Genomic DNA, 57,671 nt, shown 5'->3' with positions numbered 1-57,671 from the left:
CGATCGGCGCTCGATTGGCCTATGCGTCAGGCACGTGTGCGCCTCGGCCGTGCCACCCGGCGCGCGCCGGGTGGCGTCAGCGGTCGGGCTCGGGGTCCTTCAGCCAGTCGATCAGCTCGCTGTTGAAGGCGGCCGGGTCCTCCTCCTGCGGGAAGTGGCCCAGGCCCTCGAACAGCCGCCACCGGTAGGGGGCCTCGACGTACTCGCCCGATCCGGCGCTGCTGCGGGTCCGCAGCACGGGGTCGAGCGCGCCGTGCAGGTGCAGCGTCGGCACTCGCACCGGGCGCTTCATCCGCCGGTTGAACTGGATGCCGTCCGGACGTGCCAGCGAGCGCACCAGCCAGCGGTACGGCTCCACCGCGCAGTGCGCGGTGGAGGGCACGCACATCGCCCGCTGGTAGATCTCGACGTCCTTGTCCTCCGGCAGCCGCGGCCCCGACCACTCCCGCAGCAGTCGCCCCACGAGTGCGCCGTCGTCGGCGACAAGTTGACGCTCCGGCAGCCAGGGCCGCTGGAGGCCCCAGATGTGCGCGCCGGCCGCCGTCTGCCGCCGGTCGCGCAGCATCGCCGACCGCCAGCGGCGCGGATGCGGCATGGAGGTGACGGCCAGGCGGCGTACGAGCTTGGGCCGCATGACCGCCGCCGTCCACGCCAGGTAGCCGCCGAGGCCGTGGCCCACGAGCGCGGCGTCCGGCTCGCCCAGCGAGCGGATCACCCCGGTCACGTCCAGGGCCAGGTTGGCCGGGTCGTAGCCGCGCGGTGTCCGGTCGCTGCCGCCCAGGCCGCGCAGGTCCATGGCCACCGCCCGGTACCCCGCACCGGCCAGCGCGGGCAACTGGTGCCGCCACGTCCACCAGAACTGCGGGAAGCCGTGCAGCAGCAGCACCAGTGGCCCGTCGCCCATCTCGGCGATGTGGAAACGGGCGCCGTTCGCGGCGACGTCCCGGTGTGACCAGGGGCCGTCCAGGTGAGCGGGGGATAGGGCGGGGACCGTCATAGGGGGCAGTGTGTCACTGTTGCGCACCCGTGGTGATCGGGCGGACGTCCGTGGCGGGCCGCGGATGCGGCTTGGCCTTCGCCAGGACGGCCGCCGACTCCTTGGCGGAGGAGATGCTCCGCGTGGGTGCCTGCACCTTCTTCAGCAGAGACCGGGCGGCGAGACCGCAGACCACGGCCACCAGCAGCATCAGCGCGCCGGTGATCAGGAAGGCGATGGCCAGCGGCACCTTCCACCAGGCGTGCAGCCAGTACGCCAGCGCGAAGCTGAACACGGGCAGGGAGAACAACGCGAGCACGCCCGCGACGGCGATCGCACCGACCCCGGCGACACCCTTCGAGACGGACGTCTTCAGTTCCGCCTTGGCGAGTGCGATCTCCTCGTGCACCAGGGCTGACATCTCGGCGGTGGCCGAGGCGACCAGCTGTCCGATGCTGCGGCCCTCGTCGGGTGTGCTCACGATTGCTCCCTCTGCTCTCGTAGTGGTGCCCGGATCGTCGGGGACCGGTGGGGTATCAGGATGCCGGACCGGGGTCCTTCACACCGTCGCCCGCGGCCACCTCGGCACGTCGCCTGTGCTCTGCCGCCTTCTCCTCGAGGATGCGGGCCATGCGCAGGTGGTACTCGGGCTGGCCCTCCTCGTACACGTCGGGGATGCCGTCGCCGTCCTCGTCGCGCTCCTCGTCCATGTAGACACCCAGGTAGTGCTTGTTGCGCATCTTCAGCAGGATCGCGGCGAGCAGCGTCGCCAGGAACGTGCCGATCAGCACGGACGCCTTGATCTGCTCGTCCAGCGGCGTGTTCTCGAAGGCGAGATCGCCGATCAGCAGGGCGACGGTGAAGCCGATGCCGGACAAGGCCGCCACCGCCAGCACGTCCATCCAGGCGAGGTCCTTGTTCAGTTCCGCCTTGGTGAACCGTGCGGCGAGCCACGCGCCGCCGAACACACCGACCGTCTTGCCCAGCAGCAGGCCGAACACCACACCGAGCGTCTCCGGCTGGGTGAACACCTCGCCGATGGCCGGGCCGGACACCGTCACGCCCGCGGCGAACAGTGCGAACAGCGGTACGGCGAGTCCGGCGGAGATCGGGCGCACCTGGTGCTCGATGCGCTCGGCCGGGGAGTGCTCCTCACCCTCGCGGAGGGTGCAGCGCAGCAGCAGGCCCATGGCGACACCGGCGACGGTGGCGTGCACCCCGCTGGCGTGCATCAGCGCCCAGATGGTCACGGCGAGCGGCAGATAGATGTACCAGCCCTTGACGCCCTTGCGGTGCAGGAGCCAGAAGATCGCCAGCCCGACGACGGAGCCGAGCAGGGCCCACAGGTTGGTCTCGGTGGTGTAGAAGATCGCGATGATGGTGATCGCGCCCAGGTCGTCCACCACGGCGAGGGTGAGCAGGAAGGCACGCAGGGCGGACGGCAGCGCGGTGCCGAGCACGGCGAGCACACCCAGGGCGAAGGCGATGTCGGTGGCCATCGGGATGGCCCAGCCGCTCAGGTCGCCGCCGTTGAGCGTGAAGGCCACGTAGACCAGGGCCGGCACGATCATGCCGCCCGCGGCGGCGACGATCGGGAGGGCGGCGGCCCGCGGGTCGCGCAGCTCGCCGGTGACCAGTTCCCGCTTGAGTTCGACGCCCGCGACGAAGAAGAAGATGGTCAGCAGGCCGTCCTTGGCCCAGTCCGCGACGGACAGGTTCAGGTGCAGGGCCTCGGGCCCGAAAGTGAAGCCCTTGAGGTCGGAGTAGAAGTCGCTCAGACCGGTGTTGGCCATGATCAGGGCGATCACGGCGGCGAACAGCAGCAGCATGCCGCCGACGGTCTCGGTACGGAGGATGTCCGCGAGAACCCGCTTCTCCTTCAACGGCGGGCGGTGAAGGAACTCGGAGCTTTGGGCGTCGCGTGTTTCGGGCGCGGACAAGGTGGTGACCTCCAGAAAGCGGTAATGCCTACACGTGTGCTCTGTGCCGACCAGACTTCCCGGCGCGCCCATATTCTTGCCGCGATCTTTACGCGGCACTCCTGCCACGACCCTTACGTGGCGCACCAAGGGTAACCAACACGGGTGAAGGGCGCCGGGGGCCATTGACCTCCCGACGCCCTTCACTGTCCGTTATGTCAGCTGGTCGGGCGCCTTGTCCGGTACTGCTCAGTCCTCGCTGGCGGCGGCGGGCAGGCGGGTCTGGATGAGATCCATCACGGACGAGTCGGTCAGCGTGGAGACATCGCCGAGGGCGCGGTTCTCGGCCACGTCGCGCAGCAGGCGCCGCATGATCTTGCCGGAGCGGGTCTTGGGAAGCTCCGCGACCGGCAGGATGCGCCTGGGCTTGGCGATCGGGCCGAGCTGCTTCGAGACGTGCGCCCGCAGCTCGTCGACCAGGGTGTCGTGCTCCGCCGCGGTGCCGCGCAGGATGACGAAGGCGCAGATGGCCTGCGTCGTCTGCGGGTCGGTGGCACCGACCACGGCCGCCTCGGCGACCGCCGGGTGCGAGACCAGCGCCGACTCGACCTCGGTGGTGGAGATGTTGTGGCCGGAGACGAGCATGACGTCGTCGACCCGGCCCAGCAGCCAGATGTCGCCGTCGGTGTCCTTCTTCGCGCCGTCACCGGCGAAGTAGCGGTGCTCGAACCGCGCCCAGTAGGTGTCCAGGTAGCGCTGGTCGTCGCCCCAGATGGTCCGCAGCATCGAGGGCCACGGCTCGGTCAGCACCAGGTAGCCGCCGCCGCCGTCGGGCACCTCCTTCGCCTCGTCGTCGACCACCGTCGCGGAGATGCCCGGCAGAGGGAGCTGCGCCGAGCCGGGCTTGGTGGCGGTGGCACCGGGCAGCGGGCTGAGCATCATGGCGCCCGTCTCCGTCTGCCACCAGGTGTCCACGATCGGCGCGGAGCCGGCACCGATGTGCTGGCGGTACCACATCCACGCCTCGGGGTTGATGGGCTCACCGACCGAGCCGAGGATGCGCAGCGACGAAAGGTCGTACTTGGCGGGGATGTCGTCGCCCCACTTCATGCAGGCGCGGATCGCGGTCGGGGCGGTGTAGAGCAAGGTGACGCCGTACTTCTGCACGATCTCCCACCAGCGCCCCTTGTGCGGGGAGTCCGGAGTGCCCTCGTACAGCACCTCGGTCGCGCCGTTGGCGAGCGGGCCGTAGACGATGTACGAGTGCCCGGTGACCCAGCCGACGTCGGCGGTGCACCAGTAGACGTCCCGCTCCGGCTTCAGGTCGAAGACCGCGTGGTGGGTGTAGGCCGTCTGGGTGAGGTAGCCGCCGGTGGTGTGCAGGATGCCCTTCGGCTTCCCCGTGGTGCCGGAGGTGTAGAGGATGAACAGCGGGTGCTCGGCCTCGAACGCCTCCGGGGTGTGCTGCTCGGGCTGGCGCTCGACCAGTTCGTGCCACCAGACGTCGCGGCCCTCGGTCCACTCGACGTCCTGGCCGGTGCGGCGCACCACGAGCACGCTGCGGACGTTCTCCGTGCCCGGCTTGGTCAGGGCCTCGTCGACGGCGGGCTTCAGCGCGCTGGCACCGCCCTTGCGGTAGCCGCCGTCGGCGGTGATGACGACCCGCGCGTCGGCGTCCTGGATGCGGGTGGCCAGCGCGTCGGCGGAGAAGCCGCCGAACACCACCGAGTGCGGCGCGCCGATCCGGGCGCAGGCCAGCATGGCCACGACCGTCTCGGGGATCATCGGCAGGTAGATGGCGACCCGGTCGCCGGTGTTGACGCCCAGCTCGGTGAGGGCGTGCGCGGCCTTGGAGACCTCACGCTGGAGCTCGGCGTAGGTGACGGACCGGCTGTCACCCGGCTCGCCCTCGAAGTGCAGCGCGACCCGGTCGCCGTTGCCCGCCTCGACGTGCCGGTCGACGCAGTTGTACGCGACGTTGATGCGGCCGTCCTTGAACCACTTCGCGAACGGCGGGTTGGACCAGTCGAGTGTCTCGGTCGGCTCGGTCTCCCAACTGAGCCGGCGGGCCTGCTCGGCCCAGAAGCCCAGCCGGTCCGCCCTCGCCTGCTCGTACGCCTCGGCGGTCACGTTGGCGTCGGCGGCCAACTCGGCGGGCGGCTCGAACCTCCGCTCTTCCTTGAGCAGATTGGCCAGGCTTTCGTTGCTCACGACATCTCCCTTTCAAAGGGTGTGCGCTGTGTCCCAGCTCATACCTCAACAGCTTCTGAGGGCTCCTGACAAGGGTCCTCGGAGAATTGGTTTAGACCTGTTGCGGTGAACGGTGGAGCACCCCTGCCGAACGGTCCGCAGACGGGCAGCGGGCGGCTTCGCGCCCTCAGAGCGCCCGTACGGGAGTGAACACCGCGTCCTCCTCGGGAGCGCCGTCGAGCACGTACGCCTGCGCCTCGGCGACGTGGAAGTACATGCCGTGCAGCTCCAGCGAGCCGTCGGCGAGGCGCTTGGCGACGCACTCGTGCGCCCGCAGGTGTTCCAGTTGCTGGACGATGTTCGTCAGGCACAGCTGCTCGGTTCCGTCCGCCGTCGGCCGGTCGGCGATCCGGGGGACCGGGCCCGTGTCCGACGCCATGCGCTCCAGCGTCGGACGTCCGTGGCGCAGCCACATCGCCAGCGAGTCGGGCAGGGCGGCCGACGCCGCGTCCGCGCTGGAGTGCAGCGCCTGCATGGCACCGCAGCCGGAGTGCCCGCACACCGTCACCGAACCGACGCGCAGCACGTGCACGGCGTACTCGATGGCCGCCGCCACCGAGTGGTCGCCGCTGTCGCCGCCGGGCGGCGGCACCAGGTTGCCCACGTTGCGGACGGTGAACAGGTCGCCCGGACCGCTGGACGTGATCATGCTCGTCACCAGCCGGGAGTCCGCGCAGGTGAGGAACAGGTGGGACGGCTGCTGCCCGTCGCGCGCCAGCCGGGCCAGCTCCTCGCGGACGACCGGCGCGGTGATGCGCTGGAAGTTGCGCACCCCGCCCAGCAACTGCCCGCGCCGCTCCGGCTGCGGCCCCGGGCCGTCCTGTTCGCCGCGGGTGCACTGGTGGTTGAGCCACGGCGTCCACGGCGTGCAGTGGTGCACCGCGGACGGCTCCGCGATCCGGCCGCCGGACCGGCCCGTGATCTCCACCTCGCCGCCGCGTGCCGTGTGCGAGGTCCGCCAGTCCTGGATCGTCTCGAACGCGGCGTGGTCCATGAACGAGCCGTCCAGTTCCACGACGGCCCGGCGGCCCTCGGGCACCTGGTTCAGCGCCCGGCTCAGGCGCGGCACCGCCAGGAACGTCAGCTGGCCGCGCACCAGCACGCGGTACGCCTCCGCGGCTCCGGGGCCCTCGGCTGCCGGGTCACCGGACGCGTCACGGGCCGTGCCGCCGTTCCTGCTCGCGTCGTCGCTCGTGCCTTCGGCCGTGCCGCCGCTCCCGCTCGTGAGGCCGCTCCCGCTCGTGTGGCCGGTCTCGGCCGGGACGCGGTTCCCGTCGGCGTCGCCGCTCTCGTCGCCTCCCTCGTTCTCGTCCGCGGCGCGGGGCGGGGCGGCGTCCGCGGGGTCGCCGCCCGGTCCGCAGCGGCCGGGCTCGGGGCGGGCGCCCATGCCCGGCACCAGGGGCTCGCAGGTGATCCGGGTACGGGCCAGCCGGTGCAGGGCCACGGCGATGGCCACCGCGATACCGATCGCCACCCCCTCCAGAACCCCCAGCAGGACCACGGCGATAGTGGTCGCGATGTAGACCACCACCTCCCGGTGCCGGGTGACGCTGCGGATGTGCGTCATGTTCACCATCTGGATGCCGACCACCATCACCAGCGCCGCCAGCGAGGCGAGCGGGATCAGCTCCAGCACCGGCACCAGCAGTACGCAGGCGAGCAGCACCCAGCAGCCGTGGATCACCGTGGAGTCCCGGCTTACCGCGCCCGCGTTGACGTTGGCCGCGCTGCGCACCGCCACACCCGTCACAGGAAGCCCGCCCAGCGCACCGGACACGATGTTGCCAGCGCCCTGGCCGCGCAGTTCGCGGTCCAGGTTTGCCCGCGGCACGCGCACCCCGCCGGCGGCGGCGCGGGCGGAGGCCAGCTTGTCCACGGCGACGGCGGAGAGCAGGGACTCCACACTCGCCACCAGCGTCACGGTGAGCACCCCCGCGAGCAGTCCGAGCATCGGGCCCTCGGGCAGACCGGGGAGCGCGTGGCTGCGCCACGACGGCAGGTCCACCCTGGGCAGCTGCAGCCCGGCGGCCAGCGCGAACGCCGTGGCCAGCACCACGGCAACCAGCGGACCCGGCACGACGCGGATCATCCGGCCCACCCGGCCGCGCAGCCGCGGCCAGAGCAGCAGCACCGCCACCGTCAGCGCGCTGACGGACAGCGCGGCCGGATGCGGATCGGAGAGTTGCTGCGGGAGTTCCTTCACGTTGGCGATGGCGTCGCTCTCGGGGCTGCCGCCGAGCACGATGTGCAGCTGGGCGAGGGCGATGGTCACGCCGATGCCGGCGAGCATGCCGTGCACGATCGCCGGACTGACCATCAGCGCGGAGCGGGCCACCCGCAGCGCGGACAGGCCGAGTTGGGCCACTCCCGCGGCGATGGTGATCGCACACGTGGTGCGCCAGCCGTAGATCTGGATCAGCTCCGCGGTGACCACGGTGAGACCGGCCGCGGGACCGCTGACCTGGAGCGGCGCACCGCCCAGCCGGCCGACGACGATGCCGCCCACGGCAGCGGCGACGAGCCCTGCCTGCAGCGGGGCGCCGGTGGCGAGCGCGATGCCGAGGGACAGCGGGAGCGCGATCAGGAAGACGGCGATCGACGCGGACAGGTTGGCGGACCATTTGCCGCCGTCCGGGCCGCGTTCGCGGGTCGTCCAGCGCGGTGTGAACCGCTGGGTCCGGCGCGGACCCGTTTCGAGAGAGGTCTGGGCGGTGCGCTCGCCGCGTGAGGCGGCGGCGCGAGGAACTGGGGCGCAGGCGGACATCGATCCCGTCTCCGTCGCAAGAATCGTCACGGTGTGTGCGGAGGTGGCTACTCTCAAGGTTAGGTAAACGAACAGTAATGGCAGGTAAAGGAGGGCGGGGAGTTGTCAGCCGCAAATGGGGATGTTCTTCCGTCTAACGGGTGAATAACGACCGATTGCCGCTTGTCATACCGACCTATTAATCACGACATGCCACGTTATGGCGCAGGGAGCTGTGCATCCGGGTGCGGTCCGGACGCGGTCCCGATGCAGCCCCCTTGCAGCCCGGTTGCAGCCCACGTGTGAGTCGAGAGGCGTCGCAGGACGTCGAGGGTCGAGGTGAAGTGATGGCAGGTGCGCGGAGATGCGTCGGTGGCGTCGCGGCGGTGGTGGCGGTCGCCGTGCTCGCGACCGGTTGCGGTGGCGGCTCCGGGAACGACGCGGAGAAGAAACCCGGGGCCCTGTCCGGGCCGGAACTGGAGTCAGGCGAGGAAGGCGGCAAGAGCGAGCGGCAGCCGGCCGGCACCCCGCAGCGGCCCGCCGCCATCGGTGACGGCTCCACCTCCTTCACCGGCCCGCAGCCCCACCAGCCGAAGCCGGCCGCGCTGAAGCCCGGCGAGCGCCCGCCGCAGTTCGTGGTGTTCTCATGGGACGGCGCGGGCGAGGACGGCAAGAAGCTCTTCTCGCACTTCCGTGAGGTCGGCCGGCAGCACAACGCGCACATGACCTACTTCCTGTCCGGCATCTACCTGCTGCCGGAAGGCGAGGCGAAACGCTACAACCCGCCCGGCCACCGGCCCGGAGCCTCCGACATCGGCTACCTCAAGGACGAGAACGTCCGCGCGACGCTGGAGCAGGTCGGCGGTGCCTGGCGGGACGGCAGTGAGATCGGCACCCACTACAACGGCCACTTCTGCGGCCCGACCGGAGTGGACAGCTGGTCGGTCGACGACTGGAAGAGCGAGATCCAGCAGGCCAAGTGGTTCGTGAAGAACTGGCGGACCACAACCGGCTGGAAGGACCAGCAGGCACTGCCCTTCGACTACGAGCAGGAGCTGATCGGCGGACGCACCCCGTGCCTGGAAGGGCGCGACAACGTGCGGAAGGCCGCCGCCGAGATGGGGTTCCGCTACGACTCCAGCGGCATCGGCGACCAGGTCTGGCCGAAGAGGCAGGGGCAGCTGTGGGACCTGCCGCTCCAGATGGTCCCCATGCCCGGCCGGTCCTTCGAGACGCTGGCCATGGACTACAACTTCATGGTCAACCAGTCGGGTCCGGGCAGCGGCAGCGCGGCCATGCACCCGCAGTGGGAACGCCAGATGCGTGACGGCCTGCTCCAGGGCTTCGACCGCGCCTACGAAGGCAACCGGGCCCCCATGATCATCGGTAACCACTTCAACGGCTGGAACGGCGGCATCTACATGCGGGCCGTCGAGGACGTGATCAAGACGGTGTGCGTCAAGGACGAGGTCCGCTGCGTCTCCTTCCGCCAACTGGTCGACTGGCTCGACGCCCAGGACCCGCAGGTGCTGTCGAAGCTCCGCGGGCTCGGCGTCGGCGAGAAACCGAAGGGCGGCTGGGAACGCTTCCTGGCGGCCCAGGCGGCCGGACCGGCACGCGAGGAGCAGCCCGCCCGTTCCTGAACCCCCCTCTGGCGCCGGGGTGGTGGTCGCGGCACCGGCGGCGTGACCGCCACCCCGGGGCGTCGTCGAGGCGGTGCTGGATCGTGGTGCTGGGGTGCGGTGCTCCGCTCGGACGTGGGAGCACGCGGACTGACGGAAAGTCAGACGGGCTGCGGAGTCGCGGTGTTCTCGCCCAGCCGGAACGCCGGGTCGACCTGCGAGGCGAGGTCCACGCCGGTACGGCTGTTGCCCCAGCTCTCCGCGTTGCGCAGGTGGAAGTGCACCATCTGGCGGGTGTAGCGCTCCCAGTCGCGCTCCTCGTAGGCGGCGTCGGCGGTGGTGTGCAGCACCTCCAGCGCCCGGCGGTCCTCGCCCTCCAGGTCGGCGAACGGGACCTGCCGGCCCTTCTCCACGGCGCGTACCCAGGAGGACTGGCCGACGGTGACCAGGAGGTCCTCACCGATCTCGTCCCTGAGGAACGCCACGTCGTCCGGTCCCTGCACCTTGTTGCCGACGACCTTCAGCCGCACGCCGAAGTCCTCGGCGTAGGAACGGTACTGGCGGTAGACGGAGACACCCTTGCGCGTCGGCTCCGCCACCAGGAACGTCATGTCGAAGCGGGTGAACAGGCCCGAGGCGAACGAGTCGGAGCCCGCGGTCATGTCGACCACCAGGTACTCCTCACGGCCGTCGACGAGGTGGTTCAGGCACAGCTCCACCGCGCCGACCTTGGAGTGGTAGCAGGCCACACCGAGGTCGGACTCCACGAACGGGCCGGTCGCCAGCAGTCGAACGTCGCCTCCCTCCAGTGCCACCGGGCGGGCGCAGGCGTCGTAGACCGGGTTGGTCTCGCCGATGCGCAGCAGCCGTGACCCCTCACCGGGGGGAGTGGTCTTGATCATGGACTCGGCCGAGGCGATGCGCGGGTTCGCGCCTCGGAGGTAGTCCTTGATCAGCGGCAGGTGCGCGCCCATGGCGGGCAGCGCGGCGGCCTCCGCGTCGTCGAGGCCGAGAGCGGCGCCCAGGTGCTGGTTGATGTCGGCGTCCACAGCGATCACCGGGACCTGCAGGGAGGCGAGATGACGGATGAACAGCGAGGACAGCGTCGTCTTGCCGCTGCCTCCCTTGCCAACGAAAGCGATCTTCATGTTCGATAGCGTAGGGCGTGCGCGGGTATGGCCCTCACCACGGAGTGAAGAAGACCACTCGAACGGGGCGGCGGAAGCCCGGCGCCGGTGCGTAGGGTCAAAGCCATGAGTACGAGCCCGCAGCCCTCCGGCCCTGCCGACCCGCTTGCGCCGCTGGGCGTCCTGCCAGGTGTGCCCGAGGCGGTCGAGTCGGTACGCAAGGCCGTCGACCGGGTCTACGGTCACCGGGTGATGCGGCGTCGCAGCGTGGAGGTCACCTCCGAGGCGGTGCTGCGTGCCGCACGCGCCACGGCCGCCCTGTCCGGCGCGGACTGGGCGCTGGAGGAGGTCAGGCGCCGCACCGACTTCCGCGGGGACGAGCAGTCCAGAACCGTCGGAGCCGCACTGCGGGTCACCGCTGAGGCGGGTCAACTCCTCTCCGTCTGGCGGCAGTCACCGCTGCGCGTCCTCGCCCGGCTGCACCTCGTCGCCGCCGGCGGCGTGACCACCGGTTCCGCTCCGGAAGGCGAGCGCGCTCCGGGCGCCGGGAGCGCGTCGGTTGCGGGGGGCACGTCGGACGGCAGCACTGGGGACGGTGCCGTGGCCGGTGCGGCTGTCGGCCGGCCGCGGTTGGCCGACGAGCCGGTGGCCGAGCCCTTCGTCGCCCTGGAACTTCCCGACGCCACCGAGGTCGCGGCGCGGCTGGAAGGGCTTGCGGAGCTGATCGCCGCCGGCCCCTCCACGCCCGCACTGGTCACTGCCGCGGTGGTGCACGGCGAACTGCTCACCCTCCGCCCGTTCGCCTCGCACAACGGCCTGGTCGCCCGGGCCGCGGAGCGCATCGTGCTTGTCGGCAGCGGGCTGGACCCGAAGTCGATCTGCCCCTCCGAGGTGGGCCACGCCGAGCAGGGGCGTGAGGAGTATCTGCGGGCCCTCGACGGCTACGCGTCGGGAACGGCCGAGGGCATGAGCCGGTGGATCGCGTACTGCGGCCGGTCGGTGGAGTTCGGCGTACGCGAGTCCACCGCCGTCTGCGAGGCCCTGCAGCGCGGCGCCGCCTGACCTGGGGGCGGTTAGGCGGCTGCGGCCGACGGGCTGCGTGGTTGAGTGCGCGCACAGGGTTGCGGCGGCGCCGCTGTAGAGGCGGTGCCGCCGCTGGCATGTCCAACGGGGTACCAGTGCGTGCTCGAGGTTTGCCGCTCAGGTCAGGACTTTGCCCGTTACCTGGTGCGGTAGGCCCGTAATCGACGGGTCGGCGTCGCGTGGGTTCCCGATATTCATGCTTCGGTCCGTGGGGCCTTTTGCGTTGTGCGGAGATCCTCTCGGATGCCGTAGGTCTCGCGGGCCGTTGATTCCTTTGTACTCCTTAACACCGCGAAGGGAAAGCCCTACCGCAGATCTTTACTTTCACCTTCAAACACCTCAAGCCTGACCAGGGCGGCTGATGACCGACAAAGCACACATCAGGTGTGTCGCCTTGCTCGGCGCCTGCTGCCGTACCAGACGAGGCCGGCGGTGACGGCTGCGGCGGTCACCGCGGCGACCGCCGCCACAACCGGCCGAGGCGGCATCGACAGCACCGGCATGCGCTGCTTCAGCCTGACCGGGCGGGAGAAGGTCAGCACCGGCCACTCGCGGGCCACCGCCTCCTTGCGCAGCGCCCGGTCGGGATTGACCGCGTGCGGGTGACCCACGGCCTCAAGCATGGGGATGTCCGTGAACGAGTCGCTGTAGGCGTAGCAGCGGGACAGGTCGTAGCCCTCCGACTCCGCCAGTTCGGCGATGGCCTCCGCCTTGGTCGGGCCGTAGGCGTAGTACTCGACCTCGCCGGTGTAGCAGCCGTCCTTCACGACCATGCGGGTGGCGACCACCCGGTCGGCGCCGATGAGTTCGCCGATCGGCTCCACCACCTCCGCGCCCGAGGTGGAGACGACGACCACGTCCCGGCCCGCGAGGTGGTGCTCCTCGATGAGCGAGGCGGCCTCGTCGTAGATGATCGGATCGATCAGGTCGTGCAGGGTCTCGGCAACGATCTCCTGTACCTGCTGGACGTTCCAGCCGCGGCACAGAGCCGACAGGTACTGCCTCATTCGTTCCATCTGGTCGTGGTCCGCTCCGCCCAGGAGGTAGACGAACTGGGCGTAGGCGGTGCGCAGCACGGCACGGCGGTTGATCAAGCCACCGTGGTAGAAGGACTTACTGAAGGTGAGCGTGCTCGACTTCGCAATGACCGTCTTGTCCAGGTCGAAGAAGGCTGCTGTCCGGGGCGACGAGTGGTTATCCACGAGACAGAGGATAGGCGCCCACCATTCGGCGTAAGGTGAGGCGTGTGGGTTTGCCTGAGAAGGGTCTCGGGTACACCATGGAAGTCACGGATCGTTCGCGACCGTGCTACCCCGGTTCGACTCCTCCCCCCCCGAGTCGACCGAGGAGACGACCCCCGCTCTCCCCCCCGGCGGGGGTCGTCGCACGTCTGCGGCCTGTTTGTCCCACTCATGGCTGATTCCTCCCTTTCCCGGCTGTCCGCCGCCGTCTGCTGCGCCGCCGTCTGTCGCCATCCAGTCAGTGACTGTGAGTAATCGCAAGGCTTCTGTTCGAAAGTCACCGGGACGGGTGGCGGAGTTATGCACAGGAGGGGGGTTATCCACAGATTCACACCAAGATCCACTTTATTCTCCCGGCTTCTGCACGGTGATTGCACAACACCACGGCGAACGTTCGCGGTGGTGAGGATGCGAAGCCGAAGGGGGAAGTCCACGTGGCTCAAACCATCCTGATCGTCACTGAGGACGCCGAACTGCTGGACGACCTGCTGCGGTTGTGCGCCGCGGCGGGAGCGGAGGCGCACGTCGCCCCGGGCGGACCGGTCGACGACGCGCAATGGCGTACCGCACCACTGGTGCTGGTCGGCGACGACCGCGCGGAGGTGCTGGCCCGCGCTTCGGGCCCTTCCACACGCAGGCCCGGCGTTCTCCTGCTCGGTCGCGACCTCGACGACCACGGCGTCTGGCAGCGAGGGGTCGGCATCGGCGCTGAGCACGTGGTCTTCCTGCCGGACGCCGAACCGTGGCTGACGGGCCGCATCGCCGACGCCGCCGAGGGAGCGGGCCGTCAGGGCGTGACCATCGGGGTGATCGGCGGCCGGGGCGGCGCCGGTGCCTCCACTCTGGCCACCGCGCTCGCCGTGGCCGCGGGCCGTACCGGCCGCCGCAGCCTGCTCGTTGACGCCGACCCGCTCGGCGGCGGCTTGGACGTGCTGCTCGGCGGGGAGTCCGCGGAAGGCCTGCGCTGGCCCGCGTTCACCGACTCCCGGGGCCGCGTCGCGGCTGCGGCCCTGGAGGAGTCCCTGCCCAGCCTGCACGGGGTGCGAGTGCTGAGCTGGGACCGGGGCACCGGCGTGGCGGTGCCTCCGGAAGCCATGCGCTCGGTACTGGGAGCCGCCCGGCGCGGCGGCGGTGCCGTGGTCGTCGACCTGCCCCGCCGGACGGACGAGCCGGTGGGGGAGGCGCTGAGCCAGCTGGACCTCGGCCTGCTGGTCGTCCCGGCCGAGGTGCGGGCCGTCGCCGCCGCGCACCGCCTCGCCACCCGCCTCAACCTCGTCCTCAAGGATCTGCGCGTCGTGGTGCGCGGCCCCCGCAGGGCCGGCCTCGGCGACGAGCAGATCGCCCGACTGCTGGAACTCCCGCTGGCGGGCCAACTCCCCGACGATCCGGGCCTCCTGGAGTCGGTGGAGCGCGGAGTGCCACCCGGTAGCGCCCCCGGAAGCCCACTCGCGGCCTTCTGCGCCGCGCTGTGGGAGCGCACCCTGCCCGGAGAGAACCAGGGCAGCGTGACGGCATGAGCGCCGGCACCTCGCAGGAACTGGTGGACGCCGTCCGCCTCCGCCTCGTCGAGAGCGGCGCCGAACCCACACCGGCCAGGGTCGCCGCCGCGCTGCGCGCCCAGGGCAGGCTGCTGGGGGACAGCACGGTCCTGGGCGTGGTCAGGGCGCTGCGGTCGGAACTGGTCGGTGCGGGTCCACTGGAACCCCTGCTCGCCGACCCGCAGGTCACCGACATCCTGGTCACCGGCCCCCGGAGTGTCTGGGTCGACCGGGGGCAGGGGTTGGAGCGCACCCCGGTCTGCTTCCCCGACGAGGCGGCCGTCCGCCGCCTCGCGCAGCGACTGGCGACCTCCGCCGGGCGGCGGCTCGACGACGCCCGGCCCTGGGTGGACGCGCGCCTGCCCGACGGCACCCGCATGCACGCCGTGCTGCACCCGGTGGCGGCCGACTCCACCTGCCTCTCACTGCGCGTGGTGCGGCCCCGCGCCTTCCGCCTCCAGGAGCTGGTGCAGGCCGGCACCGTCCCGCCCGGCGGTGACCGGCTGCTGCGGGCGGTGCTCGAAGCCCGCTTGTCCTTCCTCGTCTCGGGCGGCACGGGCTCGGGCAAGACGACGCTGCTCAGCAGCTTGCTGGGGCTCGTCGGCCCGGCCGAGCGCATCGTGGTCACCGAGGACTCCGCCGAACTCCGCCCCGACCACCCGCACGTCGTCCGTCTGGAGGGCCGTCCCGCGAACCAGGAGGGCGCCGGGCTGGTGGAGCTGCGGGACCTGGTCCGGCAGGCGCTGCGGATGCGGCCGGACCGGCTGGTCGTCGGCGAGGTCCGGGGCGCCGAGGCAGCCGACCTGCTGGCCGCGCTGAACACGGGTCACGAGGGCGGGTGCGGGACTCTTCACGCGAACGCCGCATCCGACGTGCCCGCGCGGCTGGAGGCGCTGGGCATGTCGGCGGGCCTGGACCGGGCGGCGCTGCACAGTCAGCTGGGCGCCGCCCTGTCCCTGGTGATCCATCTCGCGCGCGATCGCACCGGGCGCCGCCGCGTGGCCGAGATCCACGTACTGGAACGCGGCCTCGACGGCCTGGTGCGCACCGTGCCCGCAGCACGCTGGGGCGCTCAGGCCTTCGAACCTGCCGAGGGCTGGGGCAGGTTGCGGGAGCTGTGCGCGCGCGGCGGGAGCACCTGGTGACCCCGGCATCGGCCGAGTCGGCACACGCCGCGGCGTTGGCCTGTGCCGGAGCCGCAGCCCTGCTGGCGATGCGGACCCGTCCCGGGGAGCGACGTGCCCGCCTGGTGCTCGCCGGTGCGTCCGGCCCACGCTTCGGGCCCGGCCAGTTCGGCCGCGGCCAACGGTGGAACGAGGTGATGCGCCGCGCCGATCTGCGGGCACTGGCCGCGCGGACGGGTCGGCACTGGGCTGCCATCCCGGTGGGTCTGCTGATCGCCTGGGCCACGCAGTCGGTGCTGCCCCTGGCCTGCGCCGCGGCAGCCGTCCCGCTGCTCCGCCGTCACCTGCGGCGACGTGAGCAGCGCCGGGCGGCGGAACGCACCGAGGGCGCAGTGCTCGACTTCTGCCTGGGCCTGGTCGCGGAACTGCGTTCAGGGCGCCAGGCCGACGCCGCCCTGCTGGCGGTGGGAACCGCCGGACTGGGCCAGGCGGGCAGCGCCGTGCTGGCCGCCGCACGGTTCGGCGGAGACGTGCCGGCGGCCCTGCACCGGGCCGCCCGCACACCGGGAGCCGGTGGGCTGCTGGGCGTGGCGGCCTGCTGGCGGGCGGCCGTCGACGGCGGCGCCGGACTCGCCGACGGCCTGGACCGGGTGGCGTCCGCGCTGCGAGCCGAGCGGGAGCAACGGGAGGAAGTGCGCGCCCAGTTGGCAGGCCCGCGGTCCACGGCGGTGGTGCTGGCCCTGCTGCCGCTGTTCGGCCTGGTGCTCGGCGCCACGATGGGCGCCGACCCGGTGCGGGTCCTGCTGCACTCACCTGTCGGCTGGGCGGTGCTCACCGCTGCGGGCCTGCTCGAATGGGCCGGCCTGGCGTGGGTGTCCCGCATCGTCCGGACGGCGGAAGGGGGCGGCGCCTCATGACCGCCCAGGTCGTACACAGCCTGTGGACAACTATTTCCACCTCACCACGGGCCGCAGCGAGCAGACACCTGAGCGGCAGCGGCGCGGCCCGCAGCCGACGCCTGGCAGCTCTCCTGCCCGCCGCTCCCGCTCCTGCCCGTAACGCCAGCGCCAGTGCCGCCGCCGCGCGTGCCTCCCACGCGGCACCAGTGGGCACGGAACAGCGCCGTTCGGTGCCGCGGGACCGGGTGCGGGAGGCGGCAGCGGCACTCGGTACCGGTGTGCTGGTGCTCATCCTCGTCGGTGAGATGGCCGGATTCCTGGCAGGACTCGCGGTGGCCTTCGGCATATGGCGGTGGCTGCGGAAGCACACGGACCCGTTTACTCGGGAACGCCTTCGCGAGCAGCTCCAGGCCGCCGAGCAACTACCGCTCACCACCGCCCTGCTGACGGCCTGCCTGGCAGCCGGATCAGGTCCCAGGGAGGCCGCCCACTCGGTCGGCAACTCGGTCGGAGGGCCGCTCGGCACGCGATTGGTGCTGGTCGCCGACGAACTGCGCCTGGGCGCCGAGCCGTCGGCCGCATGGGCCCGGGTGGCCGAGCTCCCGGCGGCCGTCGGGCTGGCCCGATGCCTGGAACGCGCCCACCGCTCGGGCGCACCGGCCGTCGAGTCCATGAGCCGGCTGGCAGCCGAGTGCCGTGCCGCGCGGGCCCGTGCGGCAGCGGCGCGGGCGCGCAGGGCGGGAGTGCTCGTGACGGCGCCGCTGGGGCTCTGCTTCCTGCCGGCGTTCCTCCTGGCCGGAGTGGTGCCCGTGATCATCGGGCTCGGACGCTCCTTGCTCTGACCACTGATGCGCGCAGACACCCCGACCTTTTCACCCACTCAGCAGAACCACCCAGAGACGAGGAGAACCACCATGCACAACCGAGTACGCCGGGTGCTGGCCCAACGCTTCGGGAGCCGCTGCCGTGACGCCGGCATGAGCACCGCCGAGTACGCCGTCGGGACGATCGCGGCCTGCGGCTTCGCCGCCGTGCTCTACCAGGTCGTGACCAGCGACGCCGTGAGCGCTGCCATGGGCGGGCTGGTCCAGCGAGCCCTCGATGCGGGGTTCTGAGCCGTGGCGGCGGGACAGCGGGCAGAGCACCGCGGAGACGGCCGTGGTGGTGCCCTGCCTGGTGCTTCTCCTGGCAGTGCTGCTCTGGGGGCTGCTGGCGATGGGCAGCAAGATCCAGTGCCTCGATGCCGCACGAGCCGGTGCCCGCGCGGCGGCACGGGCGGAGGACGCCCAGCAGGTGCTCAGCGCGGCGCGGGAGGTCGCACCGAGGGGTGCGCGGGTGCTTGTCGAACGGGAAGGGCCGCTCGTCCGCGTACAGGTCACGGCCCGGTCCGTCGGCCCCGGCCCGCTCTCGGCGGAGGTCCACGGTGAAGCGGTGGCGCGCGCGGAACGGCCGACCTCGCTGTTCCCGCTCGCCGTCCCGGACCGCAGCACTGACCCCGACCCCGGCCCCGATCCCGACTCCGGGCTCGGCAGCGCACCCGGCCCCGGCCCCCACGCAGGCGCCGACGCCCAGCCGGACGGTGCGCCGGACGCCCGACCGGACGCCCGACCGGACGCTCAGCCGGACGCCCGGCCGAACGTTGAGCCGAGCCGTGGGCCGCGCGGTGGGCCGGATGTTGGGCCGAGTGGTGCCGTCGAGCCGGCGCCGCCCGAGTCGGCGACCGCTCGGTAGGCGACCGCCCGGGAGGGGTCGGCGGCCTCCGGCGGCGGGGGACGGCGGCTCGGCGACGGTGTGGACGGCGGTGTGCGCCGGAGCGCTCTGCGCGGTCTTCGCGCTACTGCTGACGCTGGGCCAGGCGGTTCAGACCCGCCACCGGGCGGGCGCCGCCGCCGACCTGGCAGCGCTGGCCGCCGCCGACCACGCCCCGCACGGCACCCGGCGGGCCTGCGCGGAGGCGCGCAGGGTGGCCGAGGCCCAGCGGGCAGGCGTGGTGCGCTGCCTCGTCCACGAGGGCGTCGCCGATCTCACGGCGGAGGCGGCGTGGGGGCCGTACCGCTCGCAGGTGCGCTCCCGTGCGGGGCCGCCCGCAGCAGTTCGGTGAGGAGCCGCAGTGCTCCCCGCTTGTGCAGCGGGTCGTTGCCGTTGCCGCACTTCGGCGACTGGACGCACGAGGGGCACCCGCTGTCGCACTCGCAGGAGGCGATGGCCTCCGCAGTGGCGGTCAGCCACTCGCGGGCCGTGCGGAAGGCGCGCTCTGCGAAGCCGGCGCCCCCGGGGTGGCCGTCGTAGACGAAGACCGTCGGCAGCAGGGTGTCGGGGTGCAGTGGCACGGACACGCCGCCGATGTCCCAGCGGTCGCAGGTCGCGAAGAGCGGCAGCATGCCGATCGAGGCGTGCTCGGCGGCATGCAGCGCACCGGGCAGCACCTCGGGGTTGATGCGGGCGGCGTCCAGCTGGTCCTCGGTCACCGTCCACCACACCGCCCGGGTGCGCAGGGTGCGTGGCGGCAGGTCCAGTTTGGTCTCGCCGAGCACCTCCCCGGTGATCAGCTTTCGACGCAGATAGGAGACCACCTGGTGGGTCACCTCCACCGATCCGAAGCACAGCCGGCCGGCACCCCACGCCACCTCGGTCTCGGTTTCGAGCACCGAGACGGCGGTGGTGTCCCTGGCCACCGTCGACCACGGCGGGCTCTCCGCCTCCACCAGCGCCACCGCGCCGTCCGGATCGTCCAGGTGCAGCTGCCGGACGACGTAGGTGCGGCCCTGGTGGAGGTGCACCGCTCCCTCGTGCACCGTGGAGTGCGCCGCCGCTGCGTCGACGGTGCCCAGCAGTCGCCCGGTGGCCGCCTCGACGACCTGTACGGGCCTGCCGCCCTGCCCGCGGATGTCGGTGAGGTCGGCGGCCCGCTCCCGGCGGGTCCAGTACCAGGCGCCGCCCCGCCGCCGGAGCAGCCTGCGCTGCTCCAGCTGCGGCATCAGACCGGCGGCGGCCGGGCCGAACAGGGCGAGGTCGGCCTCGGTGAGCGGGATCTCCGCCGCGGCGGCGCAGAGGTGCGGGGCCAGCACGTAGGGGTTGTCCGGGTCGAGCACCGTGCTCTCGACGGGCTGCCGGAACAACGCGTCCGGGTGGTGCACCAGATAGGTGTCGAGCGGATCGTCGCGGGCGACGAGCACGGCGAGCGCGCCCTGCCCGCGTCGTCCGGCGCGGCCCGCCTGCTGCCACAGCGAGGCACGGGTGCCGGGATAGCCCGCGAGCAGCACGGCGTCCAGGCCGGACACGTCCACCCCCAGCTCCAGCGCGGTGGTGGCGGCGAGGCCGAGCAGTTCGCCGCTGTGCAGGGCGCGCTCCAGCGCCCGGCGTTCCTCGGGCAGGTAGCCGCCGCGGTACGCGGCCACGCGGCCGGGCAGCGAGCGGTCCACTTGGCCCAGCCGCTCCTGAGCGATCACCGACACCAGTTCCGCGCCGCGCCGCGAACGGACGAAGGCGACGGTGCGTACGCCCGCCGCCGTCAGGTCCGTCAGCAGTTCGGCCGTCTCGGCGGTCGCGGTCCGCCGCACGGGAGCACCGCGCTCGCCGGTGAGCTCGGTCAGGGGCGGCTCCCACAACGCGAACACCAGTTCCCCGCGCGGCGACGTGTCCTCGGTCACCTCGGTCACCGGCACACCGGTCAGCCGCCCTGCGGACACGCCCGGGTCCGCAGCGGTCGCCGACGCCAGCAGGAAGGCCGGTTCAGCCCCGTACCGGGCCGCGACGCGCCGAAGCCGGCGAAGAACCTGAGCGACGTGCGAACCGAAGACACCGCGGTAGGTGTGGCACTCGTCGACCACGACGTACCGCAGCGCCCGCAGGAAGGAGGCCCAGCGCGGATGGGCGGGCAGCATGCCGCGGTGCAGCATGTCCGGATTGGTGAGCACGTAGTTGGCGTACTGCCGCACCCACTCGCGTTCCTCGTACGGCGTGTCGCCGTCGTAGACGGCGGCCCGCACGGCCTTGCCCAGTGGCGCGGTGAGCCCGCCCACGGCCCGCCGCTGGTCGGCTGCGAGCGCCTTGGTGGGAGCCAGGTAGAGCGCCGTGGCGCCCCGCCCGTTGGGCGCCTCGGAGCCCTCCAGCAGGGCGTTGAGCACCGGCAGCCCGTAGGCGAGCGACTTGCCCGAGGCCGTGCCGGTGGCCACTACGACCGACTCCCCGTCCAGGGCGTGCGCGGCGGCGAGGGCCTGGTGCTCCCAGGGCCTCTCGATGCCGGCCGCCCGGACGGCGTCGACCAGTTCCGGACGGATCGGATCGGGCCATTCCGCATGACGTCCGGGGCGCGGGGGCAAGTGCTCCGTATGAGTGACGCGCGCAGCCCGACCTGGCCCTTCGGTCAGGGCGGCGAGAACCGATCTTGGAGCCGCCGGGGCCGGGCGGGAGCCCGGTGAAAGCGGACGCTGGTTGCTGGCCATCGGGTCCGAGTGTGTCACCGCCGCGACGGACAATGACCGCAAGGCGTCGTGCGGGCCGGTAGGTAAGTGATTGAATGCCCCTGCGGCTGCCGATCCATGGGGGGCGACCGCTCGATAGCAAGGTGCTGGAGGATCCGTGGACCTGTCCCTGTCGACCCGTACCGTCGGCGATCGCACGATCGTCGAGGTGGGTGGCGAGATCGATGTATACACAGCGCCCAAGCTGCGTGAGCAGCTCGTGGAGCTGGTGAACGATGGAAGCTTCCACCTTGTCGTGGATATGGAAGGTGTCGACTTCCTCGACTCCACCGGGCTCGGCGTCCTCGTCGGTGGCCTGAAGCGAGTCCGTGCGCACGAGGGTTCGTTGCGCCTGGTCTGCAACCAGGAGCGCATTCTCAAGATCTTCCGTATCACCGGTCTGACCAAGGTGTTCCCGATTCACACCTCGGTCGACGAGGCCGTCTCGGCCACGGACTGACGGAACCGAACCCAGGCCTGCCTCCGGGGGCCACGGCCGGCACCACCGGCCCGGCCCCTGGACGGCTCGCCGTACGACACCCAGGGGGATGGCATGGCCACCGTCGAACTGCGTTTCAGCGCGCTTCCGGAGCATGTGCGTACGGCCCGGTTGGTGGCAGCCGCCGTGGCCCGTCGTGCCGGAGTCGACGAAGCGGTGCTCGACGAGGTCCGCCTCGCCGTGGGCGAGGCGTGCAGCCGTGCGGTGGGGCTGCACATCAGTAGCGGCCTCGACACGCCCGTGCGGGTCGCCCTGATCGAGGACGAGAAGAAGTTCTGCATCGAGGTGGGCGACGACGTGTCCGGCGTGTCCGCCTCCCAGGGGGGCGACGACGCCCGGTCCGCGGCGGCTGCCGAGCTGGCCGAGGGCGAGGGCGAGATGGGCCTGGCCGTCATCAGCGGTCTCGTCGACGACGTCGAGGTGACGTCCGACGGCCTCGGCGGCCTCATCCGCATGACATGGCCCACGGCCACCTCGACTCTGCCCTGACGCCGACCGCGCGCCTGACGCCGACCGCGCCCTGGCGCGAGCCTGCCCCCGCGCCGTCCCTGCCCGGGCGCCGACCGCAGCCTGGCGCCGCCGCGTTCCCTGCGGCCCCCGGTCCACCGGCGCCCACGTGCACCTCGTGCACCCCTGACTCACCGTCAGGGAGCGCGCGGGCTCCCTGTCCGGCTCCGCCTTCCCGGCCGCGCTCCTTCCCGGCCGCTCCCCCCGGCCGTGCTGCCGTGTCCGCCGGTGACGCGATCCGGCCGCTCGTCGTCTGCACACGCGCCTCGCCACGCCCCGGACGGCGGACGCCGTCCCGGCTGTCGGCTGCCGTCTCCGCCGCCCCCGTCGCCCCTCCCGTCACCCGGACAGGCGCACCGGCCCATCGCGGAATCCCCCGGGCGCGGTGGTTTATCCCCCGGTCAGTGACCCGGCTGCCGAACGCGTAGATCATTACGCGTGATCGTTCTCCCCCGCCCCGCCGGTCCCCGCTATTCCGCCAAGTGGGGGAATTACGTGACCCGAAGAAATTGATCTTCGCTGCTGCAGGCGAATTCCCGTCACCGCACCCTGTTTTGTTCCGGATCAGCTCCCTACAATCCGTCCACGTCTTTGCTGCAGGACGCCTGAGCGTGTGCTTGCGCGCGCCCATGTGCCAAACGTCAAGGAGGACGAATGGCGGGGCAACTTCTCCCCCCTCTTGAGAACCATCACCAGCTCGAGAACCACCACCTGCTGGCCGACGCCGTACTCACCTCGGGCAACCGCGGCTGGGTGCTGGTGATCGCCGTCGTCGCGGTGGCAGCGCTTGTCGTGGCCGTGGTGCTGGCGCGCCAGGTGCTCGCGGCCGGCGAGGGCACCGATCGGATGAAGGAGATCGCGGCGGCGGTCCAGGAGGGCGCCAACGCCTATCTGGCCCGGCAGATGCGCACGCTCGGCGTTTTTGCCGTGGTGGTCTTCTTCCTGCTCATGCTGCTGCCTGCCGACGATACGAACCAGCGACTGGGCCGCTCGCTGTTCTTCCTGGTCGGCGCGCTTTTCTCAGCCGCCACCGGCTATATCGGCATGTGGCTCGCGGTCCGAAGCAACGTGCGGGTCGCTGCGGCCGCCCGGGAGGCGAGTTCCGCGGACGGTGAACCGGCGAAGGACCTCACCGTCGTGTCGCACCGCGCAATGAAGATCGCTTTCCGCACGGGTGGCGTCGTCGGAATGTGCACGGTGGGACTCGGCCTGCTCGGTGCGGCCTGCGTCGTGCTCGTCTACGCGGCCGACGCGCCGAAGGTGCTGGAGGGATTCGGCCTGGGTGCCGCCCTCATCGCCATGTTCATGCGTGTCGGCGGCGGCATCTTCACCAAGGCCGCCGACGTCGGCGCCGACCTCGTCGGCAAGGTCGAGAAGGGCATTCCCGAGGACGACCCGCGCAACGCGGCGACCATCGCGGACAACGTGGGGGACAACGTCGGCGACTGCGCGGGCATGGCGGCCGACCTGTTCGAGTCCTACGCCGTCGTCCTGGTCGCCAGCCTGATCCTGGGCACGGTCGCGTTCGGCGACGCCGGCCTGGCGTTCCCGCTGATGGTTCCGGCCATCGGCGTGCTCACCGCCATGGTCGGTGTCTTCGTCGTCGCCCCCCGGCGGCGCGACCGCAGCGGCATGTCCGCCATCAACCGCGGCTTCTTCATCTCCGCGGTCATCTCGCTGGCGCTCGTCGCCGTCGCCGCCTACACCTACCTGCCGGCGACCTTCGCGGAGCTGGACAACGTCGGGGACGCGGCGATCGCCGCCCACGACGGCGACCCGCGGCTGATCGCGCTGCTCGCGGTCGCCATCGGCATCGTGCTCGCCGCCGTCATCCAGCAGCTCACCGGCTACTTCACGGAGACGACACGCAAGCCGGTGAAGGACGTCGGCAAGACCTCGCTGACCGGTCCGGCGACGGTGATCCTCTCCGGCGTCTCCCTGGGTCTGGAGTCGGCCGTCTACACCGCTCTGCTGATCGGCCTGAGCGTCTACGGCGCGTTCCTGCTCGGTGGCACGTCGGTGATGCTGGCCCTGTTCGCCGTCGCGCTCGCCGGCACCGGGCTGCTCACCACGGTCGGTGTGATCGTCGCGATGGACACCTTCGGCCCGGTGTCGGACAACGCGCAGGGCATCGCGGAGATGTCCGGCGACGTGCGGGGGGAGGGCGCGCAGGTGCTCACCGACCTCGACGCGGTCGGCAACACCACGAAGGCGATCACCAAGGGCATCGCCATCGCCACAGCGGTGCTCGCGGCGGCAGCCCTGTTCGGGTCCTACCGCGACGCCATCGCCACGGCGGTGGCGGAGGTGAACGCCGGAGCGGGTGAGCTGGGGCTGAGTCTGGACATCTCCCAGCCGAACAACCTGGTGGGCCTGATCCTGGGCACCTCGGTGGTCTTCCTCTTCTCCGGGCTGGCGATCAACGCGGTGTCCAGGTCGGCCGGGTCGGTGGTCTACGAGGTGCGGCGGCAGTTCCGCGAGCACCCCGGGATCATGGACTACACCGAGAAGCCCGAGTACGGACGTGTCGTCGACATCTGCACGAAGGACGCGCTGCGCGAGCTGTCCACGCCGGGTCTGCTGGCGGTGATGGCGCCGATCTTCGTGGGCTTCACCCTCGGCGTCGGCGCGCTCGCCTCCTTCCTGGCCGGGGCGATCGGCGCCGGTCTGCTGATGGCGGTGTTCCTTGCGAACTCCGGAGGCGCCTGGGACAACGCGAAGAAGCTCGTGGAGGACGGGCACCACGGCGGCAAGGGCAGTGAGGCGCACGCGGCCACCGTCATCGGCGACACGGTCGGCGACCCGTTCAAGGACACCGCGGGTCCCGCCATCAACCCGCTGCTGAAGGTCATGAACCTGGTGGCGCTGCTCATCGCGCCGGCGGTGGTGACCGTCTCCTACGGCGACGACGCCAACACCGCCGTACGGACCACCGTCGCGGTGATCGCCGCGATGGTGATCGCGGGTGCGGTGTACGTGTCCAAGCGGCGCGGCATCGCGGGGGACGGCGGGGACGGTGACCCCGCCGAGCGGCGGACCGGCTCGACCGACCCGGTGGCCGCCCCCTAGGGGACGGCCGGGACGCGGCGGCCCGTAAGTGCCGCGAACGGACGGGTGGCGCACCCCGGTGTGTCACCCGTCCGGGCGTCCGGGTCTCGGTGCGCCCTGTGTGAGACGGTCCCCGTCTCCCTTGGTACAGATGGTGGATTGCGTCACAAAAAGCGCCGAGTGGATCGCCCGGCTCGTCGTTGACGCACCGATGGCGTGTATCTTCCGGCCGGGTAGCCACGAAGGGACGGATCCGGTGAACAGGAAGCTTGCTTCGGCGCTCAGCGGCGGTGCGGTACTCGCTCTGGCGCTGACCGGGTGCAGTAGCGACGACAGCGACGAGAAGGCCCGGTCCTGGGCCAAGAAGGTCTGCGACCAGCTGCAGCCGCAGGTCAAGAAGATCCAGGACGCCAACACCTCGATCTCCGAGCACAGCGACAAGGACAGCTCCTCCGAGGACGTGCAGAAGGCGGACTCCGCGGCCTTCCAGCAGATCTCCGAGGCGTACAAGTCGCTGGCCGTCGCCGTCGACAAGGCCGGCGAGCCGCCGGTCGAGGAGGGCGAGACGCTGCGGAAGGACGCGGTGAAGGAGCTCAACGGCATCTCGGCCTCCTACACCGGCCTGAAGGAGAAGATCGACGGCATGGACCCCAAGGACCGGGCGGAGTTCGCCGACGATCTGAAGGAGATCGCCGACGACCTCAAGACGCTCGGCAAGAGCGGCGACCAGGCAATCAACAAGCTCCAGTCCGGTGACCTGGGCAAGGCCATGGCGGAGCAGGACGGCTGCAGGAAGCCCGGTCCGGGCGAGGCCAGCCCCTCCGCCGCCTGACTTCCCCCCGCCCCTGCCGACGCCCCACCCCGCCACGCCCGACCCCACAACAGGAGCCGCCGGGCGGCACCCGCCACAATGGTCGGGTGACCATGCACCTGCCCACCGTCAACAGCGCCGGCACGCCCCGGCTGCGCGAGTCCCTGCAGACTGTCGGCTTCACCGCCGACGGGCTGCTGGAGCTGCTCGGCGCCCCCGCCTATGCCGCCCTCGCCCGCAGCGAGACGGTTCCGGCCGTCCGCGCCACCCGCGGCGACGGGCCGCTGGAGACCCTGGTGCGGCTGTTCCTGCTCCAGCGGCCCGTCTCCCGTGCGCGGGCGCACGCCGCGCTGCCGGTCGACGACGCCCTGGTGGACGGCTGGCTGCGGGCGACCGCGAACGGCGACGTCCGGGCCACCGTCGACATCAGGCCGTACAGCGGCCCCGCCGGTGAGGACTGGTGGGTGGTGTCCGACCTGGGGTGCGCGGTGGGCGGGGCGGCCGGGGTCGCCGACCGGCGGGCCGACATCGTGCTCGGGGTGGGCGGGGCGTCCACGACGCTCGCCGGGCTGGCGGTGCGCACCCCGGTCGGCCGGGCACTGGACATCGGCACCGGCTCGGGCATCCAGGCCCTGCACGCCGCGCAACACGCCACCCACGTCACCGCCACGGACGTCAACCCGCGTGCGCTGCACTTCGCCGAGCTGACGCTCGCGCTGTCCGGCGCGCCCGCCGCCGACCTGCGCCGGGGCTCGTTGTTCGAGCCGGTCGCGCAGGACGCCCCGTACGACCTGATCGTCTCCAACCCGCCGTTCGTCATCTCCCCCGAAGGGCTCGGTGAGGAGCGGCTCACCTACCGCGAGGCCGGCATGCGCGGGGACGACCTGTGCCGCGCCCTGGTCGAGAACGCCGCCGACCACCTCGCGGACGGCGGCTACTGCCAGCTGCTCGCCAACTGGCAGCTAAACGACGCTGAGGACTGGCACGAGCGGCTGCGCTCGTGGGTGCCGCGCGGCTGCGACGCGTGGATCGTGCAGCGCGAGGTGCAGGACGTCACCCAGTACACCGAGCTGTGGTTGCGCGACGGCGGTGACCACCGCGGTGACCCGGGCGCCTACACGGCCCGCTACGACGCGTGGCTGGACGCCTTCGAGAGGCGCGGCACCCAGGCGGTCGGCTTCGGCTGGATCACGCTGCGAAAGTCCGGTTCCGAGGTGCCGCACTGCACGGTCGAGGAGTGGACGCACCCAGTGGAGCAGCCCCTCGGGGAGACCGTCCGCGAGCACTTCGCCCGGCAGGACTTCCTGCACCGCTGCGACGACGCGGCGCTGCTGGACACGCGCTTCCAGCTCGCGGAGGGGGTCGTGCAGGAGCAGGTCGGGCCGCCCGGCGCGGAGGACCCCGAGCACGTGGTGCTGCGCCAGCAGCGCGGCATGCGACGCGCCACGCGGGTGGACACCGTGGGCGCCGGCTTCGCCGGGGTCTGCGACGGCACGCTGACGGCGGGGCGCATCCTGGACGCCATCGCCCAGCTGGTCGGTGACGACGCCGTCCAGCTGCGCGACCGGACGCCGCAGGCCATCCGGCTGCTCGTGGAGCAGGGCTTCCTGATCCCGCACAACCCCTGACCCCGGAGTCGGCGCACCCCGGAGTCGGCGCACCCCGGAGCCGGCGCACCCCGACGCACCCCGGGAGGCTGAGGCCGCTCGTGCGCCGGGGGCTGGCGCCGCTCGCGCCGGCCGCTCGCCGGGCAGGCGTTCACCCGCCGTTCGCCCGGCGGTCGTCCGCGGGTGCGGTGGCCGCCGCCCGGCGCCGCCAGGCTCCGCGGCATGGAATACGCACCCGCTGTCTTCGCCGGGGTGGTCTGCGCGTCGTTCGGCGCCGGCCTGCTGCTGTGGACCGCGGTGAGGGTCCGCCGGGGCGAGCCGGTGGCCGTGGTGGAGCGTCCGGCGGCTGCGGCCGTGCTCGCCGCGGCGTTCGGGGTGGGCTATCTCACGTGCGGGATGTGGCTGCTGATGAGGCACAGTGGGTGAACGGCGGTGGCACCGGATGCCTATGGCCCGGGCCACCGCCGCTCTGCCCGGTGTCAGCCGCGCAGCGGGCGGCCCTCCGAGTCGGTGCGGTCGTTGCTGACCAGGAACAGGATGCCGTCGACGAGGGACCAGATGCCCAGGCCGCCGCAGGTCAGCAGCTGGGCGACGCCCATGCCGATGTGGCCGGTGTAGAACCGTCCGACGCCCAGCACGCCGAGGACGAGCTGCAGCACGCCGGCCACGATCTTCGACTTGTCGGAGTAGGGCTGGCCGTTCGGGGCGGTGGCGGGGTAGGACACGGGTCGGGCTCCTCTGCGCGGGTACTTCGCGTACCGTCAAGTGCCGTGCTGCTGCACGGCGCTGACATGACCCTGCAGGGCGCCCGGAGGTTGCGGTGTTCCGCAGAGCTGTGGCCGAAAAGTGACCTGCGTCAGCCGGACAAGTTGCGCACAAGCACCCAGACGAGGGCAATGCCGAGGATGGCGCCGACGCCGCGCGTGCCGATCGCGGGCCGGTAGCGGCGCCCGCGCAGTCCCTCGACGAGCCACCGGCCGCCCAGCCAGGCGGCCAGCGGGACGCCGAGCACGAGCAGCACGGCGTTGTCGGCGAACGCGGCGGCCACGTCCCCGTGCAGCAGGTCGTACGCCATCCGGGTGCCGCCGCAGGCGGGGCAGAGCAGCCCGGTGGCCCAGTTCACCGGGCAGCGCGGCAGCAGCTGCCCCGGCTGGTGCGGGTCGGTGCCCCACAGGTACACCGCGCCCGCCGCCGAGGCGGCCAGGGCGGCGAGCGGTGCCACGGCCGGATGGACCCGTGGGGCGTCGCCCCGGCGCGCGGCGGCCTTCATCTCAGCTCCTCAGCAGTCGGCCCTCGGCGTCCGTGCGGTCGTCGCTGACCAGGAAGATGATGCCGTCGACCAGGGCCCAGATGCCCAGGCCGCCGCAGGTCAGCAGCTGTGCGACGCCGATGCCGATGTGGCCGGTGTAGAAGCGTCCGATGCCCAGCGTGCCGATGAACAGCTGCAACACGCCGGCGACGATCTTGGACTTGTCCGAATAGGGGCGCCCGTACGGGTCGTAGCCGTAGGGGGCCTGCGGGTTGGCTCCGTACATGCCGGGGCCGGGCGGGGGCTGCTGCGGGTAGCCGTAGGCCGGCTGACCGGGCTGACCGGGCTGCCCGTACGGCTGCTGTCCCGGCTGGCCGTAGCCCTGGTGGCCGTGCTGCTCGTAGGGGTTCTGGCCCGGCTGTCCGGGCTGGCCGCTGTAGGGATTCTGCTGCGGGTCGGACACGGTGTTCCCCCGGGATGTGAGATGGGACATCAATTGCTCAGACATACTGCCAGCCGCCGCCGGGCGGCAGGAATGGCGGTTGTCGGGTTACCGTTCGAGTGGCGTTGCGGAGTTTTTCCGTTTGACAGAGTGCCGGGAGGTACCGTCACACTCCGCAGCGTCAGCGCAACGCACCGAGCGCGACAGTCGACCGGAGAGAAGAGCGAGAAGTTGTCCCCGACCAGCGAATCCGCGCACGGCGGACGCCGACTCGTGATCGTCGAGTCCCCCGCCAAAGCGAAGACGATCAAGGGCTACCTCGGCCCTGGCTATGTCGTCGAGGCGAGTGTCGGGCACATCCGCGACCTGCCGAACGGCGCCGCCGAGGTTCCCGCCAAGTACAAGGGTGAGTCCTGGGCCCGCCTCGGGGTGAACGTCGACCACGATTTCGAGCCGCTGTACGTCGTGAACAGCGACAAACGCGACCAGGTCAAGAAGCTGAAGCAGCTGCTCGCGGAATCCGACGAGCTCTTTCTCGCAACCGATGAGGACCGCGAGGGCGAGGCGATCGCCTGGCATCTCCAGGAGGTGCTGAAGCCGAAGGTCCCGGTGCGCCGGATGGTCTTCAACGAGATCACCAAGGACGCCATCCGCGACGCCGTCAACAACACCCGCGAACTCGACCAGAAACTCGTCGACGCGCAGGAGACCCGCCGCATCCTCGACCGGCTCTACGGCTACGAGGTCTCCCCGGTGCTGTGGAAGAAGGTCATGCCGCGGCTGTCGGCGGGCCGCGTGCAGTCGGTGGCGACCCGGCTCGTCGTCGAGCGGGAGCGCGAGCGCATCGCGTTCCGCTCCGCCGAGTACTGGGACCTCACCGGCGTGTTCCGCACGGGCCGGGCGGGGGACGCCTCCGACCCGGACTCGCTGACCGCCCGTCTCACCGCCGTCGACGGCCGCCGGGTGGCGCAGGGCCGCGACTTCGGTCCGGACGGCGTGCTCAAGACGCCGCGCAGCGGCGAGCAGCTGCTGCACCTGGACGAGCAGAACGCGAGGGCTCTGGCCGCCGCGCTGGAGAGCACCGACTTCGCCGTGCGCTCGGTGGAGTCCAAGCCCTACCGCCGCTCGCCCTACGCGCCGTTCCGTACCACCACGCTCCAGCAGGAGGCGTCCCGCAAGCTCGGCTTCGGCGCCAAGGTCACCATGCAGGTGGCGCAGAAGCTGTACGAGAACGGCTTCATCACCTACATGCGTACGGACTCCACGACGCTGTCCGACACGGCCGTCTCCGCGGCCCGTGCCCAGGTGACGCAGCTGTACGGCGCCGAGTACCTGCCGGACAAGCCGCGGTCCTACGCGGGCAAGGTCAAGAACGCGCAGGAGGCGCACGAGGCGGTACGCCCCTCCGGCGACCGCTTCCGCACCCCGGCCGAGACCGGCCTCACCGGCGACCAGTTCCGGCTGTACGAGCTGATCTGGAAGCGGACGGTTGCCTCCCAGATGAAGGACGCCACCGGCCAGTCGGTGACGGTGAAGGTCGGCGGACGGTCCGCGGACGGGCGGGACACCGAGTTCTCCGCGTCCGGCAAGATGATCACCTTCCACGGCTTCATGAAGGCCTACGTCGAGGGCGCCGACGACCCCAACGCCGAACTCGACGACCGCGAGCGCCGGCTGCCGCAGGTCAGCGAGGGCGACGCACTGCGCTCCGAGGAGCTGAGCGTCGACGGCCACGCCACCAAGCCGCCGGCCCGCTACACCGAGGCCACGCTGGTGAAGGAGCTGGAGGAGCGGGAGATCGGCCGCCCGTCGACGTACGCGTCGATCATCGGCACGATCCTGGACCGCCGCTACGTCTTCAAGAAGGGCACCGCGCTGGTGCCGTCCTTCCTGTCGTTCGCGGTGGTCGGCCTGCTGGAGAAGCACTTCGGCCGGCTCGTCGACTACGACTTCACCGCGCAGATGGAGGACGACCTCGACCGCATCGCCCGGGGCGCCGCGGAGTCCGTGCCGTGGCTGCGGACCTTCTACTTCGGCCAGGGGGAGGCGGGCGGCGCCGCGAAGGCCGGCAACGGCGACGGCGACCACCTCGGCGGCCTGAAGGAACTGGTCTCCGACCTCGGTGCGATCGACGCCAAGGGCGTCTCGTCCTTCCCGGTGGGCGACGGCATCATGCTGCGCGTCGGCCGCTACGGGCCCTACGTCGAGCGTCCCGGCCCCGAGGGCGAGACCGGCCAGCGGGCCGACGTGCCCGACGATCTGCCGCCGGACGAGCTGACCGTCCAGCTCGCCGAGGAGTTGCTGGCGAAGCCCAGCGGCGACTTCGAGCTGGGCAGCGACCCGGAGACGGGACGCCCGGTCATCGCCCGCGACGGCCGCTACGGCCCGTACGTGACGGAGGTGCTGCCCGAGGGCACGCCGAAGACCGGCAAGAACGCCGTCAAGCCGCGCACCGCCTCGCTGTTCAAGTCGATGTCGCTGGACACGGTCACGCTGGAGGACGCGCTGCGGCTGCTGTCGCTGCCTCGGGTGGTCGGCGCCGACCCGGAGACCGGTGCGGAGATCACCGCGCAGAACGGGCGCTACGGCCCGTACCTGAAGAAGGGCACCGACTCCCGTTCGCTGGAGAACGAGGAGCAGCTGTTCACCATCACGCTCGAACAGGCCCAGGCCATCTACGCGCAGCCCAAGCAGCGCGGCCGGGCCGCGGCCAAGCCGCCGCTGAAGGAGCTGGGCAACGACCCGACGAACGACCGCCCGGTGGTCGTCAAGGACGGCCGCTTCGGCCCGTACGTCACCGACGGGGAGACCAACGCGACCCTGCGCCGGGACGACGAGGTCGAGAGCCTGACGCCCGAGCGCGGATTCGAACTGCTCGCGGAGAAGCGCGCCAAGGGTCCGGTGAAGAAGACCGCCAAGAAGGCCCCGGCGAAGAAGACGGCCGCCAAGAAGACCGCGGCGAAGAAGACCACGGCCAAGAAGGCGGCCTCGGCGACGAAGGCCACCGCCACCAAGGCCACCGCCGCGAAGACCGCCACCGCCAAGAAGGCCGCCGCGAAGGCCCCGGCGAAGAAGGCGGCGGCGAAGAAGGCGGCGGCCAAGTAGCGCAGGGGCGGCGGAGAAGCGGCGCGCCGTGCCCGCGCCGGGGGCGCGCGCGGGTGTTCCGGGGCGCGGGCGGCACCGCTGCGGCGGGCCGCTCGCCCGGTGCTCCGGGGACCCGTCCAGATGTTCGGGCACCGGCACAAGGAATCGGCCCTGCCCTATACGCTGGCCCATATGACGCGTGCAGAGCAGCAACCGGTTGTGACCCCCACCTCCGACGCCCTGGCCGCTGACTCCCGCGAGCGCGCCGTGCGGGCGCTGCTCGGCCATGCGCCGCTGCGGCGGTTGTGGAGTGCCCAGTGCGTCAGCGGCATCGGCGACGCCCTGGCCCTGCTGGTACTCATCCTGCTGGCCCTCCAGGCCACCCTCGCGGTGGCCCTCACGGGTGGTCAGCCGGTGTTCGGCAGCGGCTACGGCGGGGTGGCGTTCGCCGTCGCCGCGGTCCTCGCCACCCGGATGCTGGCGACGCTGCTGTTCGGAGCGGTCCTGCTGGGGCCGATCTCCTCCCTCGTCGCCCCGGGCAACGCGCTCGACCGGCGCTGGACCATGATCGGCGCGGACGCTCTGCGCAGCGTGCTGCTCATCATCGCGCCGCTGTGGATCAGCTGGACGCCGGACAACGCCTACGCGCTGATCCTCGTCACCGTCTTCGTCACCGGCGTCGCCGAACGGTTCTGGACGGTCGCCAAGGACAGCGCGGCCCCCGCGCTGCTGCCCGCGCCGCCGCCCGAGGGCGCCGCGGTAAGGCCCCTGCCCGACCACCGCGAGGCGCTGCGCCGGTTGTGGGCCCGCACCGCGTTCCTGGCCATCCCGGCCGCCGCCGCCACCCTGCTGCTGGTCACCTTGGTCAGCAACCTGCTGGGGGCGGGCCTGGTGTGGTTCTCCGAGCACCAGGCGGCCCTGGGCTCCTACGTCGCGGCCGGCCTCTTCGCCGCCTCCATCTCCGTCCTGTACTTCCTGCACCTGCCCGGCACCGCCACGCCCCGCCCGCGCTCCCCGCTGGAGGGCCTGCGCCGTCCGCGCGGCGCGAGCGGCCCGGACAAGGGCCGCACCGGCGCGTTGACGCTGCTGCTGGTCGCCGCCGCCGCGACAACCGCGGCCATCGTCGCCGCGGCCTCCGTCGCCGTGCTGCACGCCATGGACCTGGGCGGCGGGCCGGTCGCCTTCGCCCTGCTGGTGCTCACCCTGACGGGCGGCACCGCGGCCGGCGTCCGCACCGCGCCGAAGGTGCTGCCGGCGCTGTCCCGCCGCCGGCTGCTGGCGCTGGCGCTGGCCGTCACCGGGTTGGGCCTGCTGCTGGCCGGCCTTGCGGCCGACACCGCCACCGTGCTGGTCGTCGCCGCCGTCACCGGCCTCATCGCCGGTGTCGCCGCCCAGACCGCGCACACGCTGATCGACCAGGAGGTCGAGGACGCGCGGCGCATCCGCACCACCGAGCACCTCAGCGCGGTCGTCCGCCTGACCGTCGCGGTGACCGCCGTCGCCGCCCCCGTCGTCGCCGCGCTCATCGGCGAGCACCGGGTGGAGGCGGGCAGGTTCGTCATCGACCACGGCGGCGCCGCGTTCACCATGATGCTGGTCGGCGCGCTGCTGCTGCCGGTGGCCGCCCTGGTGCTGTCCCGTGCCGACGACCGCAGCGGCACCTCGCTGCGCCGCGACCTGCTGGACGCGGTCCGCGGCGGCGAACCGGCCACCGGACCCGCCGCCAACGGCTTCTTCATCGCGCTGGAGGGCGGTGACGGCGCGGGCAAGTCGACCCAGCTGGAGACGCTCGCCGAGTGGCTGCGGCACAAGGGCCACGAGGTCGTCGTCACCCGTGAGCCCGGCGCCACACCGCTGGGCAAGCGGCTGCGGTCCATCCTGCTGGACGTCTCCTCCGCGGGCCTGTCCGACCGCGCCGAGGCGCTGCTCTACGCGGCCGACCGCGCCGAGCACGTCGACTCGGTGGTGCGTCCGGCCCTGGAGCGCGGCGCGGTGGTGCTCACCGACCGCTACACCGACTCGTCCGTCGCCTACCAGGGCGCCGGACGGGAACTGTCCGGCACCGAGGTCGCCCGGATCTCGCGCTGGGCCACCGACGGCCTCGTGCCGCACCTGACGGTGCTGCTCGACGTGACGCCGGAGACGGCCCGCGAGCGGTTCACCGAGGCGCCGGACCGGCTGGAGTCGGAGTCGACGGAGTTCCACCGCCGGGTCCGCGCCGGGTTCCTGGCCCTCGCCGCCGCCGACCCGGTCCGCTACCTGGTCGTCGACGCCGGGCAGCGGCCCGAGGCCGTGACTTCAGCGGTGCGGCACCGCCTGGAGCAGGTGCTGCCGCTGTCCGAGCAGGAGATCCGCGAGCGCGAGGAGGCCCGCCGCCGCGTCGAGGAGGAGCGCAAGCGCCGCGAGGCCGAGGAAGCCGCCCGCAAGGCCGAGGCCGAGCGCCTGGAGCGGGAGCGAGAGGAGCAGCTCGCCCGGTTGCGTGCCGAGGAGGAGGAGCGCCGCAAGCAGGAGGCCGAGGTCGCCCGCCGGGCGGCGGAGGCCCGCCTCGCCGAGGAGACCCGCCGCCGTGCCGAGGAGGCCCGGCAGCGCGCCGAGGAGGAGCGCAGGCGCCGGGAGGCCGAGGAGGCCGCTCGGGAGGCGGAGCAGGAGCGGCTGCGCCGCCAGGCGGAGGAGGAGGCCCGGCTGCGTGCGGAGGCCGCCGCCCGCCGGCTGGAGAAACAGCGCAAGGCGGAGGAGGCGCTGCTGCGCGCCGAGCAGGCCAGGGCGGCCGAGGCAGCGGCGGCCGAGAAGCGCGAGGCCGAGAAGCGCGAGGCGGAGAAGCGGGCGGCGGAGAAGCGCGAGGCCGAGCAGCGGGCGGCGGAGAAGCGCGAGGCCGAGCGGCGCGAAGCCGAGCAGAGCCGCGCGGAGAGCCGGTCCGAGGCCGGCCGTGGCGGCGACCGCGGCAACACCGGCAACCCCGATAACGAGGACACGCTGCAGGTCCCGCAGGTGCGCCCGGACGGCACGCCCCGCGTGCAGCCCGGCCCGTCCGCAACACCGGACGGGAAGTCGGCACCGGACCGGAAGTCGGCACCGGACCCGAAGTCGGCACCGGCCCCGGAGGCGGCGCAGGCGGCGATGAAGGCGGACGGCGCTGCTGAGCAGCTGTCCGGCCGCGAGCCCGACGAGGACCGTACCGCCGTGCTGCCGAAGGTGCCGCCGCGGCCCGCGTCGCCACCGCCGACCGGTCGGCCCGCCGGCAAGGGGCGCGCAGCCGGCCCGGACGACGAGACCAACGTGCTGCCGCAGGTGCCGTCCGACTCCGAGGACCGGACCAGCGTGCTGCCGCAGGTCCCCGCGGAGGAGGAGACGGCGGTGCTGCCCCAGGCGCAGCCGCCCCGGCCGCCCCGGCCGCCGCGAGCGCCCGGCCGCGGCCGTCCCGCGCCGCAGTCCGGTGGCGCCGGTGAGGGCGAGGACCGTACGCGCGAACTGCCGCAGGTCGAGCCGGACGGTCGGCCGCGCCGCCGCTCGGAGTGGGCCGAGGAGACGCCGATGGACGATCTGCCCACGCTCGCCGACGAGTTGCTCGGCCCGCGTGAGCCGGAGGAGCCCGAAGGGCCCGAGGGGCCCCACGACGGGCGCCGGGGCCGACGCCGCCGCTGAACCGCTGCCGCGCCCGGCCGGGTCACCGGCACCCTGTCACGACCAGCGGGGAGGCGGAGTCCGAGTCGCCGCGCGGTGAGGAGTGGTCGCCGCGCGGGTCGACGAGGCCCGGCGGCAGAACCCGCCGTTCGGCCCTGCGGAACCGCCCGCGCGGCCCGGTCCGGGCCGCGCGCGGGTGGTGGGGGGCGTACGACGGAGGCATGCACCGCACCACGCACGGCCCCTCGTCCCGTTCCGCGCTGCGTTCGGCGCTGAGCGCGCTGCTCGCCGTCACCGCTTCCCTGGGCGCGGGAGCGGCGCCCGCAGCCGCCGTCCAGCGGGGCGCGCCGCCACCCAGCGCGCCCTGCACTGGCGGGACGGGGCCCTACCAGTGGGAGCTGGAGGAGAAGCTGGGCCTGCCGCAGGACGGCCGGCAGTCCGCGGAGGACTGCGAGGCGATCCGGGCCCTCCAGCGCCGACTGGGTGTCGAACCCGCCGACGGCCGGGCCACGGTGGCCACCTACCGCATGCTGCTGGTGGAGGAGGCCCGCAAGAACCCCAACGCCAAGGGTGAGTGCCCGGTCGACCGGGGGACCGTCACATGCGTCGACCTGAACCGGCAGCTGCTGTGGATGCAGAACGGCCGCAGGGTGGTCTTCGCCCCGATCCCGGTCCGCACCGGCAAACGCGGCTACGAGACCAGGACCGGCTGGCACGAGGTCTACTGGCGCAACAAGGACCACGTCTCGACGATCTACGCCGACGCACCCATGCCCTACGCGCAGTTCTTCAACGGCGGCCAGGCCCTGCACGGCACCTACGAGGACCTGTTCACCACCGGCTCCGGCGGCTGCGTCAGCATGTACGTCAAGGACGCCGAACGGCTGTGGAAACTGCTGGACGTGGGCAGCCGCATCTACGTCTGGGGCGTCAAGCCCGGCACCGGCACGGCCCGTTCCCTGCCCACCCCCTCAGAACCCACTCCCTCGGCGGCCGAGGAGCGGGACAACCGGCTGGTCGCCGAGGGCTTCGGCGCTGACGGCATCGAGGTGACCTGGACACCCGCAACGCCGCTCACCCCCGCCGACGGGCGGGGATGAGCGGCGCGCGGGACGGTCTGCACGACGGCGTGCTGTGCGGGGGCGCAGGCCCGGCGGCTCAGTCGCCGCCGCCGGTCACCCGGAACGGGCCCGCCGTGGCGGTGGCGCCCGGTGCGACGGTGAGCCGGCGGCAGGGCTGCTCGGGGAGCGCGTAACCGTCAGGGACGGCCGCCACACACACCTCGTACCGTCCGGCGCCGAGCCGGCCCAGCGAGCAGGCGCCGTCCGGGCCGGTCACGCACTCCCCGGCGGGCAGCGCACCCGGCGTGTCCGCCGCTCCCTCCGTGTCCGCCGCCTCTGACGTGCCGGGAGCCTCGGTGGCCTCGTCGGCTGAGGCGACCGGCGCGGAGGGGACGGCGGACTGTTCGGCGGGATCGGCGGGATCTGCGGGATCTGCGGGATCGGCGGCCGACTCCGGGAGCGGGGCGCGGTCCCGCTCCCCGGCCACGCCAGCGCCCGGGCCCCCGGCGTCCCCGCCACCTCCGTGCCCGGTACCCCCGGCCTCGTGTGCCTTGTCGCCCTCGCGGGGCCCGGGCTCACCGGCGTCCGCGTCGCTGTCGCCCTCGGCGGGTGGCGGGCCGGTATCCCCGGTGCTCCCGGCGGGCGGCAGGGCGGTGGCGACGAGCGCCACCCCGGCCACCGGCTCGTCGGTGGCGTCGTGCTCCACCCGTGCGACCAGCTCCGCCGGCTCCGCCGCCCCCGCGGCGCAGCGGACCGAGGCAGCGGTCAGCTTGCCGCGGTGGTTCTCGGCGGCGTCCGAGAGGGTGAGCCGCAGCGCGGTGACGGTGAGCGTCCCGTCGGCGTCGCGGACCTGCTCGTTGAGGACCAGCTGGCCGAGTCCGCCGGGCAGCAGCACGACCGTGCCGGGGGCAGGGTCGGCGGGCAGCCCGAGCGGCGGCAGTCCACGGACCGTGAACGTGCCGTCCGCGACCGTCGCCGTGCCGTGCGGGGCCTCGCCGGGCACGGCCGTGCAGGAGGCGGCGACGGCCCCGGTGAGCAGGCGGGCGGCACCGATGTCCAGGGCCAGCGAGTCCAGGGAAGCCGCCGACGTGACGGTGCCCTGCGTGGCGTCGCCCGTCGCACGGGCCCGGACGGCCTCCGCGCTGCCCGCCGCCCCGAGCGCGGCGGACGGCACGTCGGCCTCGGTGGTGCCGTCGGGGTGTGCGGCCTCGGCCGCCGTGACCTCCACGGCGCTGGCGCCACTGCCCCACCGGGCGCTGACGCCGGTGGCGCTCGCGGTGCCCGAGGCGGCCTGCGCGGTGCCGGCGGTGGCGAGCGGGACACCGCCGCTGAGGAGCAGGGCGGCGGTCACCGTCGATGCGAGTCGACGCGTGCGGGTACCGGCCATGGCGTTCCGTTCTCTCGGCGAACCGGGCGGACAGGCACTGCCGAGACACCACCCGTGCGGCAGTCCTGTCATGAGATGAGCATCAGGTATGACAAAACGACTCACGGCGACTGCCAGGGCGACACCCCGTCGTTGCCCCCCGAACGGCGCAGCAGCGTGACGGCGCAGCCTTGTCGGCAGGCTCTGGTCACGGGCGGTGATCGTCCTGGGTGAAGGTGCGTCCCTTGGCGATTGACGGTGTCGCGTCATCGGCCGGTGTGTTCTTGCATCCTTCCGGGTGGTTTGCGGGCTCTCCGCAGACCGGGCGTCAAAGTGCCAGAAGGATTCCTTCCGGGTCGTGCCCTACGGCCCGGGGAAGGATGGTGTGCGTCGATGAGTGCGACACGACGAAACGTTCTGGGTGCCGCCCTGGCCGCGCCCTTGCTGGCGCAGCTCGCCGGGACGGCGTCCGCGGCGGATGAGAAGTACGGCACGGTCTCCGACGGCTGGGTCGAGGTCCGGTGGTCCGAGCCGGTCCAGGCGGAGCTGGACCGGCTGGGAGCGGTGGTCGAGGCCGTCGCCCCTGCCGAGATGGTCAAGTCCTCCGGTGGGCCGGCGGTGCGGTTCCCCGTGCGGTCCGGCAAGGGCGACCCCTCGCTGACGAAGCTGCCGAAGGCCAGGGGCAACGGTGCTCTCGACGGGGGAGTCTCGGTGCGCACACCGCAGGGCGACGTTCGGCTCACCGATCTGGGGGGCGCTCTGAAGGACGAACTGGCTTCGGGAAGGTGCGAGGTCAACGGCCTCGCTGTCGAACACGCCTCGGCCCTTCGGTGCGGTGTGGAGAAGGGGAAGCTGTCCACTGACAAGGTTCCGGCGGGCAAGCCCCTGAAAGTCCAGCTCAGCGAGGTGCCGCTGTACGCCACCCCCGAGATGCTCAAGGCGTACACCGCGACATTCGGCACGCCCCCGTTCAGCGAGGACACGGTGCTGGGGTATGTGACCGCAGCCGGCACGTACACCCCGCCGAAGCCGTGAGGTGAGCCCGGGCCCGGGATGGCCGGGCCCGGGCTCAGGAGGACCTCAGGCCGGTTCTGCCGAACGGGCGGGCTCTGCCGGCCGGGCGGGGCCGGGAAGAGTGCCGCCGAAGCGGCGTTGGCGGCCGGCGTAGACGGTGACCGCCTCCCGCAGCTGTTCCAGGCCGTACCTGGGCCAGGGAGTCGGGTCGAAGACCATCTCGGCATAGGCCAGATGCCAGGGCAGGAAGTTGCTGATCCGCTGCTCACCGGAGGTGCGGATCAGCAGATCGACGTCCGGGAGGCCGGGTGCGTACATGTTCCGGTCCAGGTCGGCGGGGCCGATGTCCTCGGGCCGGATCGCTCCGGTGGCTGCTTCGGCGGCCAGCGCGCGGGCGGCCTCGACCAGTTCTTCGCGCCCGCCGTAGTCGATGCAGACGGTCAGCGTCAGCATCTCGTTGTTCGACGTCATGCTCTCCACCAGGGTCAGCGCTGAGGCCAGTGACGGGTCGATGCGGTCACGCCGCCCGCACCAGCGCACCCGCACCCCCAGGTCGTGCAGCCACTCCCCACCTCCGCGGGCCATCGCGTCGCCCGTGATCTCGAACAACGCGTCCAGTTCGTCCTGAGAACGGGCCCAGTTCTCGGTGGAGAACGCATAGAAGGTCAGATGCCGCACTCCCAGCCGCAGCGCGGCGTTGACCAGACGCATCGCGGACCACTGACCCGCCTGATGCCCCCAGGAGGCCGGCCGGCCCTGCTCCGAGGCCCATCGGCGGTTGCCGTCCATGATGACCGCGACATGCTCCGGCACCGTGTCCACCCCCGCATGCGCCCATACGGGGCGGCGGGAGGCCCCGTCTGCAGACACCAGCGGCTCGAGACCTTGAGTGAAGACCCGCTCCTGGCGGAGGACGATCTCGTCGAACTGCAGATGGGCCCCCAGCACCAGCACGTGCAGAAACGGCTGATACTCGCGCTCTACCATTCCCGTCACCGGCGCCGCCTGCTCCAGCAGGACCTTCCAGCGGCCGAGTTGCATACGCACCAGTTCCGCCAGCGCCCCGGGACGTTCACCGCGTACAAGATCACTCACCTCCAGTCCCAGCGCCCGCAGATCGGCGCGCGGCAGGTAGCACCGGCCAGCAGCGAGGTCCTCCGGCATGTCCTCGAACTGGTCCACCACCTGGCCCGCCTCGCCCAGCAAGGAGGTCAGCGCCAGCACCTCCGGATCCCTCAGACCCACCAGTGGGGACCACAGCTCGAAGTGCGCACCCGCCACCCCCCTCAGATATCGCCGCTGGTCCTGGAACGTCTCGAAGACAGGGGGACTGACGCAATCGGTCTCCAGGACGCCCAGATGCTCCTCGATCACCGCACGGTCAAGATCCCACCGCCACACCGTGTCCACGAACGCCCGCAGCACCGGATGCCCGCTGCCCCCCGACTCCAGCCCCTCGCGGACGGCGGAGTACCACCGGGCAAGCCGTCGCCCACGCTCCGCCGCGGTTCCGCCCCTGTCGGCGATGGCGTCAGTCCACAGAGCGAAGCCGTTGACAGCATGCATGTGCGGGCGCACCGGAGCAGGCAGCAGTTCACCCGCCCGCCACAGCGGCGCATGAGACTGCCTGGTCACCGCCTCGCACAGCTCGTAGGACTCGCGCAACTCGGACGAACCAGACAGAGTCTCATCACTCATCAGGCACAGACCTCCCCTTCGACCACGCCGTCGACCGCACGCCGCACCCCATACGGCGCGCCCGGCAACCACATCTCCTCACCGACCTGGGCGGGAGACCCTCCCCTCACTAACGACACGCTGACCGGCCGGTACCGGGGCAGCAGAGCGCCGGCGGGCCGCACGATCGCCGGTTCCCGTCACCTGCTCCGACGAGGCGCATCCACCAACTGGCGCAACCCTCAGCCGACCCGCCGGCGTCGGAGGTCGGAACTCATCGGGTTCTGCTCTTGTCCCATCACGCAGAGCCACTACAGGCAGCCTTAGTGCCGTCTGCCGGCAAGCGTGCGAGTTCGCCCATCGCGCTGCGTCGTCACGAGCAGGGCCGGTCCGCTCATCCACAGGCTGTTCCGGCACTTGTCCACAGGCGGTGAGGGCTGTCGGCGCCATCACCCACAATGGAACGTGCACGGGATGGAACGTGCACGGAACGGGACGTGATCGGCGCCACCGCCGCGGCCCGGTGGCCGGCGGCGGCAGCAAGCGGAGGGGTGAAGCCATGGCGGTGTGGGACGACCTGGTCGGCCAGGACCGGGCAGTCGCGCAGCTCACGGCTGCCGCGCGGGACGCCGACGCCTATGTCACCGCTGCCTCGGAGGGCCGCCCGCCGCAGACCAGCGGCTCCGCCATGACCCACGCCTGGCTGTTCACCGGCCCTCCGGGCTCCGGACGCTCCAGCACCGCGCGCGCCTTCGCCGCCGCTCTCCAGTGCGTCAGCCCCGACCGGGCCCTCGGCGGCGCCCCCGGCTGCGGATTCTGCGACGGCTGCCACACCGCGCTGACCGGCTCGCACGCCGACGTGGAGATCATCCGCACCGACCTGCTCAGCATCGGCGTGAAGGAGACCCGCGACCAGGTCCGCCGCGCCCAGATGTCGCCGGCCTCGGGCCGCTGGCAGGTCATCGTCCTGGAGGACGCCGACCGCCTCACCGAGGGCGCCGGCAACGTGCTGCTCAAAGCCATCGAGGAGCCGGCCCCGCGCACGGTGTGGCTGCTGTGCGCCCCCTCCAGCGAGGACGTCCTGCCCACGATCCGCTCCCGCTGCCGGCACCTGGCGCTGCGCACCCCGCCGGTGGCGGCCGTCGCCGACCTGCTGGTGCGCCGCGACGGCATCGCGCCCGACCTGGCCGCCGACTGCGCCCGCGCCACCCAGGGCCACATCGGCCGCGCCCGCCGCCTGGCCACCGACGAACGCGCCCGGGTCCGCCGCGCCGCCGTGCTGCAACTGCCCCTGCGCGTCGACAACGTCGGCGGCTGCCTCAAGGGCGCGCAGGAACTCATCGACGCCGCCACCGCCGACGCCAAGCAGGTCGCCGAGGAGCTCGACAGCAAGGAGACGGAGGAGATGCGGGCCGCGATGGGCGGCACCGAGGGCAAGCGCATGCCCCGCGGCACCGCCGGGGTGATGAAGGACCTCGAGGACCGGCAGAAGCGCCGCGCCACCCGCACCCAGCGCGACTCGCTCGACCTCGCCCTCACCGACCTGACCGCCTTCTACCGCGACGTCCTGGCCCGCCAACTCGGCAGCGGACTCGGCAGCAGCGGCGACCCGTCAGCCGTCGCGCGCATCGCCGACCAGAGCCGTCCCGAGCAGACACTGCGGCGTATGGAGGCCATCCTGGCGTGCCGTCAGGCACTCGACCGCAACGTGTCGCCGCTGCTCGCCGTGGAGGCCATGACGATGGCGCTCCGCGCGGGCTGACCGCTTTCGGCTCGGCTGACCGTTATACGCTCCGGGGAAGCGCACCGACCAGGCAGCGAGGGCTCAACGATGGAAACCAGGCGGTTGCTCCGCACATCCGGCGTGTTCCTGGGGGCGGCCGTGCTGCTCGTCGCGGGCTGCACCTCCGGTGACTCGTCCTCGCCGGACGGGCCCGAGAGCAAGGACCCGCCGACCTCCGCCGAGCGCGAGGCCGGCACGGACAAGCTGCTGGAGCCGCTGCCCGCCGCCGTCCCCGACGAGCTGAAGCCCTACTACACGCAGAAGTTGAGTTGGCGCGACTGCGGCGTGCAGGGCTTCGAGTGCAGCACCATGAAAGCGCCGCTGGACTACGAGGACCCGGACAGCGCCTCGGACCTCTCCCTCGCCGTCGTACGCAAACGCGCCGACGGCAACGGCGACCGGCTCGGCTCGCTGATGGTCAACCCGGGCGGCCCGGGCAGCTCGGCCGTCGACTTCGTGCAGATGGCGGCCGGTATCGGCTTCCCCGAGAAGGTCCGCGCCCGCTACGACATCGTCGGCCTCGACCCGCGCGGCGTCGGCCGCAGCGAACCGGTCGAATGCCTCAGCGACGAGGAGATGGACCGCCACACCCAGGTGGACATCACCCCCGACAGCAAGCAGGAGGTCGACGAACTCCGTACCGCCAACGACCGGTTCGCCGCCGGATGTGAGAAGCAGGCCGGTGACCTGCTGAACCACGTCTCCACGGTCGACGCGGCCCGCGACATGGACGTACTGCGCGAGGTCCTCGGCGACGACAAGCTCAGCTACGTCGGTTTCTCCTACGGCACCTTCCTCGGCGCCACTTACGCGGGCCTCTTCCCGTCCCGCGCGGGACGCCTCGTCCTGGACGGCGCCATGGACCCGTCGCTGTCCGCCGAGCAGCTCAACCGCGACCAGACCGCCGGCTTCGAGACCGCGTTCACCGCGTTCGCCGAGGACTGCGTCGAACGGTCCGACTGCCCGCTCGGCACCAAGAGCGCCGCCGACGCCGGAAAGCAGCTCAGCGCGTTCTTCGAGAAGGTCGACCGGGAGCCGCTGGAGACGGGGGAGGAGCGCAAGCTCGGCGAGTCCCTCGCCACCACCGGCGTCATCCGGGCCATGTACGACGAGAGCGCCTGGGCCACTCTGCGCACCGCGCTCGCCGAGGCCAACAGGGGTGAGGGCGCGGGTCTGCTCGCCCTGTCCGACGACTACTTCGAGCGGGACGCCGACGGTTCCTACGACAACATCATGTACGCCAACGCCGCGGTCAACTGCGCCGACCAGGCCCCCGCGTTCTCCACGCCGGAGGAGGTGCGCGAGGCGGTGCCCTCGTTCGAGAAGGCGTCCCCGGTCTTCGGCCGCGGTTTCGCCTGGGCCGCGCTCAACTGCGCCGCTTGGAAGGTCGAACCGTCCGGTGAGGCCAACCGCATCGAGGCCAAGGGCGCCGACCCGATCCTCGTCGTCGGCACCACCCGCGACCCCGCCACCCCCTACGTGTGGTCCGAAGGGCTCGCCGAGCAGCTCGACTCCGCCTCCCTGCTCACCTACGAGGGCGACGGCCACACCGCGTACCTGCGAGGCGGCCCGTGCATCAGCGACGCCGTGAACGACTACCTGCTGGAGGGCAAGGCCCCCGAGGACGGCAAGCGCTGCTCTTCCTCCTGACCGCCTACCCGGCCCTCCCCGGCCGCCTCCAGACCTCCTCGGGGCCGCCTCGCGGCCAGGCCCGGCCCCGAGGCGGCACGGTCAGTGGGCCGGGGTCGCCCGGAAGCCGGTCGGCACCAGCATGGCCGTCACCGCCATGACCGCCAGCACGATGCCGACCGACGCCCAGGCGGTGGTGACGAGCGCGCTGTCGAACGCGTCCCGCGCGGCCTCCAGGACGGCCGTCCCCCGCTCGCCGCCGATGCGCTGCCCGACGTGCTCCGCCCCACCGATCGAGCCGCGTGCCTCCCGCAGTTCGGCGCCCGCGAGCGGTAGCCCCGTCATGCGGCTGGTGAACAGCGCGCCGTGCACCGTGCCCAGCAGCGCCACCCCGAAGCCCACCCCCATCTCGTACGAAGACTCCGACACCGCACCCGCCTGCCCGGCCCGGTTCGGCGGCACGGCGGACACCAGCACCGAGGTGGCCGACGTGATCGCCAGCCCGTCACCGAAGCCGACCGCCGCCAGCATCACGGCGATGGCCAGGTACGGCGTCGGGGTGGGGGTGACGGTCAGCAGCGCGAACCCGGCCGCCATCGTCCCCAGTCCCGTCACCAGCAGCAGCCGCACGTCGACCCGGGACATCAGCCGGGGCGCGAGCAGCGCGCCCGCCAGCCCGGCGAGCGCCGCCGGGACCGTGCGCAGACCCGCCTCGAACGGGCTGTACCCGTGGACGTACTGCAACCACAGCGACACCAGGTACAGCGCGGCACCGATCGCCAGCATGGCCATGAAGATGCACAGCGCGGCGGCGCTGAACACCCGGTTGCGGAACAGCCGCACGTCCAGCAGCGGGTACTCCAGATGCAGCTGCCGCCGGGCGAACGTCCCCAGCAGCAGCAGGCCCAGCGCGAGCACGGCCAGGTCGTCCGGCGCGAGACTGCCCTTGGCGACCCGCTTGATGCCCCAGGCCAGCGAGACGACACCGGTGATCGACATCGCGACACCCGGCCAGTCCAGCCGACCCGGCCGCGGATCGCGCGACTCCGGCAGCAGCCACAGCCCGGCCACGACGGTGACCACCACCACCGGAACGTTCACCCAGAACGCCGCCGACCAGCTGTAGCGCTCCACCAGGAACCCGCCGATCAGCGGACCCACCGACGCCCCGGCGCCCGCGACCGCAGCCCACACCCCGATGGCCGTGGCCCGCTCCCTCGGGTCGGTGAAGACGTGGCGGATGAGCGACAGCGTCGACGGCATCACCATGGCGCCGCCCACCCCGAGCAGCACCCGCCCGCCGATCAGCTGCGCGGGAGTGTCCGCGGTGGCGGCCACCACGGACGCCACCCCGAACAGCACGAAGCCGCTCAGGAACAGCAGCTTCCGCCCCCACCGGTCGCTCAGCGCGCCCGAGGCGATCAGCAGGCCGCCGAGCACCAGCCCGTACACGTCGATGATCCACAGCTGCGCCCGCGCGTCCGGCCGCAGCTCGTCGATGAGGGAGGGCAGCGCGACGTTGAGGATCGTCGCGTCCATCGCCACCAGCAGCAGGCTCGCGCACAGCACCGCCAGCACCGCCCACCGCCGCCGCCCCACGCCGGTCTCAGCGGGCCCCGGCCCCTTCCCCCGCGCCGAGTGCCCCTCCCGGGCGGCACCGCCAGGCCGATCGGCACCGCCCACGGCTCACCGTCCCTTCGAAGCACACGCCCGTCTGCTGACCAGCAACGACCGCAGGGGTAAATGGGGCATTATCCCCGCAAGTATCTTCCCGGAGGGCCCTTCCGCCGCAACTCGGAGCCCCGCAACTCCAAGATCAACCAGCGGCAACAACCTGTTCGGAGCACCCCGCGGAACTGTGTAGACTTGGCCGCGCCGTGACCGCCACGTCGGCCCCCACGGCCTGCCGCCTTAGCTCAGTTGGCCAGAGCAACGCACTCGTAATGCGTAGGTCTCGGGTTCGAATCCCGAAGGCGGCTCTGTGAAAGCCCCAGGACTCACTCGCCGTGACCTGGGGCTTTTGCTTCTTGGGAAGACGCTGAAGCATCCCGAGGATTCCGGAGGTGCTTCTGCGGGATCGGACTCAGGTCTGTCGGCCTGGAGGTTCCGGAACAGCCGTCCATGATCCGACCAGTCCACTTCGCCTTGGACGAGCGGTACGGGCCATCCGGATCAGCAGGTCGCGCAGTGTGCTCGGGGACAGAACGCGGGCGCCGTAGACGACGATGAACGCCACGGGATCGGATCAGCCCCATCTCCTGATTCAGCGCCGTGAGTTCGTCTGCGGCCGCCCGCCGCTTCTGGTCGTCCTGGCGCTGGTACTCGATCAGCGATCGTGCCTTGATTCGCCGGTGTGTGCCGTCCCTCCGGTAGTCGATCTCACCGCTCTCTGCCTTCTCCTGCTGGACGGCAGGGGTCCGCCGCATGTCGGCTGTTCTGGCGTCCGACGTGCTGGGCGAGGCGGGACAGTACGCCGAGCCGAGCGGGGTCGGGCCCGTCCACACGGTGTCCGGGAGGTGCGTCATGACTGCCGAGATGGCGGCTCCTGCGTGGATGCACGAGCAGATCTCTGCGGGACAGTACGATTCCTGGTCCGCCCAGCAGTGTGCGGGGATCGAGATCGTGTATGGGATGGTCGTTGTGGGTCCCGGTCCCGGTCCCGGTCCCGGTGCGTCCAAGCGCCATAACCGGCTCGCTCGGTTCCTGGCGAATGCGCTGGAGGCGGCTGCGGGCCTGACTGGAACGCCGACACCGACTTCGATGTCCGTCTTCAGGACGTCCCGCTCACGAATCTGCGTCCGGATGTCGTGGTGTACCGCGCGGACACGATCGGGTCCTCGCCTCGTCGCCAGACCGCCCCGAAGCCCCCGGAGGCACCGGGGCGCCTGCCCGGCCGCCGCCCTGCCACGGGACGGGACGGCGGCCGGGGGCTGCCGGGTGTGGGGCTACGACTTGCGACCGACGCCGCCGTAGGCGTCGACCTCGGCGGGCTCGCCGAAGGGGGTGGTCGCGGGGCGCCACAGCGGGCAGGAGACGACGCCGGGCTCGACGAGTTCCAGCTCCTCGAAGTAGCTCGCGATCTGCTGCGGGCTGCGGAGGTGGTACTGGACCTGCCCGTTGGCGTTGTGCATGCGCTGGGCCTCGTTGAGGACCTCGTTGGTGTCGCTGCCGTCGCACACCAGGAGGTAGCTGCCGGAGGGCAGTTGGTCCATCAGGCCGCGCACGATCGCGCGGGCCTCGTCGAGGTCGGCGACGTGGCCGAGGATGCCGCTGAGGATGAGCGCGACGGGACGGCTGAAGTCGAGGGTCTTCGCGGCTGCCGCGAAGATGGCGTCCCGGTCGTGCAGGTCGGCGTTGAGGTAGTCGGTGGCGCCTTCCGGCGCGCTGGTGAGCAGTGCGCGGGCGTGCGTGAGGACCAGCGGGTCGTTGTCGACGTAGACGATGCGGCTCTCGGGGGCGACGCGCTGCGCGGTCTCGTGCGTGTTGTCGGCGGTAGGCAGTCCGGTGCCGATGTCGAGGAACTGGCGCACGCCCGCCTCGGCCGCCAGGTAGGTGATGGCCCGGGACAGGAAGTACCGGAAGGCGCGGGCGTTGGCGGGGATGCCGGGGAACGCGGCACGGAACTGGTCGCCGGCGATCCGGTCCACCTCGTAGTTGTCCTTGCCGCCCAACCAGTAGTTCCAGATGCGGGCGGAGTGCGGAACCGTGCTGTCGATGTTCGGCATCGGCCCGTTGTCGGCGGTGGACGGTTCGTTCGCCATGGTGATGACTCCCGCGGTGATGGGCCGGATGGTGGTCCCAACCTACCGCCGGGCTCCAAGTTGTTGACAGGGCAACGGCTTGGACGGGTGGCGGCCCGGCGGCCGGCTCGGGTTCCGGGCGTGCCCGGGTCGGCGGCGGTCGGCGTGCGGGGCGGGTCGGCCCGGCTGAGCATGGGTGGCTGGAGGTGGTCATCGTGGCCAAGGAGAAGAAACCGGGCAAGGGCGACCGGGTCGCGTGGAGGAGCCACGGCAGTGAGGCTGTCGGGAAGGTCGAGAAGAAGATCACCGAGCGGACCGAGGCGGTGGGACGCACCGTGGACGCCTCGCCGGAGGAACCGCAGTACCAGGTGCGCAGCGAGAAGTCGGGGCGCTCGGCCGTGCACAGGGCCGAGGCGCTGCACCAGCCGGGCGGCGGCGGCTCCGAAGGGAGCGGCTCCAAGGGCGGCTCCAACGGTGGCGGGGGCTCCGGGCGCGGCGGGAAGTCCGGCCGGAAGGGCGACTGACATGGCCTCCTCCGGCACGGGCGCGGGCAAGGGCAAGGGCTCCGGCGCGGGCGAGGACGAGCAGGGCCGGGAGGAGGCCCGCCGCGACTTCCACGAGGTCGTGAACATGGCCCCCGCGGAGCTGGAGAAGTGGCTGGGCACCGAGGAGTCCCAGGCGGCCGGGCAGCACCGGGACGGCGGGGAGTCCACCGGGCACGCCTCCGGGCGGCGCATCGTGGAACTCCTGCGGCGGAAGAAGGCGGACCTGACGGCGGACGACCACGCACACATGCGCAAGGTCGTCGGCTACGTCCGCCGCCACCTGGCGCAGCAGCCGTCGGGGGACGTGGCGGACAGCCGCTGGCGGCACTCGCTCATGAACTGGGGGCACGACCCGCTCAAGAGGTGACGGGCGGGCGGGGCCGGACGTCCCGGGGCGGGGGCCGTCCGGACGCCGTGCGGCCGGGCCCGTGCGGGGTGAGGGTGGAGTGAGGAGAGTTCCGTCCACCCACGTGACGAAAGAGGGGGCGCCGACATGAGAGCGCTCGTTTTCCACAGCCCCGGTCACACATCCTGGGAGGAGGTGCCCGATCCGGGTGTCAAGGACCCCGCCGACGCGGTGGTGCGGGTCGACACGACGACGATCTGCGGGACCGACCTGCACATCAGGAACGGTGACGTGCCCGAGGTGCCGGCGGGCACCGTGCTCGGGCACGAGGCCGTCGGCGAGGTGGTCGAGGTCGGCAGTGACGTGCGCTCGGTGCGGCCCGGCGACCGGGTGCTGGTGTCGTGCATCTCCGCCTGCGGGCGCTGCCGGTTCTGCCGGGAGAGCCGCTACGGCCAGTGCCGCGGTGGCGCGGGCTGGGTGCTGGGGCACCTGATCGACGGCACACAGGCGGAGTTCGTCCGGGTGCCGTTCGCCGACCTCTCGCTGCATCCGCTGCCCAGCGGGGTGCCGGACGAGGAGGCGATCCTGCTGTCCGACATCCTGCCCACCGCCTACGAGGTGGGCGTGCTGGCCGGAGGGGTCCGGCCGGGCGACACCGTGGTGGTGGTCGGGGCCGGCCCGATCGGGCTCGCGGTGATCCGCACCGCGCAGCTGTTCACTCCCGGCCGGATCGTCGCGGTGGACCTGGCGCACGCGCGGCTGGACGCCGCCGTGGCGCTCGGCGCGGACACGGTGGTGAACGCGGCGGACGACCCGGAGTCCCTGGTGGCGGACCTGACCGACGGGCTCGGGGCCGACGTGGTGGTCGAGGCGGTGGGTACCGCGGCCGCGTTCGAGAGCTGCACCAGGATGGTGCGCCCGTGCGGGCACGTCGCCAACATCGGCGTGCACGGCAAGCCGGCCATGCTGCACCTGGAGGAGCTGTGGATCAGGGACGTCACGGTGACCACGGGCCTGGTCGACACCCACTCCACGCCGCTGCTGCTGAACCTGATGGCGTCCGGCCGGCTGACGGCCTCGTCGATGGTGACGCACCGGTTCCCGCTGGAGCTGATGGAGCAGGCCTATGACGTCTTCGGGCGGGCCGCGGACACCGGCGCGCTGAAGGTCGTTCTCGGCGGCACCCCGCACGACACCGTCGTCCTGCCCACCTGAGCGGGCCGCCCGGTGACGGGCTGACGGTCGGGTGTCCGTCAGCCGCGGACGTCCGCCGCAGGGCTCTGCCCGTCCGCACCGCCGCCGGCACGCCTGACGGCGGCGAAGGCGGTGACGGCGGTGGTGATGCCGTCGAGGAGCACGGTGAGGCCGGTGGCGAAGGCGTCGCGGGCCTCATGTTCGAGGTAGGGCGCGTCCTCGTCGGCCGGGTCGAAGGCGTGCTGGCTCTCCAGGCGGGTGAGGATGGGGAAGCGCTCGGCGAAGTCGGGTGCGACCTCCTCCAGCATCGCCGAGCGGGCGTACCACCACTCGTCGTCGGACATGCCGGTGGCCGCGGTGGCCTCGCGGGAGTCGGCGATGGTCTGCGCGGCACCGCGGACGAAGTGCACCAGGGCGCCGACGATGCCGCGCTGCCTGCGGGGCGGGAGGCCGGTGGCGTGCAGCACCCCCAGCAGCGTCTCCATGAAGACGAACTCGTGCGGCCCGAGGACCGGGCGGGCCTGGGAGACCTGGAGCATCCACGGGTGGCGCAGGTAGAACGCGAGCAGGTCGCCCGCCCAGGTCTCCAGAGCCGGGCGCCAGCCACCGGACATGTCGTAGCGGGTCGGTAGTTCGGCCAGTGCGCGGTCGTGCATCAGGTCGAGCAGCTCGCTCTTGCTCGGCACGTACGTGTACAGGGCCATGGCGGTGCGGCCGAGGCGGTTGCCCACCGCGCGCATGGACAGGGCGGCCATGCCGTGGGCGTCCGCGTGGGCGATGGCGGTGTCGACGATCGTGTCCACGCTGAGCGCCGGTTTCGGCCCCGGGCCGGTGCGCTGGGGGCGGGTGTCCTGCTCGCGCCAGAGCAGGGCCATCGAGCGGCGGGCGTCGCCCTGCCCGGCGAACACGACCATCGTGGCATCTCCTTACGGTATAAAGTAACCTGCGCAGTGACTCTTTACACTGTAAGGATATCAGGGGGTTGTGATGGGTTCCGAATCCGCTACCGACCGGCGCGAGCCGTCCGCCGCGACGCCGGCACGGCCCGGTGACCCGGTCGTGAGCCGGGCCGAGGCCGACAGCCACGACTGGATCGAGGTCAGGGGGGCCCGGGAGAACAACCTCGCCGACATATCCCTCTCCATCCCCAAGCGGCGGCTGACGGTGTTCACCGGGGTCTCCGGCTCGGGCAAGTCCTCGCTGGTCTTCGGCACGATCGCGGCCGAGTCGCAGCGCCTGATCAACGAGACGTACACGGCGTTCGTCCAGTCGTTCATGCCGGCCCTGGGCCGGCCGGACGTGGACGCGCTGCGCAACCTCAGCGCGGCCATCGTCGTCGACCAGGAGCGGATGGGGGTCAACTCCCGCTCCACGGTCGGTACCGCGACCGACACCCACACCCTGCTGCGCATCGTCTTCAGCCGCGTCGGCGTCCCGCACGTCGGCCCCGCCACCGCCTTCAGCTTCAACAGCCCGGAGGGCATGTGCCCCGAATGCGAGGGGCTGGGCCGGGTGTCGGCGATCGACCCGGACGAACTGGTCGACGTCGAGCTGTCGTTGAACGAGGGCGCGATCACCGTGCCGGGGTTCGCGGTGGGTTCGTGGTACTGGCAGGGCATCGCGCAGTCCGGCTTCGTCGACCCCGACCTCAAGCTCAAGGACTACACCTCGCAGCAGTGGGAGGACCTGCTGCACAGGCCCGCGACCAAGGTCGACGTCAACGGCAGCAAGATCAGCTACGAGGGCCTGGTGGTGAAGGTCCAGCGGGTGCTGCTGTCCAAGGACCGGGAGGCGATGCAGCCGCACATCCGGGCCTTCGTCGACCGGGCGGTGAAGTTCACGACCTGCCCGTCCTGCGACGGCCGCCGCCTCAACGCGGCGGCCCTGTCCGCCCGGATCGGCGGCCGGAACATCGCCGAGTGCTCGGCCATGCAGATCAGCGACCTGGCCGAGTTCGTCCGCGGGCTGGACGACGCCTCGGTGGCGCCGGTCGTGGACTCGCTGCGGCACACCCTGGACTCCCTGGTGCAGATCGGTCTGGGCTACCTCTCCCTGGACCGGGAGAGCGGCACGCTCTCCGGCGGCGAGGCGCAGCGCGTCAAGATGGTCCGCCACCTGGGGTCCAGCCTGACCGACGTGACGTACGTCTTCGACGAGCCGACCGTCGGACTGCACCCGCACGACATCCGCCGCATGAACGACCTGCTGCTGCGGCTGCGCGACAAGGGCAACACCGTGCTGGTCGTGGAGCACAAGCCGGAGGTCGTGGCGATCGCCGATCACGTGGTCGACCTCGGCCCGGGGGCCGGGGCGGCCGGCGGCCGGGTCACCTACGCGGGTGACGTGCCGGGGCTGCGCGCGTCGGGCACGCTGACCGGGCGGCACCTGGGCCACCGGGCCCGGCTGCGCGAGCAGGTCCGCCCGCCGCGCGGGGTGCTGCCGATCCGGGGCGCGACCCGGCACAACCTGCGGGACGTCGACGTGGACATCCCGCTCGGCGTGCTGACCGCGGTGACCGGCGTGGCCGGGTCGGGCAAGAGCTCGCTGATCCACGGCGCGCTGCCGGGCCTGCCGGGCGTGGTGACCGTCGACCAGTCGGCGATCCGCGGTTCCCGCCGCAGCAACCCGGCGACGTACACCGGGCTCCTGGACTCCCTCCGGGCGGCCTTCGCCAAGGCCAACGGCGTCAAACCCGGCCTGTTCAGCGCCAACTCCTCCGGCGCCTGCCCGCACTGCAAGGGCATCGGGCTGGTGTACACGGACCTGGCCATGATGGCGGGCGTCGCGACGGTCTGCGAGCGGTGCGAGGGCAAGCGGTACATGCCGGAGGTGCTGCGGCACAAGCTGCGCGGCAAGGACATCAGCGAGGTCCTCGCTATGTCGGTCGCCGAGGCGCACGAGTTCGTCACCGCGGGCGCCGCGCGGGCGGTGCTCGGCCGACTCGTCGACGTGGGTCTGTCCTACCTGCGGCTCGGGCAGCCGCTCACCACGCTGTCCGGTGGTGAACGCCAGCGGCTGAAACTGGCGATCCACATGGCGGAGAAGGCGGCCACCTACGTGCTCGACGAGCCGACGACCGGCCTGCACCTGGCGGACGTCGACCAACTGCTCGCGCTGCTGGACCGGTTGCTGGACGACGGCAACACGGTGGTGGTCGTCGAGCACCACCAGGCGGTCATGGCCCACGCCGACTGGATCATCGACCTGGGCCCGGGGGCGGGGCAGGACGGCGGCCGGGTCGTCTTCACCGGCACCCCCGCCGACCTGGTCGCGCACGGGGACTCGCTCACCGCCCGGCACCTGCGGGAGTACGTGGCCACGGGCCGAACCGCGGGCTGAGCCCGCGGGCGGGCCGCCGGGACCGGCCGCGGATGCGCGCCGGCTCGGCCGTCGATCCGCCGTCGTCGACCCGCCGTCGTGTGCTCGCTGCCGCGTGCCCGGGGCGACGCGGCCCCGGGCACGCGGTTGCCGGCCGGTGTGCGGCTGCCGGTGCGCGGCTGCCGGTGCGCGGCTGCCGGTGTGCGGACGCGCGGCGGTGGGTCAGGCGGCCCGCCAGCGGTAGCGGTCGTCGGTGGCGGTGGTGGTGCAGCGCATGGGCGTGCCCTTCACGGTGCTGCCCAGGGCGCCGGGCGGGGAGCAGAACGAGCCGGGGTGCACACCCGTCTGGCCGCCGGAGGACGTCCCGCCGCCGGAGTCACCGCCTGTCGTGCCGCCCGTCGTCCCACCGCTGGTTCCGCCGCTGCTGCCGCCGGTCTCGGTGGCCGGTGGTCCCGGGTCGGGGGCCGGGGCGGTGGTCGCCGGTGCGGGCGGTGGGGTGGGCTTGGGCGGCGGCGGCAACCGGGTGCCGGTCTTGTCAGGGCACGCGGTGCCCGGCGCGACGAGGTGCAGCAGCACGGCCAGGTCGTCGGCGAACGGCGCCTCGGTACCCGCTTCCGGCTCCTGGAAGCAGACCTTCCAGCTGTCGGGCCGGGCGGGCGGCTCCGCGTTGGTGTAGGCGCCGCGCGTGGTGATGTCCCGGACGCCCAGAGCGTTGATCCTGGCGGTGGCCCGGGCGTGGGTGGCACCGACGACGTCCGGGAACTCCGCCCAGGCGAGCGTCGCCGGGGCCGTGCTCGGGCACGGGTCCGCGGTGGGTGCGGCGCCGAACCGCAGCAGTGGCTTGCCGCTGCCGGACGCGGGCGCCTTCTCCTTCTGGAAGCACACCTTCCAGTCCCCGACGAGCCAGGAGTCGGCCTGCTCACTGCCGGAGGCGTTGTGGCGGGTGGTGCGGTAACCCGCCTTCTCGGCGGCGCGCTCGGCGTCGGGCAGGCTCTGCGCGACGTAGTTCGGCGTCTTCGGTGGCTCTGGCGACGCGGCACCGGCCGCGCTGGTGGACGGCTCCGGCTCGGCGGGCGCTCCGCCGCAGGCGGCGAGCGCCACACCGAGCGCCACCGCGCCCAGGACGCGCGCCGCGCTCGCGACGGCACTCCGGCGCGGGGGCGTGCGCGGGGGTATGGGGTGGTGGGCGGTCGACGGGGTACGACTGGACTGCTGCATGCGCTGCTCCTGATCCATGGCTGCCGTGTGTGACAGCCAGGCGCCGCAGCGTACTCATCGGTGTGATGAGATGTGTGCGGAACAAGGGATTTGTGCGCATGCCGTCACCGGCCCGGCCACAGGGAGCGTCAGGGGCGGAGGAAGTCGATCAGGCTGGGCGCGAGTCGGCCCGGGGACGTCACCGCCGCGCCGTGGTGCAGGCCGTCGAGCGTGCGGGTGGTGGCGTCGGGCAGCACTCGGGTGACCCCGTCTGCGGCGTCCCCGCTGGCTCCCCGGCCGCGGCGGTCGTACTGGACGACGGTGAAGTGATCGGCCAGCAGTCCGGCCAGCCGGGCGGTGTCGCTCCGGTCGGCCAGTGCGGAGGAGACCAGGATGACGACGGGCCCTTCCCCGGCCCGCTCGAAGGCGATCCGGGTGCCGTCACCGGAGGTGACCGTCGATTCGTCAGGTGTCGCGGTGGCGTCTCTGTCCTGGCGGTTCGCTCGCATGGTGGTCCTCCGGTGGGTGCGGGTGCTGCCGACACGGGTACTGACGGGTTCCCGGGCGTCGAACTCATCGCCCTCCCCAGGGCGTTGCCGTCCGCTTGCGCCTGCTCGGCTCCCGCCGCGCAGACCGTGCGGCCTGGAGCATGCTCCAGGTGGAACCGCAGATGCGACGGATTCGGCTGAGAAGACTTGCAGATGCGGCCAGATCAGGCCTAGGTTCCGGTACATGCACACCTACAGCATCGGTCAGGCGGCCCGGCTTCTCGGGGTCAGCAGCGACACCGTGCGCCGCTGGGCCGACGCCGGACGGGTGGCGACGCACCTGGACGGCTCCGGGCGCCGGCTCATCGACGGCCGCGACCTGGCCGCGTTCTGCGTCGAGGTCGGGCAGGGCGGCATGGACCAGGAGGACGCGGACGGTACCGCCCGCACCTCGGCCCGCAACGCCTTCCCCGGCATCGTGACCGCCGTGAAGCTCGGTGATGTCGCCGCGCAGGTGGAGATCCAGTCCGGGCCGCACCGCCTGGTGTCGCTGCTGACCAGGGAGGCGGTCGAGGAACTGGGCCTGGAGGTGGGCATGCCGGCCACCGCCCGGGTGAAGTCCACCAACGTGCACGTCGACCGCCGGTCCTGAGCACCGAGGAGACCCCGACACCATGCTCCGATCCCGATCCCGATCCCGATCCCGATCCCGATCCCGATCCGGGTCCCGGGCCGCCGTCATCACCCGGGCCGTCCTGGCCGGGTTGCTGCTGCTTCCGCTCGCGGCCTGCGGCGGCTCACGGGACGGAGCCGCAGGCGGCTCCCCGGACGGGACGTTGCGGGTGCTCGCGGCCTCGTCGCTGACAGAGGTGTTCCGCACCGCCGGTGCCGCCTACGAGAAGGAGAACCCCGGCACGTCGGTCTCGTTCTCGTTCGCCGGTTCGCAGGAGCTGGCCGCGCAGGTCCGGCAGGGCGCACCCGCCGACGTGCTGGTCACGGCGGACACCGAGACGATGCGGGGCCTCGCCGGGGAGACCGGACCGCCGACGGTCATCGCCGGCAACCGGCTGGTCATCGCCACCGCCGAGGGCAACCCGCTGGGCGTCTCCGGGCTTGCGGATCTCGGCGACCCGCAGCTGAAGGTCGTGCTCGCGGCGGAGGAGGTGCCGGTCGGCCGGTACGGCAGGAAGATCCTGGCCGCCGCCGGCACGAAGGTGGAGCCGGTGTCGCTGGAGCCGAGTGTGCGGGCGGTGCTGAGCAAGGTGGAACTGGGTGAGGCCGACGCCGGGTTGGTCTACGAGACCGACGCGGCCGGGTCGGGCACGGTCGACGCGGTCGCCGTCCCCGACGCGCAGAACGCCCTCGTCTCCTACCCGGCCGCCGTGCTCGGGGGTGCCCGCGACCAGGAGGCGGCCACCGCCTTCGTGGACTGGCTCAGCGGCCCGAAGGCCCAGCGCCTCCTGCGGGACGCCGGCTTCCAGCAGCCCTGAGACCGGTGACCACGATGAACCGCAACCCCCTCCGCAGCCGCGTCCGTGCCCCCTTCCGCAACCCCGTCCGCAGCCGCGTCCGTGCCCCCTTCCGCAACCCCGTCCGCAGCCGCAGCCGTGCCTCCGGCGCCCGCGCCCCGCTGGCGCTCGTGTTGCCCGCCCTGCTTGCCGTGGCACTGCTGCTGCTTCCGCTGGTGGGCGTGCTGGTACGGACCGCCTGGAGTGATCTCGGCGCGCACCTGACCGATCCGGCGGCGCTGGAGGCGCTGCGGCTGTCGGCGGTGGTGTCGTTCTGGGCTCTGGGCCTGTCGGTGCTGCTCGGTGTGCCGCTGGCCTGGCTGCTGGCCCGGGTCGACTTCCCCGGCAAGGCCGTGGTCCGCTCCCTGGTCCTGCTGCCGATGGTGCTGCCGCCCACCGTGGGCGGGGTCGCCCTGCTGCTGGCCTTCGGGCGGCGCGGCCTGCTCGGGCCGTGGCTGGAGAACACCTTCGGCATCACCCTGCCGTTCCACACCTCGGGCGCGGTGCTCGCGGCGACGTTCGTGTCCATGCCGTTCCTGGTGATCAGCCTGGAGGGAGCGCTGGCCGGGCTCCATCTGCGCTACGAGCAGACCGCCGCCTCGCTGGGCGCGTCACCGGTACGCGTGTTCCGCACGGTGACGCTGCCGATGGTCGCACCGGCGCTGGCCGCCGGTGCAGCCCTGACCTGGGCCAGGGCCTTGGGCGAGTTCGGTGCGACGATCACCTTCGCCGGCAACCTGCCGGGGGCCACCCAGACCCTGCCGCTCCAGGTCTACCTGCTGCTCCAGGAGCGGCCGGCCGCCGCCACGTCCGTCTCCCTGCTGCTGCTGGCCGTCGCCATGGCCGTGCTGATCGCCCTGCGCGGCCGGTGGACCGCCGGCACCAGGGACCGCCCCCCCCCCCCCCCCCCCCCCCCCCCCCCCCCCCCCCCCCCCCCCCCCCCCCCCCCCCC

At 72.5% G+C, this 57,671-nt stretch carries 44 protein-coding genes, 1 tRNA gene and 3 pseudogenes; 30 read left to right on the top strand and 18 right to left on the bottom strand.

All coding sequences use genetic code 11. The features are described 5' to 3' along the window. Positions 1–76: 76 nt before the first annotated feature. The 5 genes from QNO07_RS23535 to QNO07_RS23515 all read right to left on the bottom strand — a co-directional run bounded on the left by QNO07_RS23535 (position 77) and on the right by QNO07_RS23515 (position 7,909). Positions 77–997 carry an alpha/beta fold hydrolase gene (locus tag QNO07_RS23535; protein ID WP_283994317.1) on the bottom strand — a complete coding sequence of 307 codons (921 nt, stop codon included), beginning with the start codon at positions 995–997 and terminating at the stop codon, positions 77–79. A 13-nt stretch (positions 998–1,010) separates the two neighbouring features. Further along, positions 1,011–1,457, bottom strand: a complete 447-nt coding sequence (locus tag QNO07_RS23530) for a phage holin family protein (protein WP_283994315.1) — start codon at positions 1,455–1,457, stop codon at positions 1,011–1,013. A 55-nt stretch (positions 1,458–1,512) separates the two neighbouring features. Continuing rightward, positions 1,513–2,916 (bottom strand): Na+/H+ antiporter NhaA, encoded by a 1,404-nt coding sequence (nhaA, locus tag QNO07_RS23525; RefSeq protein WP_283994314.1) that lies wholly within the window; start codon positions 2,914–2,916, stop codon positions 1,513–1,515. Positions 2,917–3,144: 228 nt separating this feature from the next. Beyond that, a complete protein-coding gene (gene acs, locus QNO07_RS23520) occupies positions 3,145–5,106 on the bottom strand; it encodes an acetate--CoA ligase (protein WP_283994313.1) in 1,962 nt (653 codons plus the stop codon). A gap of 166 nt (positions 5,107–5,272) precedes the next feature. Continuing rightward, positions 5,273–7,909 (bottom strand): bifunctional SulP family inorganic anion transporter/carbonic anhydrase, encoded by a 2,637-nt coding sequence (locus tag QNO07_RS23515; protein ID WP_283994312.1) that lies wholly within the window; start codon positions 7,907–7,909, stop codon positions 5,273–5,275. Positions 7,910–8,235: 326 nt separating this feature from the next. Between QNO07_RS23515 and QNO07_RS23510 the strand changes: the two genes are divergently transcribed. Then, the gene (locus tag QNO07_RS23510; protein ID WP_283994311.1) at positions 8,236–9,531 is read left to right on the top strand and encodes a polysaccharide deacetylase family protein; all 1,296 of its coding nucleotides are present in this window, start codon (positions 8,236–8,238) and stop codon (positions 9,529–9,531) included. 140 nt (positions 9,532–9,671) lie between these two features. Here the strand turns inward: QNO07_RS23510 and QNO07_RS23505 are convergent, their stop codons facing one another. Next, positions 9,672–10,658 (bottom strand): ATP-binding protein, encoded by a 987-nt coding sequence (locus tag QNO07_RS23505; RefSeq protein ID WP_283994309.1) that lies wholly within the window; start codon positions 10,656–10,658, stop codon positions 9,672–9,674. A 105-nt stretch (positions 10,659–10,763) separates the two neighbouring features. On the opposite strand from QNO07_RS23505, the gene QNO07_RS23500 reads away from it, so the two are divergent. Further along, the gene (locus QNO07_RS23500) at positions 10,764–11,699 is read left to right on the top strand and encodes a Fic family protein (RefSeq protein WP_283994308.1); all 936 of its coding nucleotides are present in this window, start codon (positions 10,764–10,766) and stop codon (positions 11,697–11,699) included. 401 nt (positions 11,700–12,100) lie between these two features. Here the strand turns inward: QNO07_RS23500 and QNO07_RS23495 are convergent, their stop codons facing one another. Beyond that, the gene (locus QNO07_RS23495) at positions 12,101–12,934 is read right to left on the bottom strand and encodes an HAD family hydrolase (RefSeq protein ID WP_283994339.1); all 834 of its coding nucleotides are present in this window, start codon (positions 12,932–12,934) and stop codon (positions 12,101–12,103) included. A 461-nt stretch (positions 12,935–13,395) separates the two neighbouring features. On the opposite strand from QNO07_RS23495, the gene ssd reads away from it, so the two are divergent. From ssd to QNO07_RS23460, 7 genes are all read left to right on the top strand, one after another. Further along, the gene (gene ssd, locus QNO07_RS23490) at positions 13,396–14,478 is read left to right on the top strand and encodes a septum site-determining protein Ssd (RefSeq protein WP_283994307.1); all 1,083 of its coding nucleotides are present in this window, start codon (positions 13,396–13,398) and stop codon (positions 14,476–14,478) included. Then, positions 14,475–15,644, top strand: a complete 1,170-nt coding sequence (locus tag QNO07_RS23485; RefSeq protein ID WP_283994306.1) for a TadA family conjugal transfer-associated ATPase — start codon at positions 14,475–14,477, stop codon at positions 15,642–15,644. Before ssd ends, QNO07_RS23485 begins: the two co-directional genes overlap by 4 nt. Then, on the top strand, positions 15,641–16,540 hold the full coding sequence (locus tag QNO07_RS23480) for a type II secretion system F family protein (protein ID WP_283994304.1): 900 nt from the start codon (positions 15,641–15,643) through the stop codon (positions 16,538–16,540). The genes QNO07_RS23485 and QNO07_RS23480 overlap by 4 nt, the downstream gene beginning before the upstream one ends. A 188-nt stretch (positions 16,541–16,728) precedes the next feature. Then, entirely contained in the window at positions 16,729–17,364 is a 636-nt protein-coding gene (locus QNO07_RS23475; protein ID WP_283994303.1) for a type II secretion system F family protein, read from the top strand. Positions 17,365–17,436: 72 nt separating this feature from the next. Then, positions 17,437–17,637 carry a DUF4244 domain-containing protein gene (locus QNO07_RS23470; RefSeq protein WP_283994301.1) on the top strand — a complete coding sequence of 67 codons (201 nt, stop codon included), beginning with the start codon at positions 17,437–17,439 and terminating at the stop codon, positions 17,635–17,637. Continuing rightward, on the top strand, positions 17,624–18,253 hold the full coding sequence (locus tag QNO07_RS27590; protein WP_349636870.1) for a TadE family type IV pilus minor pilin: 630 nt from the start codon (positions 17,624–17,626) through the stop codon (positions 18,251–18,253). Before QNO07_RS23470 ends, QNO07_RS27590 begins: the two co-directional genes overlap by 14 nt. A gap of 70 nt (positions 18,254–18,323) precedes the next feature. Then, complete coding sequence (locus tag QNO07_RS23460) at positions 18,324–18,623, top strand: Rv3654c family TadE-like protein (RefSeq protein WP_502961917.1); 300 nt, start codon at positions 18,324–18,326, stop codon at positions 18,621–18,623. Here the strand turns inward: QNO07_RS23460 and QNO07_RS23455 are convergent. Beyond that, positions 18,547–20,967, bottom strand: coding sequence for a DEAD/DEAH box helicase (locus tag QNO07_RS23455; RefSeq protein WP_283994299.1), 2,421 nt, complete (start codon positions 20,965–20,967; stop codon positions 18,547–18,549). The genes QNO07_RS23460 and QNO07_RS23455 overlap by 77 nt on opposite strands. A gap of 136 nt (positions 20,968–21,103) precedes the next feature. Between QNO07_RS23455 and bldG the strand changes: the two genes are divergently transcribed. The 6 genes from bldG to QNO07_RS23425 all read left to right on the top strand — a co-directional run bounded on the left by bldG (position 21,104) and on the right by QNO07_RS23425 (position 27,883). After that, entirely contained in the window at positions 21,104–21,445 is a 342-nt protein-coding gene (bldG, locus tag QNO07_RS23450; protein ID WP_283994297.1) for an anti-sigma factor antagonist BldG, read from the top strand. A 93-nt stretch (positions 21,446–21,538) separates the two neighbouring features. After that, entirely contained in the window at positions 21,539–21,973 is a 435-nt protein-coding gene (locus QNO07_RS23445) for an ATP-binding protein (protein ID WP_283994296.1), read from the top strand. A 672-nt stretch (positions 21,974–22,645) separates the two neighbouring features. Next, a complete protein-coding gene (locus QNO07_RS23440; protein ID WP_283994295.1) occupies positions 22,646–25,060 on the top strand; it encodes a sodium-translocating pyrophosphatase in 2,415 nt (804 codons plus the stop codon). 235 nt (positions 25,061–25,295) lie between these two features. Next, entirely contained in the window at positions 25,296–25,871 is a 576-nt protein-coding gene (locus QNO07_RS23435; RefSeq protein WP_283994294.1) for a small secreted protein, read from the top strand. 92 nt (positions 25,872–25,963) lie between these two features. Continuing rightward, positions 25,964–27,478 carry a DUF7059 domain-containing protein gene (locus tag QNO07_RS23430; protein ID WP_283994337.1) on the top strand — a complete coding sequence of 505 codons (1,515 nt, stop codon included), beginning with the start codon at positions 25,964–25,966 and terminating at the stop codon, positions 27,476–27,478. A 201-nt stretch (positions 27,479–27,679) separates the two neighbouring features. Then, positions 27,680–27,883, top strand: coding sequence for a hypothetical protein (locus QNO07_RS23425; protein ID WP_283994293.1), 204 nt, complete (start codon positions 27,680–27,682; stop codon positions 27,881–27,883). Positions 27,884–27,936: 53 nt separating this feature from the next. On the opposite strand, the gene QNO07_RS23420 is transcribed toward QNO07_RS23425, so the two are convergent. The 3 genes from QNO07_RS23420 to QNO07_RS23410 form a co-directional block, all read right to left on the bottom strand. Next, positions 27,937–28,182 carry a TM2 domain-containing protein gene (locus QNO07_RS23420; protein ID WP_283994292.1) on the bottom strand — a complete coding sequence of 82 codons (246 nt, stop codon included), beginning with the start codon at positions 28,180–28,182 and terminating at the stop codon, positions 27,937–27,939. Between the two features lie 131 nt (positions 28,183–28,313). After that, on the bottom strand, positions 28,314–28,727 hold the full coding sequence (locus QNO07_RS23415; protein ID WP_283994291.1) for a DUF2752 domain-containing protein: 414 nt from the start codon (positions 28,725–28,727) through the stop codon (positions 28,314–28,316). A 1-nt stretch (position 28,728) separates the two neighbouring features. After that, positions 28,729–29,199 carry a TM2 domain-containing protein gene (locus QNO07_RS23410; RefSeq protein WP_283994290.1) on the bottom strand — a complete coding sequence of 157 codons (471 nt, stop codon included), beginning with the start codon at positions 29,197–29,199 and terminating at the stop codon, positions 28,729–28,731. A 180-nt stretch (positions 29,200–29,379) separates the two neighbouring features. Between QNO07_RS23410 and topA the strand changes: the two genes are divergently transcribed. The 3 genes from topA to QNO07_RS23395 all read left to right on the top strand — a co-directional run bounded on the left by topA (position 29,380) and on the right by QNO07_RS23395 (position 36,953). Continuing rightward, entirely contained in the window at positions 29,380–32,253 is a 2,874-nt protein-coding gene (gene topA / locus QNO07_RS23405) for a type I DNA topoisomerase (RefSeq protein ID WP_283994289.1), read from the top strand. Positions 32,254–32,424: 171 nt separating this feature from the next. Then, entirely contained in the window at positions 32,425–35,874 is a 3,450-nt protein-coding gene (tmk, locus tag QNO07_RS23400; RefSeq protein WP_283994288.1) for a dTMP kinase, read from the top strand. A gap of 200 nt (positions 35,875–36,074) precedes the next feature. Next, complete coding sequence (locus QNO07_RS23395) at positions 36,075–36,953, top strand: L,D-transpeptidase (protein ID WP_502961916.1); 879 nt, start codon at positions 36,075–36,077, stop codon at positions 36,951–36,953. Between the two features lie 58 nt (positions 36,954–37,011). On the opposite strand, the gene QNO07_RS23390 is transcribed toward QNO07_RS23395, so the two are convergent. Next, the gene (locus QNO07_RS23390) at positions 37,012–38,301 is read right to left on the bottom strand and encodes a hypothetical protein (RefSeq protein ID WP_283994287.1); all 1,290 of its coding nucleotides are present in this window, start codon (positions 38,299–38,301) and stop codon (positions 37,012–37,014) included. A gap of 372 nt (positions 38,302–38,673) precedes the next feature. Between QNO07_RS23390 and QNO07_RS23385 the strand changes: the two genes are divergently transcribed. After that, entirely contained in the window at positions 38,674–39,315 is a 642-nt protein-coding gene (locus tag QNO07_RS23385; RefSeq protein ID WP_283994286.1) for a hypothetical protein, read from the top strand. 45 nt (positions 39,316–39,360) lie between these two features. Here the strand turns inward: QNO07_RS23385 and uppS are convergent, their stop codons facing one another. Next, entirely contained in the window at positions 39,361–40,992 is a 1,632-nt protein-coding gene (gene uppS, locus QNO07_RS23380) for a polyprenyl diphosphate synthase (RefSeq protein WP_283994285.1), read from the bottom strand. A gap of 538 nt (positions 40,993–41,530) precedes the next feature. Between uppS and QNO07_RS23375 the strand changes: the two genes are divergently transcribed. Then, positions 41,531–42,733 (top strand): DNA polymerase III subunit delta', encoded by a 1,203-nt coding sequence (locus QNO07_RS23375; protein WP_283994284.1) that lies wholly within the window; start codon positions 41,531–41,533, stop codon positions 42,731–42,733. Between the two features lie 69 nt (positions 42,734–42,802). Continuing rightward, positions 42,803–44,404: an alpha/beta hydrolase gene (locus tag QNO07_RS23370; RefSeq protein WP_283994283.1), complete on the top strand. Its 1,602-nt coding sequence runs from the start codon at positions 42,803–42,805 to the stop codon at positions 44,402–44,404. A gap of 81 nt (positions 44,405–44,485) precedes the next feature. Here the strand turns inward: QNO07_RS23370 and QNO07_RS23365 are convergent, their stop codons facing one another. Further along, positions 44,486–45,982 (bottom strand): MFS transporter, encoded by a 1,497-nt coding sequence (locus QNO07_RS23365; protein WP_283994282.1) that lies wholly within the window; start codon positions 45,980–45,982, stop codon positions 44,486–44,488. 306 nt (positions 45,983–46,288) lie between these two features. Here QNO07_RS23365 and QNO07_RS23360 point away from each other — a divergent pair. Both QNO07_RS23360 and QNO07_RS23355 read left to right on the top strand, forming a co-directional pair. Beyond that, a tRNA-Thr gene (locus tag QNO07_RS23360) sits at positions 46,289–46,362 on the top strand. 544 nt (positions 46,363–46,906) lie between these two features. After that, positions 46,907–47,232 (top strand): annotated as a pseudogene (locus tag QNO07_RS23355) (PDDEXK family nuclease); the annotation flags it as partial. Positions 47,233–47,328: 96 nt separating this feature from the next. Here QNO07_RS23355 and QNO07_RS23350 read toward each other — a convergent pair. Then, positions 47,329–48,144 (bottom strand): SAM-dependent methyltransferase, encoded by an 816-nt coding sequence (locus tag QNO07_RS23350; protein WP_283994281.1) that lies wholly within the window; start codon positions 48,142–48,144, stop codon positions 47,329–47,331. A gap of 194 nt (positions 48,145–48,338) precedes the next feature. Between QNO07_RS23350 and QNO07_RS23345 the strand changes: the two are divergent. The 3 genes and pseudogenes from QNO07_RS23345 to QNO07_RS23335 form a co-directional block, all read left to right on the top strand. Further along, positions 48,339–48,542 (top strand): annotated as a pseudogene (locus QNO07_RS23345) (hypervirulence associated TUDOR domain-containing protein); the annotation flags it as partial. A 106-nt stretch (positions 48,543–48,648) separates the two neighbouring features. Further along, complete coding sequence (locus QNO07_RS23340) at positions 48,649–49,035, top strand: DUF3140 domain-containing protein (protein ID WP_283994336.1); 387 nt, start codon at positions 48,649–48,651, stop codon at positions 49,033–49,035. A gap of 126 nt (positions 49,036–49,161) precedes the next feature. Next, on the top strand, positions 49,162–50,229 hold the full coding sequence (locus QNO07_RS23335; protein ID WP_283994280.1) for an alcohol dehydrogenase catalytic domain-containing protein: 1,068 nt from the start codon (positions 49,162–49,164) through the stop codon (positions 50,227–50,229). Between the two features lie 38 nt (positions 50,230–50,267). Here QNO07_RS23335 and QNO07_RS23330 read toward each other — a convergent pair whose 3' ends face one another. Further along, on the bottom strand, positions 50,268–51,122 hold the full coding sequence (locus QNO07_RS23330) for a TetR/AcrR family transcriptional regulator (RefSeq protein ID WP_283994279.1): 855 nt from the start codon (positions 51,120–51,122) through the stop codon (positions 50,268–50,270). A 73-nt stretch (positions 51,123–51,195) separates the two neighbouring features. Between QNO07_RS23330 and QNO07_RS23325 the strand changes: the two genes are divergently transcribed. After that, positions 51,196–53,547 (top strand): ATP-binding cassette domain-containing protein, encoded by a 2,352-nt coding sequence (locus QNO07_RS23325; RefSeq protein ID WP_283994278.1) that lies wholly within the window; start codon positions 51,196–51,198, stop codon positions 53,545–53,547. A 201-nt stretch (positions 53,548–53,748) separates the two neighbouring features. Here QNO07_RS23325 and QNO07_RS23320 read toward each other — a convergent pair whose 3' ends face one another. Together QNO07_RS23320 and QNO07_RS23315 are read right to left on the bottom strand one after the other, a co-directional pair. Further along, on the bottom strand, positions 53,749–54,744 hold the full coding sequence (locus tag QNO07_RS23320; RefSeq protein ID WP_283994277.1) for a PASTA domain-containing protein: 996 nt from the start codon (positions 54,742–54,744) through the stop codon (positions 53,749–53,751). A gap of 254 nt (positions 54,745–54,998) precedes the next feature. Then, positions 54,999–55,232: pseudogene (locus tag QNO07_RS23315) on the bottom strand (alpha/beta fold hydrolase); the annotation flags it as partial. A gap of 223 nt (positions 55,233–55,455) precedes the next feature. Between QNO07_RS23315 and QNO07_RS23310 the strand changes: the two are divergent. From QNO07_RS23310 to QNO07_RS23300, 3 genes are all read left to right on the top strand, one after another. Next, positions 55,456–55,863, top strand: a complete 408-nt coding sequence (locus QNO07_RS23310; RefSeq protein WP_283994276.1) for a TOBE domain-containing protein — start codon at positions 55,456–55,458, stop codon at positions 55,861–55,863. 22 nt (positions 55,864–55,885) lie between these two features. Further along, positions 55,886–56,701 carry a molybdate ABC transporter substrate-binding protein gene (gene modA / locus QNO07_RS23305; RefSeq protein WP_283994273.1) on the top strand — a complete coding sequence of 272 codons (816 nt, stop codon included), beginning with the start codon at positions 55,886–55,888 and terminating at the stop codon, positions 56,699–56,701. A gap of 14 nt (positions 56,702–56,715) precedes the next feature. Further along, on the top strand, positions 56,716–57,671 hold a 956-nt coding region (locus QNO07_RS23300; protein ID WP_283994272.1), incomplete at its 3' end, for an ABC transporter permease.

The organism is Streptomyces sp. 549 (genome assembly GCF_030124175.1).
In the GTDB taxonomy this organism is placed as follows: Bacteria; Actinomycetota; Actinomycetes; order Streptomycetales; family Streptomycetaceae; genus Streptomyces.
This window is presented reverse-complemented; position numbering and strand designations above follow the sequence as displayed.

Excerpts from the sequence above, each read along its gene's own strand:
- QNO07_RS23535 (WP_283994317.1), bottom strand. The coding sequence starts at position 997 with ATGACGGTCCCCGCCCTATCCCCCGCTCACCTGGACGGCCCCTGGTCA.
- QNO07_RS23515 (WP_283994312.1), bottom strand. The coding sequence starts at position 7,909 with ATGTCCGCCTGCGCCCCAGTTCCTCGCGCCGCCGCCTCACGCGGCGAG.
- QNO07_RS23510 (WP_283994311.1), top strand. The coding sequence starts at position 8,236 with ATGGCAGGTGCGCGGAGATGCGTCGGTGGCGTCGCGGCGGTGGTGGCG.
- QNO07_RS23505 (WP_283994309.1), bottom strand. The coding sequence starts at position 10,658 with ATGAAGATCGCTTTCGTTGGCAAGGGAGGCAGCGGCAAGACGACGCTG.
- QNO07_RS23500 (WP_283994308.1), top strand. The coding sequence starts at position 10,764 with ATGAGTACGAGCCCGCAGCCCTCCGGCCCTGCCGACCCGCTTGCGCCG.
- QNO07_RS23485 (WP_283994306.1), top strand. The coding sequence starts at position 14,475 with ATGAGCGCCGGCACCTCGCAGGAACTGGTGGACGCCGTCCGCCTCCGC.
- QNO07_RS23470 (WP_283994301.1), top strand. The coding sequence starts at position 17,437 with ATGCACAACCGAGTACGCCGGGTGCTGGCCCAACGCTTCGGGAGCCGC.
- QNO07_RS27590 (WP_349636870.1), top strand. The coding sequence starts at position 17,624 with ATGCGGGGTTCTGAGCCGTGGCGGCGGGACAGCGGGCAGAGCACCGCG.
- QNO07_RS23455 (WP_283994299.1), bottom strand. The coding sequence starts at position 20,967 with ATGGCCAGCAACCAGCGTCCGCTTTCACCGGGCTCCCGCCCGGCCCCG.
- QNO07_RS23445 (WP_283994296.1), top strand. The coding sequence starts at position 21,539 with ATGGCCACCGTCGAACTGCGTTTCAGCGCGCTTCCGGAGCATGTGCGT.
- QNO07_RS23440 (WP_283994295.1), top strand. The coding sequence starts at position 22,646 with ATGGCGGGGCAACTTCTCCCCCCTCTTGAGAACCATCACCAGCTCGAG.
- QNO07_RS23430 (WP_283994337.1), top strand. The coding sequence starts at position 25,964 with ATGCACCTGCCCACCGTCAACAGCGCCGGCACGCCCCGGCTGCGCGAG.
- QNO07_RS23425 (WP_283994293.1), top strand. The coding sequence starts at position 27,680 with ATGGAATACGCACCCGCTGTCTTCGCCGGGGTGGTCTGCGCGTCGTTC.
- QNO07_RS23415 (WP_283994291.1), bottom strand. The coding sequence starts at position 28,727 with ATGAAGGCCGCCGCGCGCCGGGGCGACGCCCCACGGGTCCATCCGGCC.
- QNO07_RS23410 (WP_283994290.1), bottom strand. The coding sequence starts at position 29,199 with ATGTCCCATCTCACATCCCGGGGGAACACCGTGTCCGACCCGCAGCAG.
- tmk (WP_283994288.1), top strand. The coding sequence starts at position 32,425 with ATGACGCGTGCAGAGCAGCAACCGGTTGTGACCCCCACCTCCGACGCC.
- QNO07_RS23395 (WP_502961916.1), top strand. The coding sequence starts at position 36,075 with ATGCACCGCACCACGCACGGCCCCTCGTCCCGTTCCGCGCTGCGTTCG.
- QNO07_RS23390 (WP_283994287.1), bottom strand. The coding sequence starts at position 38,301 with ATGGCCGGTACCCGCACGCGTCGACTCGCATCGACGGTGACCGCCGCC.
- QNO07_RS23385 (WP_283994286.1), top strand. The coding sequence starts at position 38,674 with ATGAGTGCGACACGACGAAACGTTCTGGGTGCCGCCCTGGCCGCGCCC.
- uppS (WP_283994285.1), bottom strand. The coding sequence starts at position 40,992 with ATGAGTGATGAGACTCTGTCTGGTTCGTCCGAGTTGCGCGAGTCCTAC.
- QNO07_RS23375 (WP_283994284.1), top strand. The coding sequence starts at position 41,531 with ATGGCGGTGTGGGACGACCTGGTCGGCCAGGACCGGGCAGTCGCGCAG.
- QNO07_RS23370 (WP_283994283.1), top strand. The coding sequence starts at position 42,803 with ATGGAAACCAGGCGGTTGCTCCGCACATCCGGCGTGTTCCTGGGGGCG.
- QNO07_RS23350 (WP_283994281.1), bottom strand. The coding sequence starts at position 48,144 with ATGGCGAACGAACCGTCCACCGCCGACAACGGGCCGATGCCGAACATC.
- QNO07_RS23340 (WP_283994336.1), top strand. The coding sequence starts at position 48,649 with ATGGCCTCCTCCGGCACGGGCGCGGGCAAGGGCAAGGGCTCCGGCGCG.
- QNO07_RS23335 (WP_283994280.1), top strand. The coding sequence starts at position 49,162 with ATGAGAGCGCTCGTTTTCCACAGCCCCGGTCACACATCCTGGGAGGAG.
- QNO07_RS23330 (WP_283994279.1), bottom strand. The coding sequence starts at position 51,122 with ATGGTCGTGTTCGCCGGGCAGGGCGACGCCCGCCGCTCGATGGCCCTG.
- QNO07_RS23325 (WP_283994278.1), top strand. The coding sequence starts at position 51,196 with ATGGGTTCCGAATCCGCTACCGACCGGCGCGAGCCGTCCGCCGCGACG.
- QNO07_RS23320 (WP_283994277.1), bottom strand. The coding sequence starts at position 54,744 with ATGCAGCAGTCCAGTCGTACCCCGTCGACCGCCCACCACCCCATACCC.
- QNO07_RS23310 (WP_283994276.1), top strand. The coding sequence starts at position 55,456 with ATGCACACCTACAGCATCGGTCAGGCGGCCCGGCTTCTCGGGGTCAGC.
- modA (WP_283994273.1), top strand. The coding sequence starts at position 55,886 with ATGCTCCGATCCCGATCCCGATCCCGATCCCGATCCCGATCCCGATCC.